The organism is Nonomuraea cypriaca, from assembly GCF_015645445.1.
Taxonomy (GTDB): Bacteria; Actinomycetota; Actinomycetes; order Streptosporangiales; family Streptosporangiaceae; genus Nonomuraea; species Nonomuraea cypriaca.
In genome coordinates, this window is sequence record NZ_JADOGI010000086.1 from 1 (window position 1) to 41,427 (window position 41,427).

Consider the following 41,427-nt stretch of genomic DNA (forward strand, 5'->3'; position numbering starts at 1 on the left):
AGGCCGGGTGCACGACGGGCGGCGGGAGAGCTCTAATCCACCTCCACCACGGCCTGGGTGAACTGGGCGGAGTACAGCCGGGCGTAGGCGCCTCCCGCGGCCAGCAGCGACTCGTGCGTGCCCTGCTCGACGATCCGCCCGTTCTCCATGACCAGGATCAGGCTGGCGTCGCGGATCGTGGACAGCCGGTGGGCGATGACGAAGCTGGTACGCCCCTCGCGCAGGGAGCTCATCGCCTGCTGGATGAGCACCTCGGTCCGGGTGTCGACCGAGCTGGTCGCCTCGTCCAGGATCAGGATCGCCGGCTCGGACAGGAACGCCCGGGCGATCGTGATCAGCTGCTTCTCGCCCGCGCTGACCGTCGCGCCCTCCTCGTCGATCACCGTGTCGTAGCCGTCGGGCAGCGTGTGCGCGATGCGGTCCACGTGGGCGGCCTCCGCGGCGGCCTCGATCCGTTCGCGCGTGGCGCCCTCCGCGCCGTAGCCGATGTTCTCCTCGATCGTGCCGCCGAACAGCCAGGCGTCCTGCAGCACCATGCCGATGTTGGAGCGCAGCTCCTCCCTGGACATCTCGGCGATGTCGACGCCGTCGAGCGTGATGCGGCCGCCGGTCACCTCGTAGAAGCGCATGATGAGGTTGACCAGCGTCGTCTTGCCCGCTCCCGTGGGGCCGACGATGGCCACGGTCTGGCCGGGCTCCACGGTCAGCGACAGGTCCTCGATCAGCGGCCGGTCCGGCTCGTAGCGGAAGGACACGTTCTCGAATGCCACCCGGCCCCTGACCTGTGCGGGCCGCGCGGGCTTGTCCGGTTCCTGGGACTGCTCCGGAGCCTCGAGCAGCTCGAAGACCCGCTCGGCCGAGGCGACGCCCGACTGCACCAGGTTCGCCATGCCGGCCACCTGGGTCAGTGGCTGGCTGAACTGCCGCGAGTACTGGATGAAGGCCTGCACGTCGCCCAGCGAGATCGAGCCCGAGGCCACCTTGAGCCCGCCCACCACCGCGACCAGCACATAGTTGAGGTTGCCGATGAACATCATCGCCGGCTGGATGAGACCGGAGATGAACTGGGCGCGGAAGCTGGAGGTGTACAGGGCCTGGTTGTGCTCGGTGAAGGTCACAGCGGCCTCCTTCTGCCTGCCGAACGCCTTGACCAGCGTGTGGCCGCCGTACATCTCCTCGATGTGGCCGTTGAGCTTGCCCGTCGACGACCACTGCTTGATGAACTGCGGCTGCGACCGCTTGCCGATGACCGTGGTGACGTAGACCGACACCGGCACCGTGACCAGCGCGATGAGCGCCAGGATCGGCGAGATCCAGAACATCATCGCCAGCACCCCCACGACCGTCAGCACCGACGTGATGAGCTGGCTCATCGTCTGCTGCAGCGACTGGGCGACGTTGTCGGTGTCGTTGGTGGCGCGGCTGAGGATCTCACCGCGCGACTGGCCGTCGAAGTAGCTCAGCGGCAGCCGCCCCAGCTTGGCCTCGATCCGCTCGCGCAGCCGGAACGCCGCCCGCTGCACGACGACCGTGGTCAGCCGGAACTGCACGATCCCGAGCAGCGCGGCGAGCAGGTAGATCGCCAGCACCCAGCCCAGCACCTGGGCCAGCGCGGTGAAGTCGATGCCTTGGCCGGGTACGACGCTCATCGACGACACCATGTCGGCGAACGTGTCCTGGCCGTCGGCGCGCAGCCCCGCCACGGCCTGCTCCTTGGTGGCCCCCGTGGGCAGCTGGGCCCCGATGATGCCGGAGAAGATCAGGTCAGTGGCGTTGCCCAGGATCTTGGGACCCGTCACGGTCAGCGCGACGCTGGCCGCGCCGAGGACCAGGATGACGATCAGCAGAGCGCGCTCGGGGCGCAGCAGGAGCAGCAGGCGGCGGAGTGAACCGCCGAAGTCCAGGGCCTTCTCGGCGGGCCCGGACATCATGCCGCCAGGACCGGCAGCCGGCTGAGGACGGCGCGGGGGCGCCTGAGTCGTCATGCTACGGCCTCCTCTTCGGTGAGCTGGGACAACACGATCTCGCGATACGTCGGGCAGGTGGTCATGAGCTCGGCGTGGTCACCGGTGCCGACCACGCGGCCCTCGTCGAGCACGAGGATGCGGTCGGCGTCGCGGATCGTGTTCACGCGCTGGGCCACGATGATGAGCGTGGCGTCGCTGATCTCCCTGGCCAGCGCGGCGCGCAGCCGGGCGTCCGTGGCGTAGTCGAGGGCGGAGAAGGAGTCGTCGAACAGGTAGATCTCGGGCCGGTGCACCAGAACCCTGGCGATGGCCAGGCGCTGGCGCTGACCGCCGGAGACGTTCGTGCCGCCCTGGGAGATCGGCTCCTCCAGACCGCCGGGCATCTCCTCGACGAACTCGCGGGCCTGGGCCACCTCCAGGGCCTGCCACAGCTCCTCGTCGGTCGCGTCGGGCCTGCCGTACCTGAGGTTGGAGGCGACGGTGCCGGAGAAGAGGTAGGGCGACTGCGGGACCAGGCCGACCGCCCGGGAGAGCACGACCGGATCGAGATCGCGTACGTTGACGCCGTCGACCAGCACCTCGCCGTCGGTCGCGTCGAACAGGTGGGGGATGAGGTTGAGCAGCGTCGTCTTGCCGCTGCCAGTACTGCCGATGATCGCGGTGGTACGGCCGGGGCGTGCCACCAGGCTCACCTCGCTCAACACCGGCTCCTCGGCGCCCGGGTAACGGAAGTCCACGGACCGCAACTCCAGTTCGCCGAGATGTCGGTCCGGGGCGATGGGGTTGTCCGGCGGGTGGACGGTCGGCTCGGAGTCGAGCACCTCCTCGATGCGCTCGGCGCAGACCTCGGCCCGCGGGATCATCATGAACATGAACATCGCCATCATCACCGACATGAGAATCTGCATCAGGTAGGAGATGACCGCGGTCAGCGCGCCCACCTGCATGGACCCGTCGGCGATGCGGTGGCCGCCGAACCACACCACGGCGACGCTGGACACGTTCACCACCAGCATGACCGAGGGGAACATCAGCGCCATCAGCCGCCCGACCCGCAGCGACACGTCGGTCAGCTGGTCGTTGGCCACGCCGAAGCGCTCGCGCTCGTGCCTGTCGCGGACGAAGGCCCTGATCACCCGGATGCCGGTGATCTGCTCGCGCAGCACCTGGTTGATCCGGTCGATGCGCTCCTGCATCGTGCGGAAGTGCGGGCGCATCCGCACGACGATCAGGCCCACGATGACGATCATCACGGGCAGCACGACGAGCAGCAGTGACGACAGCGCCACGTCCTGGCGCAGCGCCAGCACGATGCCGCCGACACACATGATCGGCGCGGCCACCATCATCGTGAACGCCATCAGCACGAGCAGCTGGACCTGCTGCACGTCATTGGTGGTACGGGTGATCAGGGACGGCGCGCCGAACCTGTTGACCTCCTGGGCGGAGAAGTCCTGCACCCGGTGGAAGATCGCGGCCCGCAGGTCCCTGCCGAGCGCCATCGAGGTCAAGGCGGAGTAGTACACGGCCACGATCGAGCAGATGATCTGGACGAGCGTCACACCGAGCATCACCAGCCCGATGCGGGCGATGTAACCGGTGTCGCCCTTGACGACGCCGTCGTCGATGATGTCGGCGTTGAGTGTGGGGAGATAGAGCGTGGCCAGCGTCTGGACGAACTGGAAGAGGACGACAAGCGTGATCTCTTTCCCGTACGGCCTGAGCTGGCCCCGCAGGAGACGGAGCAGCATCAAGAGGGGCTTTCTGTTGAAGGGGTGGAGGAGGGCCGCACGAGCAACCCGTCGAGCAGAACGGAGACGATCTCCTCGTCGTCCATGTCTCCGAACTCGCCGTCCTGGCCGAAGCCACGGTGCACGCTCACCGCGATCAGCATGAGCAGCAGCTGCGCCGTGGCCTCGGGAGAGCGGCGCAGCCGGTCGCGATCGGGCTCGACCAGAAGCGCGAGCCCGGCAGATATCCGACGCCGGCCGTCGATCATATGTTCGCGGAACTCGGCGTCATCGGCCATCAGCTCCCTGGGCGCGGCGATGAGGTTGGCGTTGGCGCTCATCCCTGCCCGCAACATCGTGACCGCCTCGCACAGCCGTGTGCGCAGATCGGTCCGCTTGCCGATGGCCGCCAGCGCGTCCACCGCCGGCTGCGGGTCGAACGCGCTCATCAGCGCCGCCCGCAGCAGCGAGGCCTTGTCGGGGAAGACACCGAAGATCGTTCCCTCGGCCACGCCCGCGGCCTCGGCGATCTGGCGGGTGCTCACCACGGTGCCGTACTCGCGCAGCAAGGGGAGCGTGGCGGCGATGAGCGCGGCACGGCGGTCTTCTGGCGCCATGGCCGGCACCCTTCGCCTTCTGGTCATGTGGCAAAGCCTACTGAGCGAGTACTCACTCGTTCAAATGGTTATATTTCAGCCCCCGCCGCTCGACGAGCCGCCAAGCATGCTCCTTGGCCGACTCCAGGCGCAACTCCAAATGTCGGCGGGCTGCCCTACTGTCGCCCCATGACCAACGCCTGGGACGCCGTCGGCGCGGCCATCGACGCCGAGGACTTCCCCGCCGTCGCGACCCTGATGATCGGATACGACGACGCGCAACGCCGCGAGGTGGCGCGCGAGTTACCCGGATATCTGCCGATCGCCCGCCGCCTGCACGCCCGGCTCACCTCGAACCAGGACACACCCGGCGACTTCGCCGGTCTGGAAAACTGATTCTGCGCTATGCTGTCGCTTCAAGATCATGTTGAACGTGTCCGCACGTCCCCCCTCCACTGGAGCGTTCATGCCCGCACTCAGGCGCCCGTTCTTACTCACACCCGCTCCCGGACACGGCGGAGGTGGTCCGCGACCCGCTGAGGCTGACGGCCGGCAGAAGGCGGGCATCGCCCCGCCCCATCTGATGATCGGTAAGGCACTGATCCTCCAGGGAGGGGCCTCATGACGACGCAGCCCCCGCGAGGAGACAGTTCCATGCGCGTGGTCATCGCCGGCGCCGGCATCGCCGGACTGACCGCGGCCCTGAGCCTGCACGCCGCCGGGATCACCGATGTGACCGTCCACGAGGCGGTGGAGGAGATCCACCCGCTCGGCGTCGGCATCAACATCCTCCCGCACGCCGTACGCGAGCTCATCGAACTCGGCCTGGGTGACCGCCTGGCCACGGTCGGCGTGGCGACCGCGGACCTGACCTTTCTCGCGCCCCACGGACACCGGATCTGGTCCGAGCCCCGCGGGCTGAACGCGGGCTACCGGTGGCCCCAGTACTCGATCCACCGGGGCCGGCTGCAGACGATGCTGCTGGAGGCGGTACGCGAGCGACTCGGCCCCGGAGCGGTGGTGCTGAACTCCCCCATCACCGACCTCGACCATGACGCGGACCTGCTCGTCGGCGCCGACGGCATCCGCTCCAGCGTCAGGCATGCCCTGTTCCCCGACGAGGGCGAGCCGCTGCCGGGCGGCGACGTGCTGTTGCGCGGCACCACGTACAGCAAGCCGTTCGAGGGCGGCAGATCCATGATCATGGTCGGCGACGACACGCAGAAGATCGTCATCTACCCTATCGCACCGCCCGCCGACGACGGCATCCAGCTGATCAACTGGGCCATCCAGCGCACGACGGACATCGAAGGCGTGCCCGTGGGCGACTGGAACCGGCCCATCGACGTGGAGAAGGTTCTCCCCCACGTGGAGGGCTGGCACTGCGACGAGCTGGACATCACCGCGCTCATCGCGAACGCGAACCAGGTGTTCGAGTATCCGCTCGTCGACCGTGACCCGTTGCCGCGCTGGTCGACGGACACGGTGACGCTGATGGGCGACGCGGCGCATCCGATGTACCCGACCGGCTCCAACGGCGGCACCCAGGCCGTCATCGACGCCCGCGTCCTGGCGTACGCGCTGGCGAACGGCCTGGGCCTGGAGTTCTACGAAGAGCAGCGCCGGACCGTCACGAACAACGTCGTGCTGGCCAACCGCGGGGACGGACCCGAGGTCATCCTGAAGCTGGCCCACGAACGCGCCCCGCAGGGTTTCACCGACATCGAGACCGTCATGCCGCTGGCCGAGCGCGAGGAGATCGCTCTCCACTACAAGAAACTGGCCGGTTTCGAGCCCGCCACGCTCAACGCACGCCGGAGCTGGTCGGTAGACCCCCAGGCGTCCACGGAGGTCTCCTCCGCCCCCTCACCGTAAACGAGAGGCAGGGTTGAGGCGGCCCGGCCCGGTTCGCCCACGGCCGCTGTCGCCTCTGCCCGGAAGCCGCGCCCGTGCGGGACGTCACGCCTTGATCAGCGTCTCGCTCAGCTCCCAGAGCCGCTGGGCGGACTTGGGGTCGATGGCGTGCGGCGCGACGGTGGCCGCGGGCATCTCGTCGCTGGTCATGTCGAAGGGCTTGGGGTCCTCGTCCAGCGGCTCCAGCGGCGAGATGTCGTTGTCCTTGAGGTAGACGCCGCCGATCTCGGCGAGCAGGGGGCTGGTGGCCGCGAACACGCTGGTGCTGGCCCCCTGCTGCGGTGTCTTCTTCCCGTTGTGGGGGTCGATGATCGGCCGGCCGGACTCGTCGATCAGTCCCATGGCCCGCAGCGCGTCCTCGCCCACCGCGCTGTTCAGGTCCGTGCCGGCGACGATGCCCGGGTGTACGGCGTACCCGTGGATCCCGTCCTGGGCCCATCGGCGGTCCAGCTCGACGGCGAACAGCACGTTCGCGACCTTGGACTGGGCATAGGCGAGGTTGGGGTCGTAGCCGCCGGTGGTGAAGTGCGGGTCGTCCCAGCGGATGTCGGACAATCGCTGGGCGCCGGATGACACGTTGACGACGCGGGCGCCGCGCGCGGCGCGCAGTGCGGGCAGCAGGCCCAGGGTCAGCTGGAAGTGGCCCAGGTGGTTGGTCGCGAACTGCGACTCGTAGCCGCGCGCGTCCTGGACCAGTTCCGCGGGCGCCGGGAGGCCGGCGTTGTTGATCAGGACGTGGAGCGGACGGCCGGAATCGAGGTAACGGGCCACGAAGGCGTCGATCGACGCCGGGTCGAGCAGGTCCAGCCGGCTGACCTCGACACGCTCGATCCCGGCCAGCGCGACCGCGGCGCGGTCCGGGTCGCGCGAGCCCACGGTGACGGAGGCACCGGCTTCGCTGAGCGCTCGGGTGGTCTCCAGGCCGAGCCCGGCGTGGCCGCCGGTGACGATGACGTTCGTGCCGGCCAGCTCGATGCCCGCGAGGACGTCGGCGGTCGTCGACGCGGCGGTGAACCCTGTCCCGATGGGGTGCTGCTTGTGAGTCATGAGACCAGCCCTTCGAGGTCGCGGTCGAGGTGTGGTCGGTGCTTTCGCACGCCGCATCCCGACTGAAGCGGAATGTCTTTCCGGAACTATACGGAAAGGCATTCCGGTTGGCAAGCGCGGAAGCGACGTGACGGAGAACACAGCGCCGACCGGCTCTGCACGTCCGGGCAACGATCATCGGATGGCAAGAAGCTCTCGACCGCTCCGACCAACCAGCGAAACGTCGAGAGAACAGGAAGCTTCGGATATGCGAGTCAACCGGGCATGGCTGGGACTGGTCGTCCTCATGCTGCCGACACTGCTCGTCGGGATGGACATGACGGCATTGCTCCTCGCGCTGCCACAGCTGAGCGCCGACCTGGGCGCCACCAACGTCCAGCAGCTGTGGATCAGCGACGGCTACGGATTCATGGTGGCCGGCCTGGTCATCACGATGGGTACGCTCGGCGACCGGATCGGCCGCCGCCGGCTGCTGATGATCGGCGGAGCGGCGTTCGCGGTGCTGTCGGTGGTGGCCGCCTTCGCGGGCAGCCCGCTGATGCTGATCGTCGTGCGTGCGCTGCTGGGCGTCGCCGGCGCGATCCTGGCGCCGTCCACACTTGCCCTGATCACCACCATGTTCCGCGACGAACGACAGCGCGGGCAGGCCATCGCGATCTGGGCGACCTGCCAGTTCACCGGCGGCGCGCTCGGACCCGTACTCGCCGGATTCCTGCTCCAGCACTTCTGGTGGGGATCGGTGTTCCTGGCCGCCGTGCCCGCGATGGTGTTGCTGCTGCTCGCCGGGCCGGTCCTGCTGCCGGAGTTCCGCAGCGAAAAGGCCGGGCGGCTGGACCCGGCCAGCGTCGGGCTGTCGCTCGTGGCGGTGCTTCTGATGGTTTACGGCATCAAGCAGCTGACCGTCGAGAGCGTGTCCGTCGTGCCGGCGGTGGCCCTCGTCGCCGGCGCGGCCATCGGTTTCCTGTTCGTACGCCGGCAACTGCGGCTGGAGGCGCCGCTGCTGGACCTGCGGCTGTTCCGCAACCGCCCGTTCACGGCCGTACTCGTCGCGCTGGTCTTCGCCGGCATCGCCATGGCCGGCACGGGCCTGGTGGTGACCCAGTACCTGCAGAGCGTGCTGGGCTTCTCGCCGGTCGCGTCGGCGGTGCTGTTCGCGCCCATGGGCCTGGGCACGGCGGTCGGCACCATGGCCGCGCCGGCGCTGGCCCGGCGGATGAAGCAGACGACCGCGATCGCCTGCGGGCTGGTGGGTTCGGCGCTGGGCAGCCTGCTGCTGGTCGGCGTCGACGGTGCGGGTGCCCTGCCGCTGGTGATGATCGGCATCGCCGTACTGGCGCTGGGCACCGGCCCGCTGTTCGCGCTGGGCACCGGGCTGGTCCTCGGGTCCGTACCGCCGGAGCGGGCCGGCTCGGCGGCGTCGATGTCGGAGACCGGCAACTACTTCGGCGGTTCGCTCGGCTTCGCGCTGCTCGGCGTGGTGGCCGCGGTGGTCTACCGCGGCCAAATGGACGGCACGTCCGACTCGCTGGCCGGCGCGGTCGCCGCCAGCCGGCACCTTCCCGCCGAACAGGGCGCGGAACTGCTGCACACCGCGCGGGAGGCGTTCACCGCCGCCCTGCACGTCACCGGCGTCGTCGCCGCGGTCATCTTCGCCGGGCTGGCCGTGCTGACGGTGACGATGCGCCCGGCGACCCGGACCACCCCGGCCGCGCTCCCCGAGGTGACTCGCTCATAGAACCCCGCGCTCGAGCCGGCGGCGCCGCCGGCCGAACGCTGAGGGCGGGAACCCGGTTCCCGCCTTCTTCAGGCGGCGCGGCGGTCTCGCCGGGCTTCCAGCTCCTCCGGGCTGACCACGGTCAACATCGGCTGCCCGGGCGCACAGAACATCGTCACCACGAACGCGGACTCCTCGTCGGCGAAGTGGTTGCCGTCCTGGTAGTGGATCACGTCTCCGCCCGGCTCCCAGAACGCCTCACCAGCCCGGACAACCCGCACGGGCTCGCCTTCGAGCTCGAAGTTGATGGCCCCCTTGATCACGAACCCGTACGCGGGCCCGGAGTGCCGGTGAGGCGGCGCACCAGGGCTGTTCGGCGGCAACGTGACGTGGATCGTCATCGCCTCGGCCCCCTCCGGCGCGGGCGGCGCCCCCGGCACGGTGGCGACCACGTCGATCTGCGGCGGGGGCCCGCTCTTGTCGGGGTTCTCGAGGTGGTGAGCGTGCGCGTGATCGGTGCTCATCAGGCGTCCTTCGCGGTAACTGGCCGGCTCGATCCGGCCGTGCACCAGTTCAGACAAGACAGCGCCCCGATGTGTGACAAAGCGCCTTCGTTCCTGTCACAGCTCGCCGAGCTGTCCTGTCCAGAAGGGTGTGACCATCGACTACGGCATCGAGATCGCCTGATGCATCTCTTCCTCCACACGGTGGCGGTATCGGCCGGCTGCGTCCTGGCCCTCGTCCCTGCCCTGCTGCCCGCCGTGCGGCCCGCCAGGAGGTGGCCGCACGTCGTCATGGCGCTCGGCATGGCGGCCGGCCATCTGGGCGGCGTGTTCCTCGCCGTCGCGGTGCTCGCGCTGCTGACCGCCGGCTGGCTCTGCGGCTCCCCCGCCCGCCGCGCGGAGACCGGTCATCACATCCAGGACTTCGTGGTCATGTCCCTCCTCTTGGTGCTGACGGCGTTCAGCGGGCCCGCTCTCGCCGGCGCTTCGTCCGGGCACCCGCATGGAGGCGGGTCGCTTGCCACGGTGGCCCTGGTCATCGGGCTGGCCTGGACCTGCGCTCGGCTCATCCGCGTGCTGCCCGAGCGGAACTCGGATCGGAGGGCGTTCAACCAGGATGCGTGCTCGGCCGGAATGGCGGCCAGCATGGCCTGCATGGCCGCGTTGGCACTCTGATGCCATCGAAATAAGGTAATAAATTCGCCAAGCTTGCATTAATCACCTAACCCGCCACTGTCGTGGACTCCGACGTCTGTTCGGCAGCAAGTACGGGACATCGGCCGACCCCGAGGCACCCCGAGATGCGGCTCGACCTGCTGGTGAGCGGCCCGGCAAACACCAGTCCAATTCCACATCGTGAGTATATTCTCATAAAGTGAGCCAATTTTGACCGCGGGGCTTACGTGATGGGACGGGCAAATGTCAGACATCGGGACGCTGGCCAATACCGCGGTGGCCGTTGTCGGCATTGTCGTGCTGATCGTCAAGCTCAGGTTCAACCCCGTGATCGCCCTGGTGATCGGCGCCGGCTACCTCGGGCTCGTCACCGGGATCGGGGTGACCAGGACCGCGGAGACGATCAGCTCGGGTTTCGGCGACATCATGGCCGAGATCGGCTTGCTGGTCGCGTTCGGTGTGCTGATGGGGGCGATCCTCAGGGACCTGGGCGCGATCGAACGGCTGGTGCGGACGCTGCTGCGGGTGTTCGGCCCCGAGCGGATCCCCTACGCCATGTCGCTGACCATCGCCACGCTGCTCCAGTCCGTGTTCCTGGACGTGTTGCTGGTCATCTCCGCGCCGCTGGCGCGCGGCCTGGCCGGCAAGCTCGACCGCTACGGGACCGCCCGCATGGCCACCGCGCTGGCGATCGGCCTGGAGAGCGGCATCATCTTCACCGTCCCCGGCGTCGGCGCTCTGACGCTGGCGGCGCTGCTGCACGTCCCGCTCGGCAAGTACCTGCTGTGCGGCCTCGTCGTGGTCGTGCCGACCGTGCTCATCGCCACCGCCATCACCACGTTCTTCCTGGTCCGCGGCTGGTGGAAGCCGGAGTCCGACGAGGAGTCCTTCGTCGAGGAGCCGGCCGACTCGGGGCCGGGCGGGGGCGACGGCGTCGCCGTACAGGTCAGGACCGAGCCCAAGCTCATCGTGCTGTTCGGCCCCATACTGATCTCACTCGTCCTGGTCGCGACCGGCGCCCTGGCCAAGACGGCGAAATGGGACGACCCGGCGCTGACGTTCGTCTCCAGCCCGGTGATCGCACTGCTGATCGGCCTGGTCGGCACCTGTTTCGTCGGCCGGCACGCGCTCGGCCAGGACCGCGTGGAGCAGGCCATGGCCAAAGGGCTCAAGGAGAGCGGGCCGATCCTGCTGCTCAACGGCGTCGGCGGGTCGCTGGCCGCGATGATCAAAGCGGCCGGGCTCGGCGCCGTCCTCGGCAAGCACTTCGCGGCCGGCGGCGTGGCCCCGCTGATCGTGGTGTGGGTGATCGCGGCCGTGCTGCACGTGGCGGTCGGTTCGGTGACGATCTCGGCCATCACCTCGGCGGGACTGCTCGCGCCGCTCGCACCGGCGCTCGGCCTCGATCCGGTGCTGGTCGCGCTGGCCGCCGGCGCCGGCTCGCTGTTCATGGTGCATCTGACGAGCAACACGTTCTGGCTGCTGCAGTCGCTGCTCGGACAGAGCACCAAGGGGACGTTGAAAACGTGCTCCGTGGGGGTCTCCGTGGCCTCGGTGGTCGCGATGGCACCGATCCTGGCGCTGAGCATGATTCTTTGAGGAGGCATCGATGGACGGGTTGCCGCTCACCGGCATCCGGGTTCTGGAACTCGGCAACTACATCGCGGGACCGACCGCCGCGCGCCTGCTCGGCGACTTCGGCGCCGAAGTGATCAAGGTCGAGCGGCCGGGCCGCGGGGACGAACTGCGCAACTGGCGGCTGCACGCGGGCAGCACCTCCATCTTGTTCCGCACGATCAACAGGAACAAGAAGTCGATCGTGCTCGACCTGCGTACGGCGCGGGGCCGCGACATCGTCCTGGAACTGGCCGGGCACTGCGACATCCTGATCGAGAACTTCCGTCCTGGCACGCTGGAGCGGTGGGGTCTCGGCCCCGACGCGCTGGAGCGGGCCAACCCCGGCCTCGTGGTGGTGCGCATCTCGGCGTTCGGCCAGACCGGGCCGCTGGCCGACCGGCCTGGGTTCGCCGCCGTGGCCGAGGCCATGGGCGGCCTGCGCCACCTGATCGGCGAGCCCGACCGCCCGCCCTCCAGGGTCGGGGTGTCGATCGGCGACTCCATCGCCGGGCTCTACGCCGCGTTCGGCGCCCTGCTCGGCCTGCACCAGCGGCGCACCGGAGGCGGACGGCAGCCGGTGGACGTGGCCCTGCACGAGTCGGTGTTCTCGATGATGGAGTCGCTCGTCCCCGACTACCTCGCCCACGGCGTGGAGCGGCAGCGCGCAGGCGGGCGGATGGAGGGCATCGCGCCCACCAACGCCTACGAGTGCGCGGACGGCACCAGCGTGGTCATCGCGGGCAACGGCGACGCGATCTTCCGCCGGTACATGGAGGCGATCGGCCGCCCGGACCTGGGCGCGGACCCTTCGCTGCGCACCAACTCGGGCCGCTGGGCACGCCGTGACGAACTCGACGACGTCATCTCCGCCTGGACCCGTGCGCGTACCCGTGACGAGGTGCTCAAGGTCCTCGACGACGCGGGGGTCCCCGCCGGGCCCATCTACACCGCGGCGGACATCGCGCACGATCCGCAGTACGCCGCCCGCGACATGATCCAGGAACTGCCCGTGGACGGCCGTCCCGTCGGCTTCCCCGGGATCGTCCCCGTTCTCGGGGAGAAGTCGCTACCCGTCAGGAGCCTGGGACCGGACCTGGGCACGCACACGCGCGAGGTGCTGGCCGGCGTGCTGGGCAAGTCCGACGCCGAGATCGACGCGATGCTCGCGGAAATGGAGGAGTGATGCTGCGCGACGTGACCCTGCGAGACGGGCTCCAGCTCACCGGCAAGCCGCTGCCGGCCGAGGTCAAGCTCGCGCTCGCCCGCGAACTGCTCGGCCTGGGAGTGCCCAGCCTGGAGATCGGCTCGCTGGCCAGGCCCGACCTGGTGCCGCCGATGGCCGGCACGCTGGAGGTGATCGCCGGGCTCACCGCGGAAGAGCTCGCCAGGTGCTGGGTGTGGGTGGCCACACCCAAGCACGTACGGCGGGCCGCGGAGGCCGGCGCGGTCAACTTCCAGTACTGCCTGTCTGCCTCCGACACCCACAACCGCGCCAACCTCGGCCGCCCGGCCGAGGCCAGCCTGGCCGCGATGCCGGCGGCCGTCGAGGAGGCGCACGCGGTGAACGGGCGGATCCAGCTGTGCGTCGCCACCTCCTTCACCTGCCCGTTCGAGGGCACGATCCCGGAGGAACGCGTGCTGGAGATCGCCGGCGATCCCCGCACGTCCGGCGCCGCGGACGTCGTCGTCTGCGACACGCTCGGGCAGGCGATCCCGGCGCAGGTGACCTCGCTGATCACCAGGGTGCGCGCGGAGAGCCCCGGGCGCGACGTCGTCTTCCACGGCCACGACACCTGGGGCATGGGCGTGGCCAACTCGCTGGCCGCCCTGGCGGCCGGGGCCACCACGGTCGACGGCGCGCTCGGCGGGCTCGGCGGCTGCCCGTTCGCGCCCGGCGCCGGCGGGAACACCTCCTCGGAGGACCTGCTGTTCGCCACCAGGCCCGGCTGGCTCGACCCCGGCGTCTTCGCCCGGCTGGTGACGCTGTCGGAGACGCTGCTGGCCGAGCTGTCGGAGCCGAACAGGTCGCGGGCCGTCCAGGGCGCCCGCTCGAAGGCCGCCGCCTTCGAGTGGGTGCTCGGCCCCGCTCAGGCCGGGTAGCGCCCGCCCAGCGTCCTGGTGATCCGCTCGGCATGCTCGACGAGCACGTCCACCCAGGCCAGGCACTGCTCGTACGGCATGCGCAGGGTCGGCCCCATCACCATCAGCGCGCCCACCAGGTCGGCCGCCGAGTCGAACACCGGAGCCGCCAGCCCGGACGCCCCGTCGACCCGCTCCCCCACGGTGATCGCGCAGCCCTCGCCCCGCGTGCGGGCGATCAGCCCGCGCAGCTCGCCTGGATCGGTGACGGTCTGCTCGGTCAGCTGCGGGAGGCTCCCACGGAGCACCTGCTCCGCCAGCTCGGGGTTCCAGGCCAGCAGCACCCGGCCCGCCGACCCGACGGTGATGGGCGCGATCTTGCCGACGTACATGTCGCGCCGGAGTGCGTGATGCGTCTCCGCCACCGCGACGCACACCCGGTGCACCCCCTCGGCGCGGAAGAAGCACGCGGTCTCCCCCGTCTTGTCCCGCAGCTCCTTCAGCACCGGGTTGACCACGGACAACACGTCGAAGTCCTTGACCGCGGCGGCCGCCCAGTAGGCCATCCGCACCCCGACCCTGATCAGGTCGCCCGACCTGTCCAGGAAGCCGTGCGCCACCATGTTGGCCACCAGTCGCTGCAACGTGGACATCGGCAGCCCGGTGGCCTGCTGCAACTCCCGCAACGTCACGGCCGGCCGGGTGAGCGAGAAGGAGTTGAGTATCTCGGCTATCTTCCCCAGCACGAGCAGCGGTTTCCTGGCCCCGCCCTGGTCGTCTCTCCCCACCCCATGACTTTACGGGACCGTACGTGCCGCCTTCCGAGGACCGGTCACAACCGGTAGACCCGGGTGGCCGTCGCGGCGAACACGTCCCCTGTCTCCTGCGCGGATCGGCCGGCGAGCACGTCCCGCCAGGTGGAGACGAGGGTGGCGAGGTCGGTCCAGAGCTTCTCGATCGGGAAGTTGCTGCCCCACATGCAGCGGCCGGAGCCGAACAGGTCCAGGCAGGTGGCCGTCACCATCTCGATCAGCGCCCGGTCCACGCGATGCACGAAGGTGCCCTGACCGGTGAGCTTCACCACGACGTTGGGCCGCTCGGCCAGGAGCCTCATGCCGCGGGTCCACTCGGCGATGCCCGCCGGCCCCGGGTCCACCGGCATCCCGGCGTGGACGAGCACGAACGTCACGCCGGGGAAGTCCTCCACCAGGGCCGCGGCGTCGGCCATCTGCGCGGGGAACACCTGGAGCTCGAACAGCCAGCCGAGGTCGGCGAGCGCGGCGATGTTACGCCGGAAGACGGGGTCCTTCATCCGGTCGGGGGCGGCGGCGAAGCGGAACTCCGGCCGCTCGTGCCAGTGCAGTTGCAGGCGGGTGCCCCGGACGAGCGGGGTGATGGCGGCCTGGCGGCGCATGACCTCGACCGCGCCCTCGTCGAACAGGTCGGCGCAGCCCACCACGGCGGTGGGCCAGCCGGTCTCCGCGTGTACCTCGCGCAGCCACCGCACCTCGTCCACGGAGCGGTCGAGCGGCCAGTTGGCCTGGACGTAGACCGCCGAGGTGATGCCGCAGGCGGTGGCCTCCGCGGCGTACTCGGACGCGGGATAGTCACGGCGGATCGGCTCGTACGGGCCGAAGATGCGCGGGACCATCTCCCCCTGGAGCCAGGGCAGGTCGGCGGCGCGCCAGATGTGGTGGTGGGAGTCGACGATTCCGGCAGGAGTGTGGCTCATGGTGTCGTTCCCAAGGATCGCAGGGCGGACCAGCGCCTCGCCGCGAGGTGGCGGGGGCCGGACAGGACGGCGGGGAGGCGGCGGACCTCCTCCAGCGCGGTGCGCAGATCCCGGACTCCGCCGAGGTGGTCCAGGCTCGGGAGCTGGGCGGCCATGGCGCGGGTGACGGGGCGGTAGGCCGGCGAACAGGCCAGCGGAGACCACCAGACGAGCCGGTGGCCGAGCCGCGACAGGCGGGCCGTGGCGCGCGCCATGGGAGCGGGGTCGCCGCGTTCGAGCCCGTCGGACAGCACGATCACGAGCGCTCCGCGGGCGAGCGCCACGAATCGGGGGTTGCCCAGGAAACGTTCCAGCGCCGCGCCGATCGCCGTACCGCCGTCGGCGTCCGTGACCAGCCTCGACACGGCTCGCAGCGCCTGGCCGGCGTGCGGGTGCGCGAGCGCGGCGGTGATCCGGGTGAGCCGGGTGCCGAAGGTGAACACCTCGGTACGGGCCGGCGCCGCGCGCAGCGCGGTGTGCGCGGTACGAAGCAGATCCGGTGTGTGCCGCCGCAGCGAGCCGGAGACGTCGATGAGGATCAGCAGACGACGCGGGCGCGGTGGGCGGGCCAGGCGGCGCAGCTCGATGATCTCCCCGTGGTGGCGGTGGGCTCGCCGCCACGCGTGCCGCACGTCCAGCCGGTCCCCCGACCTGGCAGGGCGCCGCCGCCGTGACGGGACGGCGGGCAGCACGGCGGGCCAGGCGGCTTCGAGCGCGCGCATGAACACGGCCCGGTTCTCGCCGGTCCTGCCGAAGTCGCGTGTGCCGTAGGTGCTCAGGGTGCTGGCCTCGACGCCGTCGCCCGGCCGCGCCTCGCGGGGCGGCGGGTCGTCCTCGCCCGGTCCGCCGGGGGCCTGCGCGCCGCCGTCGTCCGCCTCGGGCGGCGGGCCGTCGGGCCCGGGGCCGCCTCGCCGGAACCAGTCATCGAAAACGCGGTCGAAGGCGGGCAAGTCGGCCACGTCCTGGAGCAGGGTGATCCGGGCGTACCAGTACAGCGTGTTCAGGTCGGGCGGCGGGGACTCGGCGATCGTCCGCAGCAGGTCCGCCCGCTTGGTCGGCGCGGCGGGCACGCCCGCGCCGCGCAGCGCGGTCAGGAACCCCCACAGGTGGTCCGCGGCTCGCGCGGCCGGGTCAGGCACCGCGGGGCCGTCCCCCTGCGCGGCCGGATCAGGCACCTGCGCGGCCGGGTCAGGCATCGCCGAACACCTCCTCGGCGTGTTCGAGGAGCAGCCGGGTGTCCTCCTCGTCCTTGATCAGCAGGCCGAGCGCCCGGCGCAGCGCAACGGGCCACGGGCCACCGCCCTCGGCGAGCGCCATCGCACCGCGGCCCCACTCCACCGACTCGGCGATGCCGGGCCTCTTGAGCAGCGGCAACCGGCGTACCCGCTGCACCGCCCGTACCAGCCCCTCCGCCGCCTCTTCCGCCATCCCGGGAACCGCCGCGCGCAGGATCGCCCGCTCTCGCCCCGGCTCGGGAAAGGCGATCCAGTGGTAGAGGCAGCGCCGCTTGAGCGCGTCGTGCAGTTCGCGGGTGCGGTTGGAGGTCAGCACGACGATCGGCGACGTGCGCGCCCGTACGGTGCCCAACTCGGGGATCGTGATCTGGAAGTCGCCGAGGAACTCCAGCAGGAACGCCTCGAACTCGCTGTCGGCCCGGTCGATCTCGTCGATCAGCAGCACCGCGCCCCGCTCGGCCTGCACGGCGCGCAGCAGCGGCCGGCGCAGCAGGAACTCCTCGCGGTACAGGTCGCCGACGTCCTGGCCGCGGCTCTCCGCCACCCGGACCTGGAGGAGTTGCTTGGGGTAGTCCCACTCGTACAGCGCCTGACCGGAGTCCAGCCCTTCGAAACACTGCAGGCGGATCAGGTCCAGGCCGGTGACGCGCGAGAGCACCGAGGCGACCTCGGTCTTGCCGACGCCCGGCTCTCCCTCCAGCAGCAGCGGCCGGCCCAGCCGCAGCGCCAGGTGGATGGCCGTGCACAACCCCTCATCCGCGAAGTACCCCTTCCCCTCCAGCGCCGCGGCCAGTTCGCCGGGGTCGGTGGTCACAACTGGGCGTGCTCGGTGGTCAGCAGATGGACGCGCTGGGAGGTGTGCGCGGCGGCGTCGGCCGCCGCGGCCTTGCCGTGCTCGGAGCCGAACGCGGCGACGCGGGCGTCCTCGTCGTCGAAGTAGAGCTCGTTCACCGAGTCGTACGCCCCGCCGTCGCCGTTGGTCACGCTCACCGTGTACTTCCGCAGGCCGGGCAGCTTCCTGGCGAACTCGACGTGGTCCTCCACCACCCACTTCGCGAACTCCTCGTGGGACAGGCCCTCGGCCCGCTTGAGCAACGAGACGACTTTCAACATGGTTCCTCCTTGGATTTTCGGTTACCTCAGCCGCTTTCGCCGCGCAGGGCGTCCAGGCCGCGCAGGACACGTTCGGGGGTGAACGGCATCGAGTCCAGGCGCACGCCGCAGGCGTCGAAGATCGCGTTGGCGATGGCCGGGATCGGGGCGTTCGCCGTCATCTCGCCGATCCCCTTCGCCCCGTACGGCCCGTTCGCGGAGGGGCGCTCCAGGAACAGGCTGTGCTGGACCGGGATGTCGGCGGGCCCGGGCATCAGGTACCCGGCGAAGTCGCGCGGCCCGTGGTCGCGCCACGGGTAGTAGGGCTCGGTGGTCTCGAACAGGGCGTGTGACACGCCCATCCAGGCCCCGCCCTCCACCTGCTGCGTCGCCATGGCCGGGTTGAGCGCCCGGCCGACCTCGTAGGCGTTGTACAGCTCCAGCACCTCCACCACCCCGGTCTCGTCGTCCACCTCCACGACGGCGGCCGTGCACGCGTGCGCCTGGCAGGAGTCGGGGTCCATCTCCCCCGTCTCGGGCACCGGCGCGCTCGGCTCCTTGAGGTAGATGCCGCGGCCGGAGATCGTCCGCCCGTGCTTGAAGTGCGCGGCCAGCGCCAGGTCGGTGATGTGGATGCCCTTCTCCTCCGCGCCCTTGAGCCTGATGAAGCCGGTGCCGTCGGTCTCCAGGTCGGCGGCGTCGACCTCCAGTTCCTCCGCGGCGACCTCCAGCATCACGGCGCGCGCCTCGGCCGCGGCCATGATGACGGCGTTGCCCACGCGGTGGGTGCCGCGGCTGGCGAAGGTGCCCATGCAGTGCGGGCCCGTGTCGGTGTCGGCGGTGTCGACGAGCACGTTCTCGATCGGCAGGCCGAGCGTCTCCGCGGCGCACTGGGCGGCGATCGTCTTGATGCCCTGACCCAGGTCCACCGAGGACAGCGAGATCACGAACGTGCCCGTGGTCGTGGCGTGGATCAGCGCCTGCGAGGGGTCGCCGCCCAGGTTCATGCCGGTCGGGTAGTTCACCGAGGCGTACCCGCGCCCCCGTAGCCTCGCCATCGCTACAGCCCTTCCCTGGTCGTGGAGGACATGCGCCGGTACGCCTCGGGCAGCTCGTGCCCGGCCATCTCCGCCGCCTTCTGGATCACTTCGACCAGGGCCGTGCCCTCGGCGACCTTGCGGTGGGCCTTGAGGTCCCCGTCGCGGTAGGCGTTGAGCAGGCGCAGCCGCAGCGGGTCCAGGTCCAGCGCGCGGGCGATCCGGTCCATCTGCGACTCCAGCGCGAAGTCGGCGATGGTCACGCCGAAGCCGCGCATGGCGCTGGACGGCGTGCGGTTGGTGAACACGCAGTGGCAGTCGGCCCAGACGTTCGGGATCGAGTAGGGGCCGGGCAGGTGCGCGGCGGCCTTCGTGGTGCCGTACGGGCTGTGGCGGGCGTACGCGCCGGCGTCGACGTACAGCGTGACCTTGCGGCCGATGATCCGGCCGTCGTTCATGACCGCGTCCTTGATGTAGATGCGCTCGGCCGCGCGCGGTGAGGAGACCTGCATCTCCTCGGCGCGGTCGTAGACGAACCTGACGGGGCGGTCGGCCAGCATCGCGGCCACGCACGCGACCGGCTCGACCACCACGTCCACCTTGCCGCCGAAGCCGCCGCCGACCGTCCCGCCGACGATGCGTAACCTGTTGAACGGCGTCTCCAGGATCAGGGCGGTGTTGTCCAGGGTGAAGAAGCACGCCTGGGTGTCGGAGTGGATGCGCAGCCGCCCGTCGGCCTGCGGGACGACGACGCAGCCGGTGGTCTCCACGGGAGCCTGCTCGATCGGCGCCGACTGGTAGCGCCACTCGAAGACGTGGTCGGCCCGCGCGAACGCCTCCTCCACGTCGCCGAACCTGATCCGCCGGCAGTGGTGGCCCTCGTAGATGAAGTGGTTCTGCCCGTGGTACTCGTTGACCAGCGGCGCGCCCTCTCGCAGCGCCTCCTCGACGTCGAAGACCGGCGGCAGGTCCTCGTACACGACCCTGATCCTGGCCGCGCCCTCCAGCGCGGCCGCCTCGGTCTCGGCGACCACGGCGCAGATCGGTTCGCCGAGGTAGCGCACCTTGTCCACGGCCAGGATGGGCTCGTCGTCCGGCCCGACGCCGATCAGCTTGAGCGGGGTGAAGAGGTTGTTCGGGATGTCGGCGTGGGTGAGGATCCGCAGGACGCGGGGCACGGCCAGGGCCTCGGTCAGGTCCACGTCCAGGATCCTGGCGTGGTGCCGGGCCGAGCGGTGCATCTTCAGGTGGGCGAGCCGCGGCGGGGCCACGTCCTCGAAGAACTCGGTACGCCCGGTGACGTGCCCGCGCGCGTCGGAGCGCTGGACCACCGAGCCGATGACGGTGAGGTCACCGCCGACCGTGCCCGCGGCGGCCCGTTCGGCGGTGAAGGTGCTCGTGTCGATCGGGGCGAGCCGGTACGTCATCGCGACACCACCCCCTGCGCGGCCCCCTCGCGGCGTCGTCTGGCCGCCTCGAGGATGGCGATCACAATGGGCCGGTAGCCGGTGCACCGGCAGACGTTGCCCGAGATCGCCTCGACGACGTCCTCCTGGCTCGGATCGGGGTTCCTGTCGAGCAGTTCCTCGGCGACCATGATCATGCCGGCCGTGCAGAAGCCACACTGGGTGGCGAAGCAGTCGACGAAGGCGCTCTGCACCTCGTCCAGCTCACCGCCGGCGGCGACCCCCTCCAGCGTGCGGATCGAGCGGCCCGCGACGGTCTCCACCGCGACCAGGCAGGAGACCTCGGGCCGGCCGTCGACCAGGACGGTGCAGGTGCCGCAGGCGCCCTGCGCGCAGCCTCGCTTGGCCGCGGTGAGCCCCAGCGACTCGCGCAGGCTCGCGAGCAGCGTGGCGCCAGGTGCGGCGATGAACTCGCGTTGCTCGCCGTTGACGACGAGCGAGACGATCTGTGACGGCACGGTCCACCTCTCACTGGTGCGGCTGACTGATGCGGCCTTGCTGCTGCTGGGGGAGGAAGGCCCGGCGCAGATGCACGGGCAGGACCCGTGCCCGGTACCACGCGCTGGCGTAGGCGTCGTCGAAGGGGTCGATGTCGCCGCGGGCCGCCTCGCCCGCCTCGGTGAGGACCTCGTGGGTCAGCGGCCGGCCCCGCAGCAGGTGCTCCGCCGACACCGCGCGCACCGGACGCGACGCGAGGCCGCCCAGCGCGATCCTGGCGGAGCCGACCACGCCGCCGTCGACGCGGGTGATGGAGGCGACGGTCACGATCGCCGCCGAGTTCAGGCGGCGGCGCATGGCCTTGTGGTAGTACCAGGTGCCAGGCTCGGGCAGCGCGACCCGCACCGCCACGACGACCTCGCCCGCGGCGATCCCGGATGCCAGCACGTCGGCCACCGGTGCGTCGCGCCAGCCGCCCGGCCCGGCGATCTCGCAGGTCGCGTCGAGAGCGAGCAGGCAGACGGCCAGATCGCCGTACGGCTGAGCGACGAACAGATTGCCGCCCACGGTGGCCTGGTTACGGATGGCCGGGGAGGCGATCGTCCGCAGCGCCGGACGCAGGAACGCGAGCCCCGGATGCTCGCCGACGGCGGTGAACGTGGCCGCCGCCCCGATCCTGGCCACCCCGTCACGCACCTCGACGCCGCCGAGCCCCGCACGGCGCAGGCTGACCAGCTCGGTCACGGGCGCGGCCCCGCTGTTCACCAGCGGCATCACGACCGTGCCGCCACCCATGATCCAGCCGTCCCCTGCCAGGCAGGCGACCGCGGCATCGGCTGACTCCGGCACGTGCACCGCGCGGATCACCATGTGCGGGCCTCCTTGTGAGTATTATCGATAATTGATTATCGACAAACCCGCGTCAAGCGACCCGGCTGGACAATCGACAATCGGTAGGATCACCCTCATGACCGAAGAGCCCGCCAAGCTGCCGCGCCTCACGCTGGCGCGGCAGATCCGCGACTCACTGGTCGCCAGCATCGTGTCCGGCCACTTCGGCGCGGGCGAGCGGCTGGTGGAGACGCGGCTCGCGGCCACTTATGGCACCAGTCAGGCGCCCGTACGCGAGGCGCTGCGCGAGCTGGAGGCCATGCGGCTGGTGGAGACCCAGCCGCGCCGCGGCACTTTCGTCCGGCCCTTCGTACAGGAGACCCTGCGCGAGAGCTACGTCGTACGGGCGGCGCTGGAGGAGACGGCCACCCGGCTCGCCCTGCTGGCCGGGACCGTACCGGTGAAGGCGATGCGGGCGGACGTGGCGGCGATGCGGGCCGCCGCGGAGAGCGGCGACGGAGAGGCGTCGGCGCGCGCCAGCGTGTCCTTCCACCGGCACATCGTCGAGGCCGCGCACAACGAACTGCTCAAGCTCACCTGGGAGGGCCTGCAGATCGAGGCGCGGACCTCGGTCACGATGGTCGCCACCGAGGTCGACCTGCACGACATCGTCCAGGACCACGCCGAGTTGCTGGCCGCGATCGAGGACGGCGACCTGGAGGTCGCGTGCAGACATGCCCGCGACCACCAATGGCACTACGCCGACCTCCCGCACGACGCCCACGGCCGCACACGCGACTCAGCCGCGGGCTGACCCCGGTCGCGATCAGCGCGGGATGACGCCGACCCGCCGCGCCCAGGACTCGTATTCGGTGGCCAGTTCGGCGACGAGATCGGGGTGGCGTTCGGTGAGGTCGGCCAGTTCGGAGCGGTCGGTGTCCATGTCGTACAGCTCCCATGGCCCCGCGTGCTCGCGGACCAGCTTCCACCGTCCGCGGCGTACCGCGGCGTTGCCGAGGTGCTCCCAGAACAGGGGCACGTCCTGGACCGGCGCGCCGCGCAGGGCGGGCAGCATGCTGCGTCCCTCAGGCGGCGGCACCTCACGCCCCCGGTACTCGCGCGGGTGGTCGACGCCGGCGGCGCCGAGCAGGGTGGGCAGCACGTCGGTGAGCTGGAAGGGCGTCCTGGCGATCCGACCTCCGGTCAGGCCACCCGCGGGCCAGTGCGCGATGAACGGGGTCGCGATGCCTCCCTCATGGACCCACCGTTTGTAGAGGCGGAACGGGGCGTTGGACAGGTTGGCCCACGCGGGACCGTAGCTCGCGTAGGTGTCCTCCGGGCCTGGGTCGACGCAGGGGACGTTGCCGACGCGCAGCTCGGCGCCGTCCCTGGTGGCCGCCGGCATGATGTGGCGCCTGGACCGGAACTCCTCGGGATCACCGAGCGGCAGTATCTCGGCGCAGCCGCCGTTGTCCGACAGGAACACCACCAGGGTGTCGTCCGAGACCCCGGACGCCGCCAGCCGGTCGAGGACGCGGCCGATCCCCCGGTCCATCCGCTCGACCTGGGCCGCGTACACCTGCATGCGACGCGCCTCCCACGCCTGGTGCGGCGCCGTCGTCCACCGCGGTTGCGCCGGGTCGGGCGCGGACAGTGCCGACTCGGCGCCGAGCTGGCCTTCCGCGTGCAGCCGGTCGAGCCTGCGGGCGCGGAGTTCGTCCCAGCCCGCGGCGTAGACGCCGTCGTACCCGGCGATGTCCTCCTCGGGCGCGTGCAGCGGCCAGTGCGGCGCGGTGTAGGCGACATAGGCGAAGAACGGGCGCTCCGCGGCGGCCTCCCTGCCGATGAACTCCACCGCGTGATCGGTGATCGCGTCGGTGTAGAAGAACCGGGGATCGCGGGCCTCGGCGCTCGCGTCCGCCTCGCCGCGGTACAGGGTCGCCGGGTCGTAGTAGCTCCCGCATCCGCTGAGCGTCCCGAAGAAGTCGGCGAATCCCCGCCGGGTGGGCCACGAGCCGGCCGGCTCCCACAGCGGCCCGCTCAGGTGCCACTTGCCCGACATGCCGGTGGCGTACCCGGCGTCCCTGAGCATCTCGGCGACGGTCACGCAGCGGTCGTCGAGGCTGCCCGGGTACCCTCCGGGCGCGCCGTTGCCGGCCAGGACGCCGATGCCGGTCTGGTGCGGGTGCGACCCGGTCAGCAGGGACGCGCGCGACGGGCTGCATCTCGCCGTGTTGTAGAACTGCGACAGCCGCACCCCGGACCGTCCGATCCGGTCGAGGTTCGGGGTGCGGATCTCACCGCCGTAACAGCCGAGGTCCGAGTAACCCAGGTCGTCGGCGAGGATCAGCACGATGTTGGGCGTTCTCACGTCGTGCTCTCAATCCCGCCGACGCAGCCAGGCGGCCGTGTCCGGTCCGAGCGGGCCGGGTGTCGCGTCGAGGGTGTCGCTGCGCAGGAGGGTGACCGAATTCTCGGGCAGCGGCACCTCCGTGGGGCCGAGGTTGACGACGCACTCGAAGTCCGGTCCGCGCAGGAAGCGGAGGATCGAGCCGGCTCGGTCCACCCACTCCAGCTCCTGCGGGACCTCCAGCTTCCCGCGGATCCGCAGCGCCCGCGCCACGAGGTGATAGGTGGAGGCCGGGTCGTCGAGCTGGTTACGCACCGAGAGCCGCTCCCAGCCGGGAGGCTGCGGAAGCCACGGGTCCGCGGACCCGAACCCCGCGCCGTCCGGCTCCGCCGTCCATGGCAGCGGTACGCGGCAGCCGTCGCGTCCCCGGCGCCGGCCTCCGGAACGGGTCCAGATCGGATCCTGGAGGCGATCGTCGGGGATGTCCATATGGTCGGGCAGCCCGAGTTCCTCGCCCTGATAGAGGTAGGCGACGCCGGGCAGCGCCAGCATCAGCAGCAGCGCGGCCCTGGCACGGCGGCGGCCCAGCTCCTCGTCGACCGGGCCCAGCTCGTGACCGGACCTGCCCTGCTGCTTGCGGGTGTCCGAACGGCCGTAACGGGTCACCGTACGTTCGACGTCATGATTGGACAGGACCCAGGTCGGCGGCGCGCCGGCGAGGGACATCGTGCGGAGCGTGGAGTCGATCACCGTGAACAGGTCGCCGGCGTCCCAGGCGGACTGCAGGAAGGGGAAGTTGAAGGCGGTGTGGAGCTGGGCCGGCGCGACGTACCTGGCCAGCCGCTCGGGATCCTGCACCCACGCCTCGGCCACGAAGACCCTGGGCGGGTCGTACGCGTCCGCCACCGCGCGCCAGTCCCGGTAGATCGCGTGCACCTCGTCGCGGTCCCGGTGCGGATGGTCCGGCACGTTGGTCAGGACGAGCAGGTCTTCCTCCCGGTAGCCCAGATCGGGGTAGCCGGGGTGCTTGATCAGCCCGGTGGCGACATCGATCCTGAACCCGTCGACCCCGCGGTCGAACCAGAAGCGCAGGATGTCCAGGAACTCCGCGCGGACCTCGGGGTTGGACCAGTTCAGGTCGGCCTGGCTGGGATCGAACAGGTGCAGGTACCACTGCCCGTCCGGCACCCGGGTCCAGGCCGGGCCGCCGAACGTGCTGCGCCAGTCGTTGGGCACGACCTCCCCGTCCAGGAAGTGGTATCTGGCGCGTTCTGGGGAGCCGGGCGGGGAGGCCAGCGCGGCCTGGAACCAGGGGTGTTCGGTGGAGGTGTGGTTCGGCACGACGTCCAGGATGACCCGCAGGCCATGCTGGTGCGCCTCCGCGATGAGCCGCTCGGCCTCGCGGACATCGCCGTATTCGCGGGCGATGGCGCGATAGTCGGACACGTCGTAGCCGCCGTCGTTGTTCGGCGACTCGTACCACGGCGTGATCCAGATGGCGTCGACCCCGAGGCCGGCCAGATAGCCCAGGCGAGCGCGGATCCCGGCGATGTCGCCGAACCCGTCGCCGTCACCGTCCGCGAACGACCGGATGTACACCTGGTAGATCGCCGCGGTACGCCACCACTCGACGTCACTCATTCGGCGGCTCCGATCAGTTCCGGCTCGAATCCGGCCAGGAACTCCCGCAGCGCCGCCAGCTCGGCGCCGTCGAGGGTCCGCAGCGGCGGGGCGACCGCCGCCCGGCACAGACCGCGCAGGGCCAGGGTCGCCTTGATGACCGGGACTCCGGGCCGGACCCGCTGGTGTATCCCGATCAATCGGATGATCCGTTCCTGTGCCTGGACGGCACGCTCCTGATCGCCGGCGTGGTGGGCGGCGACCAGTTCGAGGGCGACGCGCGGGGCGATGTTGGCGATCCCGGGGGTGAGCCCGTCCGCGCCCTCGGCCAGCGCGCCGAGCATCTTGCCTTCCGCACCCTGGTTCACCCCGAAGTGCGGCCGGTGGCGTTTGACGTCGAGCCACTGCCGCAGGATGTCCATGTCGCCCGAGCTGTCCTTGACGCCGACGACATGCTCCATGTCGGCGACGGCCGCGATCGAGCCCGCCGAGAACGGCGGCGCGTAACGGGGGATGTTGTAGGCGATCACCGGCACGGCCGCCGTCCGGCCGGCTCGGTAGTGTTCGATGATGTCGCGCTCGTCATGGTGGAAATAGCAGGGCGGGCTGAGGGCGACCGCGTCGCACCCGGCCTCCGCGGCGAGCTCGGCCCGCCGCAGCGATTCCCGGGTGCCGGCGGCCGAGACGTTGACGACGACCGCGCCGTCCGGCACCAGCGTCCGCCAGAGGCCGACGGCGTCGCCGAGGAACGCGCCGATCTCCGCCGTCTGGTGCATCGGCCCTTCGCCGTTCGTGCCCAGCAGCATGATCTTCGTGATGCCCGCGGCGGCGAGCGCGCCGAAGTAGCGCGGGCCGGCCGCGAGGTCGGGCCGGCCGCTCTCGTCGATCGGGGTCACGGCGGGCACGATCACCCCTGATACGGACATCAGTACCCCCGGATCTCTGGCCAGGCCAACTCGACGCCGTCGGCTTTCAGCGCGCTCTGGAACGCCCGCAGGTGTCCTTCCTTGCGCCGGACGTCATGCGGCTCCACCGTCTCCCCCAGGCAGTAGGCCACCAGCGAGCCGGCGGCCTCGCCGATGTTCCACTCCACCGGGTGCAGCCGGTAGCAGCCGTTGGTGATGTGGGTGGTGCCGATGTTCTTGCCGGCCGGCAGCAGGTTCCGCATCCGTACGGGCAGCAGGGCGCCGAGCGGGATCTGGAACGGGCTGCTGGCGACGTCGATGTAGTTGTCGCCGCCGGTCGAGGGATGCAGGTCGATCCGGTACATGCCGATCCCGACCGAATCGTCGTACGAGACCGCGCCCGCCGTACCCCGAACGGCGAGAGAGAGGTCCTGTTCGACGACCGTGTACTCGGCCTTGATCCGCCTGGACTCGCGGATGTACGGCGCGGCGGCGAATCCGTCGACGGTGTCCATGACATCCGGCCGCAGCCGCAGCCCCGGCCAGCCGCGACCGCCGTCCGGCCGCGGCGCCTCGGTCTGCAGCCAGTAGAGCATGCTCGCGGAGAGCTCACGCGCGCCGGCGAGATGGCGCGCCTTCTCCTCCTCGCTCACTCCGATGATCGGCCCCGCCACGTAGTCGATCATCGGCCAGTTCACCAGGGTGACGTCGCTGGTCACGAAGCCGGGCTCGTACTGTTCGCGGGCGACGGCCCGGCGGAACTCCCACAGTTCGCGGTCCCCGGGGTCCTCGCTCTGGTCGGCGAGCACGGGCCCGGACCGGATGTTCGGGGTGAACGTCCGCGTCAGCGGCTCCCTCGTCCGCGGGTCCGGGGCGGTCAGCCCGACCTGCGGCCCCGGCCAGTAGCCTGGGCGGTACGCCCGCCAGTGGTCGTAGTTCGCCGGCCGGTCGATCACGTGGTCCTCCCCCTCCCGATGATCGACGGCGAACACCCAGGAGAACGCCTGCATGTTGCCGGGCTGCGCCACCTCGGGCGCGCTCGGCTCACCGGTCTCGTGCCGCGACTCGAACCCGGTGACATGCTCCGCACCGGCGAGCGGCAACACGTCCCCGAGCTCGGTGGCGTCCAGATAGTACGGGCTCACGACGTGCACCAGCCCGGCGTCACCGCGGTCCACCGTGACACTGCGGACCCGGTCGCCGTCGGTCTCCGCCGCCACCGGCAGCGCACCGAGCAGGATCCGCAGCCGGCCACTGCTCAGGTAGGGGTCGATCATCGCGCGGAGCACCGCGCCACTGACCCGCGGCTCATGGCACAGCGCACCGACCCTGCCCAGCCCGGGATTCAGGTGTGGCTCACTCCTGGCCGCCACGGTGAGCGGATACCAGGTCCGGTAGTGGTCGCGGACCGCGGACCGGTACCGGCGGTAGGAGGCGGTGCAACCGAACTGCTCGATCCACCTGTGCTCGTCCGGGGGCACGCCCTGACTGGTGAACTGCCCGCCGATGCGGTCGCCTTCCTCGGTCAGCACCACCCGCAGCCCGTGCCGCAGAGCTGCTAGTGCGGCGGCGACTCCGCCGACTCCGCCGCCGATGATGGCCAGATCCACGTCAGTGATCCGCGATTCCAAAGTGGTTCCGTCCTGTTGCATGTGATTTCAGGCGCCCTCTAGGTCGAGGGCGGCGTCGAGAAGTTTCCTGGTGTACGGATGGCCGGGCCGCTCGAACAGATCGTCGGCGGTCGCGGTCTCGACCAGGCGGCCCTGGTGCATGACCGCCACCCGGTCCGCGATCTGCCTGACCACCCCGAGGTCGTGGGTGATGAAGAGGATGGCGAGCCCGCGGTCGGCGCGCAGGCCGGCCAGCAGCCGCAGGATCTGGGACTGCACCGAGACGTCGAGCGCCGAGACGGCTTCGTCGCAGACCAGCAGCCGGGGCCGCAGGGCGAGCGCCCGCGCGATGCTGACCCGCTGGCACTGCCCGCCGGACAGTGCCGTGGGACGGCGGGTGGCGACGCCGGCGTCCAGGCCGACGTCGGCGAGCAGCTCGTCGATCGCGGCGTCCCAGGATCGGCCCGCCGGGGCGGCCGAGGGATGGGTCCGCCAGGTCTCGCCGATGATCGACCGGACGGTCATCCGGGGGTTGAGCGAGGCCGCGGGATCCTGGAAGACCATCTGGATGGCCCGCCGGGTCGCCGGCGACCGCTTCGCCACCGGGCCGACCGGAGCCCCGTCGAACAGGACCGCCCCGCCCTGCTGGGCCTGGAGTCCGACGACGCAGCGGGCGACCGTGGTCTTCCCCGAGCCGGACTCCCCCACGACCGCCAGGGTCTCGTCAGGGCGTACGGCGAAGGAGACGCCGTCGACGGCATTCGGCTTGGCGGCACGCCTGCGGTGGAAGTTGACGACGAGGTCGCGTACCTCGATCAAGCTCACGTCTCCTCCGGAAAGTGACAGGCGACCTGCCGGCCGGCGGCGATCTGGCGCATCTTCGGCACCTCGCTCCCGCACCGGTCCTGCGCCTTGGCGCACCGGGGATGGAAGGGGCATCCGCTGGGGCGTTCCGCCGGGCTCGCGGGGCTGCCGGGCAGCGGCTCGGCGATGGCCGTCTTGCTGCGTACGGCCGGGACGCTCACCACGAGCGCCCGCGTGTACGGGTGCGCCGGGCTGTTGAACACCTCGTGGCCGCTGCCGATCTCGCAGATCCGGCCGGCGTACATGACGACGACCTCGTCCGCCACGTGTGCCATCACTCGCAGGTCGTGGCTGACCAGCAGCATGGCCGTGCCCTCCTCGTCGCGGATGCGCCGCAGCAGCGCGAGGATGCGGGCCTGCACGGTGACGTCGAGCGCCGTCGTCGGTTCGTCGGCGAGGATGAGCCGCGGCGAGCCCGCGAGTGCCGTCGCCACCATGGCCCGCTGTCGCAGCCCGCCCGAATACTGGTGCGGGAACTGAGCGTGCCGGGTCTCCGGGTCAGGGATGCCCACCCGGTCGAGCAGGTCGATCACGGTACGGCGGACCTCCTTGGCGGGCATTCCGCCGCGCCGCAGGATCTCGCCGACCTGCCGGCCGATCGTCTGCGTCGGGTCCAGCGCCGCCTGGGGGTCCTGGAAGATCATCGCGATGCCGCGCCCGCGCAGCCGGCGCCGGTCCTGCTCGGGCATGGTGACCAGGTCCTCGCCCTGCCACAGCATCCGGCCGGAGACCGCCGCGCCGGGCGGCAGGAGGCCGATGACGGCCGTCGCCGTCATCGTCTTGCCGCTGCCCGACTCACCGATCAGGCCGGTGGTCCGGCCCGCCGCGACGGTGAACGAGACATCGTCCACCACACGGACCGGGCCGTCCTGGCCTGGCAGGTCGATCGACAGGTGCTCGATCCGGAGCAGCGGAGCCTCCTGCGACGGGCGAGGCTCCGCCGCCGCCGAATCGGTCACTCTCGAAGACTGACTCATGATCCAGCGTTGCCGATTCGGATCGTGGAGAAGTCCGGCGTGAGGTCCGGGGGAATGGTGAGGCCCTGCACGGACTTGTTCCGCACGTACAGGTTCTTCACGAACATGGGGTACATACCGACTGCGTCATCCCAAATGATCTTGTTGGCCTGCGCGTACAGTTCCTGCCGCTTGGCGGTGTCACTGGTCGAGCCCGCCTCGGCCAGCAGCGCGTCGAGGTCCTTGTTGCAGTAGCCCGTGCGCTTGGCCGCACAGGTGTACAACCGGCCGAGGTTGGTCGCCGCGTCGAAGCCGGCGGTGCCGAACTGCTGGATGTTCAGATCCCACTTGAGCGCGAGCAGATCCTGCAGGAAGACGGCGGACTCCTTCTGGATCGGCTCGACCTTGACGCCGATCTTCGCCAGGTCGCTCGCCACCGCGTCGGTGAACTGCTGGAACTGCGGCTGGGAGAACTGGAGCCGGATCGTCTGGTCGTAGTCGAAGCCGGCCTCGTCCAGCGCCGCCTTGGCCGCGGCCGGGTCGTACGTGACCGGGGTCTGCGGCGCGTAGCCGAGCACGTTGGGGGTCAGCACCGAGTCCGCCACCGAACCGGTCTCGGGGAACAGCGACTTGATGATGGTGGCGAAGTCGACCGCCTGCCACAGCGCGCGCCGGACGGCGGGCTCTTCGAGGCCCTTGGCCGAGCTGTTCATCCACATGGTGATGACGCCGTTACCCGCGTCCTTCTCCACCACGAGGTCGGAGCTGCCCTTCAGACCCGGCAGCTGGTCGTCGGGGACCGCCCACGTCAGGTCCACCTCGCCGGTCTTCAGCGCGGTCATCCGCGCCGCCATCTCCCCGATGCTGCGCAGCTCCAGGCGGTTCAGCGCCGGCTTGCCGCCCCAGTAGCCGGGGTTGGGGGCGAGCACCAGGCTCTGGCCCGGCGTGAACTGCTGGACGACGAACGGGCCCGAGCCGATCGGCTTGGCCCAGCCGGCGTTCTGGTGCGCGGCGGGGGTGACATAGAAATTGCCGAGCTTGCCGAGCAACGCGGGATCGGGGTCCTCGGCCGTGATGACGACCGTGTTCGCGCCGCTCTCCTTCGCCTCGTGGCCGGCGAAGTTGCCGGCCAGCGCGCCCTTGAGCTCCAGGACGCGGTTGAAGGAGGCGACGACGTCGGCGCTGGTGAGCGGCGTGCCGTCGGAGAACTTGACGTTGTTCCGCAGCGTGAAGGTCCACTCCGTGGCGTCCTCGTTGGGCTGCCACGACTCGGCGAGCACGCCCTCGAACTCGCCCTTCCCGACCGTGCGGACCAGCGCGCTGAAGATCGCCTTGGCCGCGACCTGGGTGCCGTTGTCCATCGCGGACGCACCGTGCGGGTCGAGGTTCTCGATCGGGGTCCACACCGCGACGGCCAGCTCCTGCCGCACGTCACCGCCGGCGGGCGAGCCGCCGGTGGTGGTGGTGCAACCGACCAGCCCGACGATGGAAACTGTCGCGGCGGCGAGGGCCATCGCACGACGAAGCCGAATCGGCCTCATATAAATCCCTCCTGACATTGGCTGAGCCGTCAGCGGCTGGTGCCGAGACGCTGGGTGAGGTGGTCGCCGAGCAGGCCTGTGCTCACCACGAGGCCGGTCAGCGCCAGCCCCGGTAGCGCCGAAATCCACCAGGCGGTGTCCAGATAGTCCTTGCCGTTCGCGATGACCTGGCCCCAGGAGACCGTGGCCGAGGGCAGTCCGAGGCCCAGGAAGCTGAGGCCGGCCTCGGACAGCACCGCGCCGGCGAACTCCGTGGTCGCGAGCGCGGTCACCGGGCCGATCACGAACGGGATGATGTGCCGGATGATCAGGACCGGGGTGGGCACCCCGATCAGCCGCGCGGCGTCGACCCACGGCCGTTCGCGCAGCGAGAGGGTGAGACCGCGGGCGAGCCTGGCGAAGCCGACCCAACCGGCCACCGACAGCGCCACGATCACGACCAGCATGCTGCGCTCGAAGAGGCCGGCGATCACGATCGCCAGCAGGATGCCGGGGAAGGCCATCAGGATGTCGATCAGCCGGGAGATCGCGACGTCGGTCCAGCCGGCGAGGTACCCGGCGAGCGTCCCGAAGGCCAGCCCGACCAGCAGGCAGGCGGCCACCACAGAGATCCCGATGATGATCGACGTCCGGGCGCCGTAGACGAGTTGGCCGAGCATGTCACGGCCCGCGCCGTCGGTGCCGAGCACGGCGACCGTGCCGTCCGCCCTGACCGCCCCGATCGGCAGCAGCCGGTCCGCCACACTGGTCGCCACCGGATCGTACGCGATCAGCAAGGGGCCGATCAGGCCGACGAGCAGGAATCCGACGAGGACGACGGCGGCGATCGCGGCGACGGCCGGCGTGGACCGCAGGCGGACGGGCCACAACCGTGGCCGGACGGTTGTCGCGCTCATGCGCCTGCCCCCAGTCGTACGCGCGGGTCAAGCCGGGCGGCGATCAGATCCGCCGCGACGTTGCAGCAGACCACGATGACCGCGATGAGGAGCACGGCGGCCTGCACGATCGAGTAGTCCCGGTTCGCGACCGCGGTCACCAGCAATGAGCCGAGGCCGGGCCAGGTGAAGACGCTCTCCACGATCACCGCGCCGCCCAGCAGCGTGCTGACGTGCAGCGCGCCGACGGTCACCACCGGGGTCGCCGCGTTGCGCACCACGTGTCCTGTCACCACCTCGCGCTTGCTGAACCCCTTGGCGTACGCCCGCCGCACGTAGGGCTCCGCCATGGTGTCGGCGACGCTGCTTCGCGTGATCCGGGTGAGAAGCGCGGTGAAAGGCGCGGCCAGCGTGAGCGCGGGGAGCACGATGTGGGCCGGGGTGCCGGTGCCCGCGCTGGGGAGCAGCCGGAGTTGCAGCGCCATCACCAGGATCAGCATGATCCCGATCCAGAACGGCGGCATGGAGTAGAGGGTCAGGGCGAAACCGGAGATCCCACGGTCGATCCACCGGCCGCGATAGGCGCCGGCCAGCGCCCCGAGGACCACGCCCGACATCGCTATGACGGTCGCGGCCAGGGTGAGCTCCACCGAGGCCGGCAGCCGGGACAACACCAGCTCGAACGCCGGTTGCCCGAAGCGGTAGGACTCGCCGAAGTCGAGCGTCGCCAGCTGGCCCAGATAGTGCCAGTACTGGACCCACAGCGGCTGGTCCAGGCCGAGCCTGGCCCGGGCGGCCCCGACCTCGGCGGCCGTGGCGTCCGGCCCGAGCAGTACCAGCGCCTGGTCTCCCGGGGCGATCCGCATGATGAAGAACACCAGCGTGGCGGCCCCGAAGATGATCAGTACACCGGTCGCCGCCGTGCGCAGCGCGTACCTGGTCATCGCCGGACCACCCGGCTGACCGAGTTGCCGCGCACGTCGGCGCAGGGCACGAGCAGTTGAAGTGGCGGCTCGTCCGCGCCTTCGAGCAGGTTGACGAGCAGTCGCACCGAGGCCCGCCCTATTTCGACTCTGGGTATCTCGAACGACGTCCAGATCCGGGTCGTCGTCGGCGCCGGGGCGGAGCCCAGGAAGGCGACGGACAGGTGGTCGGGAATGCCCAGACCGGCCGCCTCGGCGGCCTCGGCCAGCGCGATACCGGTGGCATTGTCCTCGGAGGGCTCCACGAGCACCACGGTGATTCCCGCCCGGACCCATCCGGTGACCCGGTCGGCGTCGATGTCCTCGGCGCCGGAGGAGAACTCGACAACGAGGTCGTCCGCGACCAGGCCCGCGGCCTGGGCGCCCTGTCGTAAGCCCAGCTCGCGATCCTCGCCCGGCTCGGCGCCGTCGGTCTGTCGCAGGAGCAGGATCCGCTGATGCCCGAGCGCGGCCAGCTCCTCCACGAGGGCCGCGGTCGGAGCGACGTAGTCGGGGGCGACGTAGGACAGCTCGGCTCCCGCTATGTCGCGCCGTCCGATGAAGACGAACGGGAAGCCCTCCTTGGCCAGGGCCGCCAGGTCGTCCCGCGAGATGTGCCGGCCCAGCAGGACGCAGCCGTCGGCTTTCAGCAGCGCGTTGCGCCCCATGGCGTAGACGCCCCGCTGGGCGGTGTTGGCCGAGGTGAACAGCAGCAGGTCGTAGCCGAGCCTGGCCGCCTCCTCCTCCACCCCGAGCAGGAACGGGTGATAGAAGTCCCGCTGGTCGACCGGGAACACCGACTCGAACGTGTAGAGCCCGATGGTCTTGACGGTCATCCCGCGCAGCGCACGGGCGGCGGGGTTGACGGCGTACCCCAGGTCTTCGATCGCCTGTTGGACGCGCCGGCGGGTCTCCTCGGACACCGGCGCGTCCGCGCGCTCGTTGAGCACGAGGGAGACGGTGGCCTGGGACACTCCGGCCCGCTGGGCGATCTCGACTTGGGTGGGGCGCCGCGGCCCGACTCGTTTGCGCATGGCGATCCAGTTGACTAATACGTAACGACTGCGCGGCAGCCTAGACACCCGAAGCGGTCCGCACAAGGGGTAAGTTTCGCCAACATTGCCGCTAAGTGTCGCAAGAGCGGCTTTTATTGCCTCTTGTGAGACAGATCTCACGTCTGTACGATCCTCGATCTATACGTATCGAGCCACGTATTGGGAGGTAGGGGCCATGTCCGAAGGCACCGATCGTCGAGCGCTGTTACGAATCGGCGGTGTGGCACTGGGCGCGGCCGCGGCGGCCGCGTCATGGGGAGCGGCACCCGCGGCCGCCGCGGCCGCGGACCCGGCGGATGTCGTCACCCCGCAGCAGTTCGGCGCGCTGGCCGACGGCCTCCACGACGACACAGACGCCATCGAGCAGGCCATCAACGCCCAGCGGACCCGGCTGAACCGGATCGTCCTCTTCCCGCCAGGCACCTACCGGATCACCCGCACCATCGTCATCCCCGACCTGCCCGGGGAGCCCTTCAACCGGATCCAGCTGCGCGGCTACAGCACCATGACCAACCGTGCCTCGATCATCCATGTGACACACGACGGGGTGGGCATCGACGTCCGGTGCTCCCTCGCCGCGATCTACGGCCTGGCCTTCGTCGCCCCGGCCAAGACCGCCGGCAACGTGGCGCTGCGCTTCGCCGGTGAGGCCAACACCGACGACACCGACGCCGCCATCCTGGAGTGCACGTTCGTGTCGTTCAAGCTCGCCGTCGAGCATGTCGGCCGCGGGCTGTACTTCTCGCACAACCTCGTCGCCCTCTGCACCACCGGCGTCAGCCTCGCCTGGCCGACCGGCGGCGTGGAAGGCGGCGCCGACCATGTTCCGCCGTACGGGCTGCGGAAGTGGCTCATCACCAACAACCACTTCCACAGCCCGTTCCAGGCCATCGTCACGCAGGGCGCCGAGGACAGCGACTTCCGCGGCGCGATCATCCAGGGCAACCTGCTCGACATCGGCAGGCGGCTGCTGATCGGCAGCCTGAGCAACTCCACCATCAGCGGCAACGTGGTGGAGAAGGCGGACAACGGGCCGATCATCGAGATCACCAGCGGCGGCCACAACCTGGCCATCGGCGACAACGTCCTCGGCGGGTTCGAGCCCCCGCAGAACAAGGGGCCGAGCGCCATCCAGTTCTCCAGCGGCGTCACCGCGCACAACGTCACCATCAGCGGGAACACCTTCAACTGGCTCAACCACTCGCCGATCCGCTTCGAGAACGACGCCAGCAAGATCACCATCGCGAACAACTCGTTCGACAACTGGAACCTCGACGCCAAGACCGACGCGGCGGCGATCAGGGTGGCGGGGAAGGCGCGAGAGTTCAGCGTCATCGGCAACGTCATCTCCGCCGATCCGGCCGGCCGGCCGCCGATCCTGACCACCGGCGGGCTGCACGACTCCCACGTCATCGGCAACGCCTCCGAGCAGGTTCCGCTGGTCGCGGGCACGGTGGGCGAGGATTCTTTCGTGCAGGCCGAGCCTGGCCGGTTCAACCGTCTCGAAGTGGCCGGGCCGCTGGGAGCGGCGGCCAAGGTGGTGAGCACCTGGACCGGCTCGGTCAAGGTGGGCGAGGACCGCTACGGCTCGTTCGTCGTCGAGGGCAACAACGCCAACCCCGGCGTCAAGGGCGGGCTGCGGGTGGTCCCGGTCAACGCGTCGGGATCGGCGGCCACCGAGTTGCTGTGCTCGACCACGTCCACCAACGAGTTGGTCTCCATGGTCTCCAACGCCACCGGACTGGTTCCGCCTGCCGACAACGTACGAGATCTGGGCAGCGCGGACCGTCGGATGCGAGCCGTGCACACGCACCAGGTGGTCCTGTCCGAGCACGCGGCGGGCACCCTGCCGAACGCGGCCGACCACACCGGCGGCCTCATCCTGATCCACGACCCGAAGACCGGCAAGCGCGGCCTCGCCCTCTCCGACGGTGGGTCCTGGCGAAACGTCGCCCTCGGCGCCGAGGTCTGAGCATGGCGGTGATCCGATTCGCCCCGGGCGCGCGGCCGGCCGTCTGGCGGGGAAGCCTGGCCTGGACGGGCTCGTGGCAGCCGTGGCGGCTGCCACCGGATCTGATCGCCACCGCCCACGCTCCGGGCCTGGTCACGACCGCGCGGATGCCGGCCGGCGTCCGCGCGGTCGTCCGTACCGACGCGACCGCGCTCGAGCTGCGGACCTTCGCCGTGAACGATGAGGTGACGTCGCTGGACGTCGTCGTGGACGGCACGCTGTGGCGGCGGACGCCGCTGACGGCGGGGGCGGCGACGAGCCAGGTCACGTTGCCGCCCGGCGCCAAGGTCGTCGAGGTCTGGCTGCCCCAGTTCGGCGAGCTCCGCACCGGACCCCTCGTCCTGCACGGCGCCACGTATGCCACCGCCGCGGATGAGGGCTTCCGCTGGGTCACGTACGGGAGCTCGATCACGCAGTGCCGTTCGGCCTCCGGCCCGAGCGAGACGTGGCCCGCTCTCGTCGCCCGGCGCCTCGGCTGGGATCTCACGTGTCTCGGATTCGCCGGGGAGTGCCATCTCGATCCCGTCGTCGCCAGGACGATCACGCGTACGCCCGTGGACCTGATCTCACTGTGCCTCGGCATCAACATCTACGGCAGGGCGAGCCTCGGCCCGCGAACGCTCGCCGGCCAGGTGTCGGGTTTCGTCCAGACGATTCGCGACGCTCAGCCGCACGTCCCGATCGTCGTGATCTCCCCGATCGTCTCACCGAGCCGTGAGCGGTCGCCCAACCAGGCGATGATGACCCTCGACGACGTCCGCGGCACCGTCACGGACGCCGTGACCACGCTGCGGCGTCGCGGCGACGCACAGCTCCACCTCATCGACGGCCCGAGCGTTCTGGGCCCCGACGATGCGCACCTGCTGGCTGACGGCCTGCATCCAGGCGCCGACGGCTACCATCTCATGGCCGAGCGGCTCGCCCCCCGGCTGGCGGCCATCGCGCCCGAGCCCTGATCGAACCAAGCCACCAGAAGGACCCGCAGCGGGTGGAGACTTTGGGGGTTCGCGGGGGGCTAGCCCTCCGCGGGGTCGACGTTGGCGTTGTACTTCTGGATGGGCGTCTGCAAGGTGGCTGCCGCGTTCTGCATCGCCTGGCCGGCCGACGTCTTGGGCTCCTGCCCTGCCCCGGCGGGCACGGCCTGCTCCAGGCCGACCTCGGCCGCCTTCCTGGCCTCCGGCATGACGCCGAGGAGACAGCCCGACGTGGCCGCCGACGGCTGCTGGGCGCGCAACTGCGTCACCGCGACCTGGAAGTTGGGGTCGTCGTTCGACTTGGCCTGCGGGTTGACCGGCACGTAGCCGGTCGCCGCGTGCCACTTCGCCTGCTGCTCAGGCGTGTTGGAGAACTTCACGAACTCCCAGGCCGCCCGCTTCTCCGCGTCCGTGTGCCCGACCGCGTTGATCCACATGGAGGCGCCACCGATGATCGTGCCACCGCTGGAGGTGGCGGACGGCTTGGGGAACGGCGCGGTCTTCAGCTCGAACTTGCCCTTCGCGGCCTCGGTGTATCCGCCGAGGGCGGAGGTCGACTCCAGGTGCAGGGCGATCGTCCCGGTCTTGAACGCGTTCTGGGCCTGGTCGGTGGGCCGGCCGGTGTTGGTGGCGTAGCCCTCCTTCACCAGGTCCCCCAGCCACTGGGCGAACTTGGGCCCGGCACCGGTGCCGGAGTTCACCTTGGTGGCCAGACCGTTCCTGCCGTTGCCGTTGTCGCAGTACTCGGCGTTGTCCTGGGCGGTCAACTGCTCGACGAACCAGCCGTAGAGCGCGGCGTTGAAGCCGTACTGCGTGACCGTGCCGCCCTCCTCGACGGTGAGCTTCTTCGCCCACTCACCGATCTCGTCGAGCGTCGCCGGCGGCTTGTCCGGGTCCAGCCCGGCCTTCTTCACGGCGTCCGCGTTCATGTAGAGCAGGGGCGCCGAGGAGTTGAACGGCATCGACCAGAGCTTGTTCTTGATCGTGTAGTAGCTGGCGATGTTGGGCTCGATGTTCGCGTTCTGGTCGAACTTGTCCTGCTCCATGAACTTGTACATTGGGACGACCTGCTGAGAGTCGTACATGAACCGCGAGCCGATGTCGTAGATCTGGACCAGCGGGGGCGTGGCCTCCTGCTGAACGGCCTGTTTGTAGGCGACGACCATCTGGTCGTAGTCGCCCTTGAAGACCGGCTTCACGGTGATCTTGTCGTTCACCTTCTTGAAGTCGTCCGCCATGGCCTTGATGGCGAGCTCGTTCTTCTCCTTCATCGAGTGCCAGAACTCGATCTCGATCGGTTCGGTGATCGCGTCCGGACCGGGTGCCGTGGCGGCCTCGCCACCCTCACCCGAGCCGCCGTCGCCACCGCAGCCCGCCAGAGCCAGCGACAGTGCGGCCGTGACAGCCAGCCCACCGCGCATACGCCGGGATCGGGATAGTGCCATCTGGGGAACTCCGTTCTTGTTCACGATCACTTCACCGCGCCCGCGGTGAGCCCGCGGATGATGAAGCGCTGCCCGAAGATCACGAGCGCGAGTGTGGGAAGCAGGGCGAGTGTGACCCCGGCCAGGATCAGCGTGGGGCTGGACGACTCGGCGTCGTTCAGCATGGACACGCCGATCTGCAGGGTCTTGTACGTGTCGTCGTTGCCGAGGATCAACGGCCAGAAGTACTGGTTCCACGTGGTCATGAACACGTAGACGCCGACCGCGGCGATGGCCGGTTTCGACAGCGGGAGCAGGATCCGCCACAGGAATCGCAGATGGCCGCATCCGTCCATCACCGCGGCATCGCGCACCTCGAGCGGGAACTGCAGGAACGACTGCCGGAGCAGGAACGTGCCGAAGGCGTGGGCGAGGAAGGGCAGGGTGAGCCCGAGATAGGTGAGCGGCCCCTTGGTCAGACCCAGGTCCGAGATCAACAGGTAGTTGGGCAGGATGATCGCTTCCCACGGCACCATGAGCGTCACCATGAACACCGCGAACATCGCCGTCTTGGCCCACATCCGCAGGAACGCGAACGCGTAGGCGGCCAGGACGCTCGACAGGAGCTGGCAGATGGTGACGATGCCGGTCTGGATCGCCGAGTTGAGGTACTGCCTGGCCAGCGGGATCGTCTCGAGCGCCGAGGTGTAGTTGCCGACGTCGATCGCCGTCGGTACGAGCTTCGGCGGATAGCTGGCCAGATCGCTCGGCGTCATGATGCCGCCGACGAACGCGTAGTAGAGCGGGAAGAGCACCGGGAGCGCGCACACGATGAGCACGAGATAGACAAGGATCTTGCTCGCGGCCGAAGAGGAGGAGTTCATCGGTAGTGAACCTTCCTTTCCAGCACGCCGAACTGGATGCCCGTGCAGGCCAGCACGATCACCAGGAGCACGATCGCCGCGGCGCTGGCCGTACCGAAGTCCGACGACCCGTAGCTGAAGGCCTTCTCGTAGATCCAATAGACGAGCGTGGACGTGGCCCCGTCCGGGCCGCCCTTGGTGAGGATGTGGATCTGCCCGAAGCTCTGCAGCGCGTGGATCGTGGAGATCACGATGAGGAAGAAGAGCTGTGGGGACAGCATGGGGATGGTGATCCGGCTGTGCAACCGCCACCCCGTAGCGCCGTCGAGTCTGGCCGCCTCCACCACTTCGGTGGGAATCGCGCCGATCCCCGCGGAGAGCACCAGGACGTTGTAGCCGAGCGTCATCCAGATCGTGGTGATCGAGATCGAGATCAGGGCCAGATCCGGCTCGGTGAGCCAGCCGATCCGGTCGACGCCGACGTAGCTGAGGATGCCGTTGGCCATGCCCACGGCCGGGTTGTAGATGAGGGCGAAGATCACCGACGCGGTCGCCACCGAGAAGGCGAACGGCAGTGCGAACACCGTACGGAACATCCGCTGCCCGCTGATCCGCGACTCCAGGAGCAGGACGACCACGAGAGCGCCGACGATCGCCGGAACCACCGTGAAGAGGACGAAGAGCGCAGTCGTCCCCAGCGCTTTGAAGAAGCCCGGGTCGGAGAACATGTCCGCGAAGTTGTCCAGCCCGACGAACTTGTTGGCCCGGCCGATGATGTCGGTCCCCATCGTGGACAGGTAGAACGTCCTGCCCAGCGGATAGAAGATGAAGATCGCAAAAATGATCAGCGAGGGCGCCAGATAGAGTAACGACAGCCGGCGCTCGCCTGTCGGTCCCCGCTCCCTGATGGTGCGAGCTTCCATCGTCGTGCAGTCCTACTTTCGTTAACCTCGTGTTCACACACTTCGTTGCTCGCTGGATTCTGCCTACTCACGCCATGTTCCGGTAGGCCTGCTCACTGAGCGCACAGTGAACGTTCGCGGAACGTTATCCGCGAAACACCCCCTATGAGCCGATCTGTCAGGAGGAGGCGCGCCAGGCCGAGGGGGTGTTTCCGCGGGCGCGTTTGAATGCCACGCTGAACGCGAACGGATCCCGGTAGCCGACCTGGTGGGCCACGGCGGCGACGGTCTGCCGGGTGTCGCGGAGCAGGTCGGCGGCGAGGGTCATGCGCCAGTCGGTGAGATAGCCGAGCGGCGGCCGGCCGACCAGAGCGGCGAAGCGCTGGGCGAACGCGGCGCGGGACATGCCGGCCTTGGCCGCCAGCGAGGCCACCGTCCACTGGTGGGCGGGATCTTCGTGCAGGAGGCGCAGCGCCTCACCGATCGCCGGGTCGGCCAGCGCCCGGTACCAGGCGGGTGGCGTCGCCTCCGGCCTGGTACACCAGGCCCGCAACGCGATCACGAGGACCAGATCCAGCAGCCGGGCGAGGACCGCGTCCTGGCCCGGCTCGTCGCTGGCGGCCTCGGCCGAGAGGAGATCGAGGGCAACCCGGGTCCGTGGCCCCGCGGGCACGACCGCCAACGGTGGAAGCAGCTCCAGCAGGCGGGCGGCCACGTCGCCGTGCAGCTCGTACACGCCGCGGAGCATGACGGTGGCCCCGGACAGGCCGGCACCGTACGTGCGGGGGGCCAGGGTCGGGTGG

38 protein-coding genes are annotated in these 41,427 nt (G+C 70.2%); 10 read left to right on the forward strand and 28 right to left on the reverse strand.

The features are described from left to right. Positions 1–32: 32 nt before the first annotated feature. The 3 genes from ITP53_RS26515 to ITP53_RS26525 are packed head-to-tail and all read right to left on the reverse strand — an operon-like array spanning position 33 to position 4,341. Complete coding sequence (locus ITP53_RS26515) at positions 33–1,985, reverse strand: ABC transporter ATP-binding protein (protein WP_207756455.1); 1,953 nt, start codon at positions 1,983–1,985, stop codon at positions 33–35. Then, entirely contained in the window at positions 1,982–3,718 is a 1,737-nt protein-coding gene (locus ITP53_RS26520; protein WP_195898161.1) for an ABC transporter ATP-binding protein, read from the reverse strand. The genes ITP53_RS26515 and ITP53_RS26520 overlap by 4 nt, the downstream gene beginning before the upstream one ends. Then, positions 3,718–4,341 (reverse strand): TetR/AcrR family transcriptional regulator, encoded by a 624-nt coding sequence (locus ITP53_RS26525; RefSeq protein WP_195898162.1) that lies wholly within the window; start codon positions 4,339–4,341, stop codon positions 3,718–3,720. The genes ITP53_RS26520 and ITP53_RS26525 overlap by 1 nt, the downstream gene beginning before the upstream one ends. A gap of 141 nt (positions 4,342–4,482) precedes the next feature. Between ITP53_RS26525 and ITP53_RS26530 the strand changes: the two genes are divergently transcribed. Together ITP53_RS26530 and ITP53_RS26535 are read left to right on the forward strand one after the other, a co-directional pair. After that, a complete protein-coding gene (locus ITP53_RS26530; RefSeq protein WP_195898163.1) occupies positions 4,483–4,689 on the forward strand; it encodes a hypothetical protein in 207 nt (68 codons plus the stop codon). 258 nt (positions 4,690–4,947) lie between these two features. Beyond that, positions 4,948–6,168, forward strand: a complete 1,221-nt coding sequence (locus ITP53_RS26535; protein ID WP_195898164.1) for a flavin-dependent oxidoreductase — start codon at positions 4,948–4,950, stop codon at positions 6,166–6,168. Between the two features lie 84 nt (positions 6,169–6,252). Here the strand turns inward: ITP53_RS26535 and ITP53_RS26540 are convergent, their stop codons facing one another. Further along, a complete protein-coding gene (locus ITP53_RS26540; RefSeq protein ID WP_195898165.1) occupies positions 6,253–7,254 on the reverse strand; it encodes an SDR family NAD(P)-dependent oxidoreductase in 1,002 nt (333 codons plus the stop codon). A gap of 247 nt (positions 7,255–7,501) precedes the next feature. Between ITP53_RS26540 and ITP53_RS26545 the strand changes: the two genes are divergently transcribed. Then, the gene (locus tag ITP53_RS26545; RefSeq protein WP_195898166.1) at positions 7,502–8,989 is read left to right on the forward strand and encodes an MFS transporter; all 1,488 of its coding nucleotides are present in this window, start codon (positions 7,502–7,504) and stop codon (positions 8,987–8,989) included. A 68-nt stretch (positions 8,990–9,057) separates the two neighbouring features. On the opposite strand, the gene ITP53_RS26550 is transcribed toward ITP53_RS26545, so the two are convergent. Next, complete coding sequence (locus ITP53_RS26550; RefSeq protein ID WP_195898167.1) at positions 9,058–9,492, reverse strand: cupin domain-containing protein; 435 nt, start codon at positions 9,490–9,492, stop codon at positions 9,058–9,060. A gap of 162 nt (positions 9,493–9,654) precedes the next feature. Here ITP53_RS26550 and ITP53_RS26555 point away from each other — a divergent pair, with 162 nt between their 5' ends. The 4 genes from ITP53_RS26555 (at position 9,655) to ITP53_RS26570 (ending at position 13,863) form a co-directional block, all read left to right on the forward strand. Next, a complete protein-coding gene (locus ITP53_RS26555; RefSeq protein WP_195898168.1) occupies positions 9,655–10,146 on the forward strand; it encodes a hypothetical protein in 492 nt (163 codons plus the stop codon). A gap of 243 nt (positions 10,147–10,389) precedes the next feature. After that, positions 10,390–11,745 carry a GntP family permease gene (locus tag ITP53_RS26560; RefSeq protein ID WP_195898169.1) on the forward strand — a complete coding sequence of 452 codons (1,356 nt, stop codon included), beginning with the start codon at positions 10,390–10,392 and terminating at the stop codon, positions 11,743–11,745. A 10-nt stretch (positions 11,746–11,755) separates the two neighbouring features. Further along, positions 11,756–12,946 (forward strand): CaiB/BaiF CoA transferase family protein, encoded by a 1,191-nt coding sequence (locus tag ITP53_RS26565; RefSeq protein ID WP_195898170.1) that lies wholly within the window; start codon positions 11,756–11,758, stop codon positions 12,944–12,946. After that, positions 12,946–13,863: a beta/alpha barrel domain-containing protein gene (locus tag ITP53_RS26570; RefSeq protein ID WP_195898171.1), complete on the forward strand. Its 918-nt coding sequence runs from the start codon at positions 12,946–12,948 to the stop codon at positions 13,861–13,863. The genes ITP53_RS26565 and ITP53_RS26570 overlap by 1 nt, the downstream gene beginning before the upstream one ends. Here ITP53_RS26570 and ITP53_RS26575 read toward each other — a convergent pair. From ITP53_RS26575 to ITP53_RS26615, 9 genes are read right to left on the reverse strand one after another with little or no spacing between them, the layout of a single operon-like run. Continuing rightward, positions 13,851–14,630: an IclR family transcriptional regulator gene (locus ITP53_RS26575; RefSeq protein WP_195898172.1), complete on the reverse strand. Its 780-nt coding sequence runs from the start codon at positions 14,628–14,630 to the stop codon at positions 13,851–13,853. The genes ITP53_RS26570 and ITP53_RS26575 overlap by 13 nt on opposite strands. Before the next feature lie 44 nt (positions 14,631–14,674). Further along, complete coding sequence (locus ITP53_RS26580; RefSeq protein ID WP_195898173.1) at positions 14,675–15,574, reverse strand: amidohydrolase family protein; 900 nt, start codon at positions 15,572–15,574, stop codon at positions 14,675–14,677. Next, complete coding sequence (locus ITP53_RS26585; RefSeq protein ID WP_195898174.1) at positions 15,571–16,809, reverse strand: VWA domain-containing protein; 1,239 nt, start codon at positions 16,807–16,809, stop codon at positions 15,571–15,573. Before ITP53_RS26585 ends, ITP53_RS26580 begins: the two co-directional genes overlap by 4 nt. Continuing rightward, complete coding sequence (locus ITP53_RS26590; protein ID WP_195898175.1) at positions 16,802–17,662, reverse strand: AAA family ATPase; 861 nt, start codon at positions 17,660–17,662, stop codon at positions 16,802–16,804. The genes ITP53_RS26585 and ITP53_RS26590 overlap by 8 nt, the downstream gene beginning before the upstream one ends. Further along, a complete protein-coding gene (locus ITP53_RS26595) occupies positions 17,659–17,961 on the reverse strand; it encodes an EthD family reductase (protein ID WP_195898176.1) in 303 nt (100 codons plus the stop codon). The genes ITP53_RS26590 and ITP53_RS26595 overlap by 4 nt, the downstream gene beginning before the upstream one ends. 26 nt (positions 17,962–17,987) lie before the next feature. Continuing rightward, a complete protein-coding gene (locus ITP53_RS59410; RefSeq protein ID WP_195898177.1) occupies positions 17,988–18,998 on the reverse strand; it encodes a xanthine dehydrogenase family protein molybdopterin-binding subunit in 1,011 nt (336 codons plus the stop codon). Positions 18,999–19,000: 2 nt separating this feature from the next. Beyond that, positions 19,001–20,404 carry a xanthine dehydrogenase family protein molybdopterin-binding subunit gene (locus ITP53_RS59415; RefSeq protein ID WP_195898178.1) on the reverse strand — a complete coding sequence of 468 codons (1,404 nt, stop codon included), beginning with the start codon at positions 20,402–20,404 and terminating at the stop codon, positions 19,001–19,003. After that, on the reverse strand, positions 20,401–20,901 hold the full coding sequence (locus ITP53_RS60435) for a (2Fe-2S)-binding protein (protein WP_195898179.1): 501 nt from the start codon (positions 20,899–20,901) through the stop codon (positions 20,401–20,403). The genes ITP53_RS59415 and ITP53_RS60435 overlap by 4 nt, the downstream gene beginning before the upstream one ends. Before the next feature lie 10 nt (positions 20,902–20,911). Next, positions 20,912–21,751, reverse strand: a complete 840-nt coding sequence (locus tag ITP53_RS26615) for an FAD binding domain-containing protein (RefSeq protein WP_195898180.1) — start codon at positions 21,749–21,751, stop codon at positions 20,912–20,914. A 97-nt stretch (positions 21,752–21,848) separates the two neighbouring features. Between ITP53_RS26615 and ITP53_RS26620 the strand changes: the two genes are divergently transcribed. After that, positions 21,849–22,526, forward strand: a complete 678-nt coding sequence (locus ITP53_RS26620; protein WP_195898181.1) for a GntR family transcriptional regulator — start codon at positions 21,849–21,851, stop codon at positions 22,524–22,526. A 12-nt stretch (positions 22,527–22,538) separates the two neighbouring features. Here ITP53_RS26620 and ITP53_RS26625 read toward each other — a convergent pair whose 3' ends face one another. From ITP53_RS26625 to ITP53_RS26670, 10 genes are read right to left on the reverse strand one after another with little or no spacing between them, the layout of a single operon-like run. Next, positions 22,539–24,083 (reverse strand): arylsulfatase, encoded by a 1,545-nt coding sequence (locus tag ITP53_RS26625; RefSeq protein ID WP_195898182.1) that lies wholly within the window; start codon positions 24,081–24,083, stop codon positions 22,539–22,541. 9 nt (positions 24,084–24,092) lie between these two features. Beyond that, entirely contained in the window at positions 24,093–25,703 is a 1,611-nt protein-coding gene (locus ITP53_RS26630; RefSeq protein WP_195898183.1) for an alpha-amylase family glycosyl hydrolase, read from the reverse strand. Continuing rightward, a complete protein-coding gene (locus ITP53_RS26635) occupies positions 25,700–26,608 on the reverse strand; it encodes a dihydrodipicolinate synthase family protein (RefSeq protein ID WP_195898184.1) in 909 nt (302 codons plus the stop codon). Before ITP53_RS26635 ends, ITP53_RS26630 begins: the two co-directional genes overlap by 4 nt. Next, positions 26,608–28,197 (reverse strand): FAD-dependent oxidoreductase, encoded by a 1,590-nt coding sequence (locus ITP53_RS26640; protein WP_328815827.1) that lies wholly within the window; start codon positions 28,195–28,197, stop codon positions 26,608–26,610. The genes ITP53_RS26635 and ITP53_RS26640 overlap by 1 nt, the downstream gene beginning before the upstream one ends. 48 nt (positions 28,198–28,245) lie before the next feature. Further along, the gene (locus tag ITP53_RS26645; protein WP_207756456.1) at positions 28,246–29,022 is read right to left on the reverse strand and encodes an ABC transporter ATP-binding protein; all 777 of its coding nucleotides are present in this window, start codon (positions 29,020–29,022) and stop codon (positions 28,246–28,248) included. Then, entirely contained in the window at positions 29,019–30,020 is a 1,002-nt protein-coding gene (locus ITP53_RS26650) for an ABC transporter ATP-binding protein (protein WP_328815829.1), read from the reverse strand. Before ITP53_RS26650 ends, ITP53_RS26645 begins: the two co-directional genes overlap by 4 nt. A 14-nt stretch (positions 30,021–30,034) precedes the next feature. After that, the gene (locus tag ITP53_RS26655) at positions 30,035–31,558 is read right to left on the reverse strand and encodes an ABC transporter substrate-binding protein (protein WP_195898187.1); all 1,524 of its coding nucleotides are present in this window, start codon (positions 31,556–31,558) and stop codon (positions 30,035–30,037) included. Between the two features lie 29 nt (positions 31,559–31,587). Next, on the reverse strand, positions 31,588–32,454 hold the full coding sequence (locus tag ITP53_RS26660; protein WP_195898188.1) for an ABC transporter permease: 867 nt from the start codon (positions 32,452–32,454) through the stop codon (positions 31,588–31,590). Further along, positions 32,451–33,377, reverse strand: coding sequence for an ABC transporter permease (locus tag ITP53_RS26665; protein ID WP_195898189.1), 927 nt, complete (start codon positions 33,375–33,377; stop codon positions 32,451–32,453). Before ITP53_RS26665 ends, ITP53_RS26660 begins: the two co-directional genes overlap by 4 nt. Continuing rightward, positions 33,374–34,429, reverse strand: a complete 1,056-nt coding sequence (locus tag ITP53_RS26670) for a LacI family DNA-binding transcriptional regulator (RefSeq protein WP_195898190.1) — start codon at positions 34,427–34,429, stop codon at positions 33,374–33,376. Before ITP53_RS26670 ends, ITP53_RS26665 begins: the two co-directional genes overlap by 4 nt. Positions 34,430–34,625: 196 nt before the next feature. Between ITP53_RS26670 and ITP53_RS26675 the strand changes: the two genes are divergently transcribed. Continuing rightward, complete coding sequence (locus tag ITP53_RS26675; protein WP_195898191.1) at positions 34,626–36,422, forward strand: right-handed parallel beta-helix repeat-containing protein; 1,797 nt, start codon at positions 34,626–34,628, stop codon at positions 36,420–36,422. A 2-nt stretch (positions 36,423–36,424) separates the two neighbouring features. Then, positions 36,425–37,417, forward strand: a complete 993-nt coding sequence (locus tag ITP53_RS26680; RefSeq protein WP_195898192.1) for an SGNH/GDSL hydrolase family protein — start codon at positions 36,425–36,427, stop codon at positions 37,415–37,417. A 59-nt stretch (positions 37,418–37,476) separates the two neighbouring features. On the opposite strand, the gene ITP53_RS26685 is transcribed toward ITP53_RS26680, so the two are convergent. The 4 genes from ITP53_RS26685 to ITP53_RS26700 all read right to left on the reverse strand — a co-directional run. Continuing rightward, complete coding sequence (locus ITP53_RS26685; protein WP_195898193.1) at positions 37,477–38,880, reverse strand: ABC transporter substrate-binding protein; 1,404 nt, start codon at positions 38,878–38,880, stop codon at positions 37,477–37,479. A 26-nt stretch (positions 38,881–38,906) separates the two neighbouring features. Then, positions 38,907–39,743, reverse strand: a complete 837-nt coding sequence (locus tag ITP53_RS26690) for a carbohydrate ABC transporter permease (protein ID WP_195898194.1) — start codon at positions 39,741–39,743, stop codon at positions 38,907–38,909. Then, positions 39,740–40,645 carry a carbohydrate ABC transporter permease gene (locus ITP53_RS26695; protein WP_195898195.1) on the reverse strand — a complete coding sequence of 302 codons (906 nt, stop codon included), beginning with the start codon at positions 40,643–40,645 and terminating at the stop codon, positions 39,740–39,742. Before ITP53_RS26695 ends, ITP53_RS26690 begins: the two co-directional genes overlap by 4 nt. Before the next feature lie 157 nt (positions 40,646–40,802). Next, positions 40,803–41,427, reverse strand: a 625-nt coding sequence (locus tag ITP53_RS26700) for a helix-turn-helix transcriptional regulator (RefSeq protein WP_195898196.1), incomplete at its 5' end; no start/stop codon positions are given.

Excerpts from the sequence above, each read along its gene's own strand:
- ITP53_RS26615 (WP_195898180.1), bottom strand. The coding sequence starts at position 21,751 with ATGGTGATCCGCGCGGTGCACGTGCCGGAGTCAGCCGATGCCGCGGTC.
- ITP53_RS26555 (WP_195898168.1), top strand. The coding sequence starts at position 9,655 with ATGCATCTCTTCCTCCACACGGTGGCGGTATCGGCCGGCTGCGTCCTG.
- ITP53_RS26635 (WP_195898184.1), bottom strand. The coding sequence starts at position 26,608 with ATGTCCGTATCAGGGGTGATCGTGCCCGCCGTGACCCCGATCGACGAG.
- ITP53_RS26660 (WP_195898188.1), bottom strand. The coding sequence starts at position 32,454 with ATGAGCGCGACAACCGTCCGGCCACGGTTGTGGCCCGTCCGCCTGCGG.
- ITP53_RS26685 (WP_195898193.1), bottom strand. The coding sequence starts at position 38,880 with ATGGCACTATCCCGATCCCGGCGTATGCGCGGTGGGCTGGCTGTCACG.
- ITP53_RS26695 (WP_195898195.1), bottom strand. The coding sequence starts at position 40,645 with ATGGAAGCTCGCACCATCAGGGAGCGGGGACCGACAGGCGAGCGCCGG.
- ITP53_RS26580 (WP_195898173.1), bottom strand. The coding sequence starts at position 15,574 with ATGAGCCACACTCCTGCCGGAATCGTCGACTCCCACCACCACATCTGG.
- ITP53_RS26525 (WP_195898162.1), bottom strand. The coding sequence starts at position 4,341 with ATGACCAGAAGGCGAAGGGTGCCGGCCATGGCGCCAGAAGACCGCCGT.
- ITP53_RS59415 (WP_195898178.1), bottom strand. The coding sequence starts at position 20,404 with ATGACGTACCGGCTCGCCCCGATCGACACGAGCACCTTCACCGCCGAA.
- ITP53_RS26670 (WP_195898190.1), bottom strand. The coding sequence starts at position 34,429 with ATGCGCAAACGAGTCGGGCCGCGGCGCCCCACCCAAGTCGAGATCGCC.
- ITP53_RS26655 (WP_195898187.1), bottom strand. The coding sequence starts at position 31,558 with ATGAGGCCGATTCGGCTTCGTCGTGCGATGGCCCTCGCCGCCGCGACA.
- ITP53_RS26570 (WP_195898171.1), top strand. The coding sequence starts at position 12,946 with ATGCTGCGCGACGTGACCCTGCGAGACGGGCTCCAGCTCACCGGCAAG.
- ITP53_RS26690 (WP_195898194.1), bottom strand. The coding sequence starts at position 39,743 with ATGAACTCCTCCTCTTCGGCCGCGAGCAAGATCCTTGTCTATCTCGTG.
- ITP53_RS26520 (WP_195898161.1), bottom strand. The coding sequence starts at position 3,718 with ATGCTGCTCCGTCTCCTGCGGGGCCAGCTCAGGCCGTACGGGAAAGAG.
- ITP53_RS26565 (WP_195898170.1), top strand. The coding sequence starts at position 11,756 with ATGGACGGGTTGCCGCTCACCGGCATCCGGGTTCTGGAACTCGGCAAC.
- ITP53_RS26665 (WP_195898189.1), bottom strand. The coding sequence starts at position 33,377 with ATGACCAGGTACGCGCTGCGCACGGCGGCGACCGGTGTACTGATCATC.
- ITP53_RS26545 (WP_195898166.1), top strand. The coding sequence starts at position 7,502 with ATGCGAGTCAACCGGGCATGGCTGGGACTGGTCGTCCTCATGCTGCCG.
- ITP53_RS26530 (WP_195898163.1), top strand. The coding sequence starts at position 4,483 with ATGACCAACGCCTGGGACGCCGTCGGCGCGGCCATCGACGCCGAGGAC.
- ITP53_RS59410 (WP_195898177.1), bottom strand. The coding sequence starts at position 18,998 with ATGGCGAGGCTACGGGGGCGCGGGTACGCCTCGGTGAACTACCCGACC.
- ITP53_RS26630 (WP_195898183.1), bottom strand. The coding sequence starts at position 25,703 with ATGAGTGACGTCGAGTGGTGGCGTACCGCGGCGATCTACCAGGTGTAC.
- ITP53_RS26595 (WP_195898176.1), bottom strand. The coding sequence starts at position 17,961 with ATGTTGAAAGTCGTCTCGTTGCTCAAGCGGGCCGAGGGCCTGTCCCAC.
- ITP53_RS26620 (WP_195898181.1), top strand. The coding sequence starts at position 21,849 with ATGACCGAAGAGCCCGCCAAGCTGCCGCGCCTCACGCTGGCGCGGCAG.
- ITP53_RS26550 (WP_195898167.1), bottom strand. The coding sequence starts at position 9,492 with ATGAGCACCGATCACGCGCACGCTCACCACCTCGAGAACCCCGACAAG.
- ITP53_RS26535 (WP_195898164.1), top strand. The coding sequence starts at position 4,948 with ATGCGCGTGGTCATCGCCGGCGCCGGCATCGCCGGACTGACCGCGGCC.
- ITP53_RS26585 (WP_195898174.1), bottom strand. The coding sequence starts at position 16,809 with ATGCCTGACCCGGCCGCGCAGGTGCCTGATCCGGCCGCGCAGGGGGAC.
- ITP53_RS26675 (WP_195898191.1), top strand. The coding sequence starts at position 34,626 with ATGTCCGAAGGCACCGATCGTCGAGCGCTGTTACGAATCGGCGGTGTG.
- ITP53_RS26540 (WP_195898165.1), bottom strand. The coding sequence starts at position 7,254 with ATGACTCACAAGCAGCACCCCATCGGGACAGGGTTCACCGCCGCGTCG.
- ITP53_RS26680 (WP_195898192.1), top strand. The coding sequence starts at position 36,425 with ATGGCGGTGATCCGATTCGCCCCGGGCGCGCGGCCGGCCGTCTGGCGG.
- ITP53_RS26560 (WP_195898169.1), top strand. The coding sequence starts at position 10,390 with ATGTCAGACATCGGGACGCTGGCCAATACCGCGGTGGCCGTTGTCGGC.
- ITP53_RS26515 (WP_207756455.1), bottom strand. The coding sequence starts at position 1,985 with ATGACGACTCAGGCGCCCCCGCGCCGTCCTCAGCCGGCTGCCGGTCCT.